The 57,671-nt window shown below is 29.9% G+C and carries 44 protein-coding genes, 1 CRISPR repeat array and 1 riboswitch (1 of these 46 running past the window's edge); of the genes, 10 read left to right on the top strand and 34 right to left on the bottom strand.

Annotated elements, in window-relative coordinates; genetic code table 11:
• The 7 genes from B8978_RS11515 to B8978_RS11485 all read right to left on the bottom strand — a co-directional run.
• Positions 1-753 carry the 5' portion of a DUF4380 domain-containing protein gene (locus B8978_RS11515; protein WP_084116179.1) on the bottom strand. The gene continues 138 nt to the left of window position 1, outside the view, so only the first 753 of its 891 coding nucleotides appear in the window; its start codon is at positions 751-753; its stop codon lies off the left edge, out of view.
• 362 nt (positions 754-1,115) lie between these two features.
• Positions 1,116-2,126, bottom strand: coding sequence for a LacI family DNA-binding transcriptional regulator (locus B8978_RS11510; protein ID WP_084116178.1), 1,011 nt, complete (start codon positions 2,124-2,126; stop codon positions 1,116-1,118).
• A gap of 109 nt (positions 2,127-2,235) precedes the next feature.
• Complete coding sequence (locus B8978_RS11505) at positions 2,236-4,185, bottom strand: amylo-alpha-1,6-glucosidase (protein WP_084116177.1); 1,950 nt, start codon at positions 4,183-4,185, stop codon at positions 2,236-2,238.
• A 93-nt stretch (positions 4,186-4,278) separates the two neighbouring features.
• Positions 4,279-5,160 carry a sugar ABC transporter permease gene (locus B8978_RS11500; protein ID WP_084116176.1) on the bottom strand — a complete coding sequence of 294 codons (882 nt, stop codon included), beginning with the start codon at positions 5,158-5,160 and terminating at the stop codon, positions 4,279-4,281.
• A gap of 2 nt (positions 5,161-5,162) precedes the next feature.
• A complete protein-coding gene (locus B8978_RS11495; RefSeq protein WP_207651884.1) occupies positions 5,163-6,125 on the bottom strand; it encodes a carbohydrate ABC transporter permease in 963 nt (320 codons plus the stop codon).
• An 81-nt stretch (positions 6,126-6,206) separates the two neighbouring features.
• Entirely contained in the window at positions 6,207-7,415 is a 1,209-nt protein-coding gene (locus B8978_RS11490) for a sugar ABC transporter substrate-binding protein (protein WP_084116175.1), read from the bottom strand.
• 265 nt (positions 7,416-7,680) lie between these two features.
• Positions 7,681-8,352, bottom strand: a complete 672-nt coding sequence (locus tag B8978_RS11485; RefSeq protein WP_176212683.1) for an AraC family transcriptional regulator — start codon at positions 8,350-8,352, stop codon at positions 7,681-7,683.
• A gap of 255 nt (positions 8,353-8,607) precedes the next feature.
• Here B8978_RS11485 and B8978_RS11480 point away from each other — a divergent pair, with 255 nt between their 5' ends.
• On the top strand, positions 8,608-10,335 hold the full coding sequence (locus tag B8978_RS11480) for an alpha-glycosidase (RefSeq protein WP_084116174.1): 1,728 nt from the start codon (positions 8,608-8,610) through the stop codon (positions 10,333-10,335).
• A gap of 105 nt (positions 10,336-10,440) precedes the next feature.
• On the opposite strand, the gene trpA is transcribed toward B8978_RS11480, so the two are convergent.
• From trpA to B8978_RS11425, 11 genes are all read right to left on the bottom strand, one after another.
• Positions 10,441-11,232, bottom strand: a complete 792-nt coding sequence (trpA, locus tag B8978_RS11475) for a tryptophan synthase subunit alpha (protein WP_084116173.1) — start codon at positions 11,230-11,232, stop codon at positions 10,441-10,443.
• The gene (trpB, locus tag B8978_RS11470) at positions 11,225-12,406 is read right to left on the bottom strand and encodes a tryptophan synthase subunit beta (protein ID WP_084116172.1); all 1,182 of its coding nucleotides are present in this window, start codon (positions 12,404-12,406) and stop codon (positions 11,225-11,227) included. The genes trpA and trpB overlap by 8 nt, the downstream gene beginning before the upstream one ends.
• Complete coding sequence (locus B8978_RS11465; RefSeq protein ID WP_084116171.1) at positions 12,403-13,032, bottom strand: phosphoribosylanthranilate isomerase; 630 nt, start codon at positions 13,030-13,032, stop codon at positions 12,403-12,405. The genes trpB and B8978_RS11465 overlap by 4 nt, the downstream gene beginning before the upstream one ends.
• 2 nt (positions 13,033-13,034) lie before the next feature.
• Positions 13,035-13,814 (bottom strand): indole-3-glycerol phosphate synthase TrpC, encoded by a 780-nt coding sequence (gene trpC, locus B8978_RS11460; protein WP_084116170.1) that lies wholly within the window; start codon positions 13,812-13,814, stop codon positions 13,035-13,037.
• 15 nt (positions 13,815-13,829) lie between these two features.
• Positions 13,830-14,852: an anthranilate phosphoribosyltransferase gene (trpD, locus tag B8978_RS11455; protein WP_084116169.1), complete on the bottom strand. Its 1,023-nt coding sequence runs from the start codon at positions 14,850-14,852 to the stop codon at positions 13,830-13,832.
• Entirely contained in the window at positions 14,821-15,423 is a 603-nt protein-coding gene (locus B8978_RS11450) for an anthranilate synthase component II (RefSeq protein ID WP_084116168.1), read from the bottom strand. The genes trpD and B8978_RS11450 overlap by 32 nt, the downstream gene beginning before the upstream one ends.
• Entirely contained in the window at positions 15,424-16,854 is a 1,431-nt protein-coding gene (gene trpE / locus B8978_RS11445) for an anthranilate synthase component I (RefSeq protein ID WP_084116167.1), read from the bottom strand.
• Between the two features lie 433 nt (positions 16,855-17,287).
• Positions 17,288-17,854 carry a hypothetical protein gene (locus B8978_RS11440; protein ID WP_084116166.1) on the bottom strand — a complete coding sequence of 189 codons (567 nt, stop codon included), beginning with the start codon at positions 17,852-17,854 and terminating at the stop codon, positions 17,288-17,290.
• A gap of 124 nt (positions 17,855-17,978) precedes the next feature.
• Positions 17,979-19,283, bottom strand: a complete 1,305-nt coding sequence (locus tag B8978_RS11435) for an O-acetylhomoserine aminocarboxypropyltransferase/cysteine synthase family protein (RefSeq protein WP_084116165.1) — start codon at positions 19,281-19,283, stop codon at positions 17,979-17,981.
• 20 nt (positions 19,284-19,303) lie between these two features.
• A complete protein-coding gene (locus tag B8978_RS11430) occupies positions 19,304-20,620 on the bottom strand; it encodes a nitrogenase component 1 (protein WP_084116164.1) in 1,317 nt (438 codons plus the stop codon).
• Positions 20,604-22,085 carry a nitrogenase component 1 gene (locus B8978_RS11425; protein ID WP_084116163.1) on the bottom strand — a complete coding sequence of 494 codons (1,482 nt, stop codon included), beginning with the start codon at positions 22,083-22,085 and terminating at the stop codon, positions 20,604-20,606. Before B8978_RS11425 ends, B8978_RS11430 begins: the two co-directional genes overlap by 17 nt.
• A gap of 330 nt (positions 22,086-22,415) precedes the next feature.
• Here B8978_RS11425 and B8978_RS11420 point away from each other — a divergent pair, with 330 nt between their 5' ends.
• The 8 genes from B8978_RS11420 to B8978_RS11385 all read left to right on the top strand — a co-directional run bounded on the left by B8978_RS11420 (position 22,416) and on the right by B8978_RS11385 (position 33,520).
• Complete coding sequence (locus B8978_RS11420; RefSeq protein ID WP_084116162.1) at positions 22,416-23,867, top strand: NADP-dependent glyceraldehyde-3-phosphate dehydrogenase; 1,452 nt, start codon at positions 22,416-22,418, stop codon at positions 23,865-23,867.
• A 255-nt stretch (positions 23,868-24,122) separates the two neighbouring features.
• The gene (locus B8978_RS11415) at positions 24,123-25,427 is read left to right on the top strand and encodes an ABC transporter substrate-binding protein (RefSeq protein ID WP_084116161.1); all 1,305 of its coding nucleotides are present in this window, start codon (positions 24,123-24,125) and stop codon (positions 25,425-25,427) included.
• A 97-nt stretch (positions 25,428-25,524) separates the two neighbouring features.
• Positions 25,525-26,388 (top strand): carbohydrate ABC transporter permease, encoded by an 864-nt coding sequence (locus tag B8978_RS11410; protein WP_084116160.1) that lies wholly within the window; start codon positions 25,525-25,527, stop codon positions 26,386-26,388.
• The gene (locus B8978_RS11405; protein ID WP_084116159.1) at positions 26,388-27,218 is read left to right on the top strand and encodes a carbohydrate ABC transporter permease; all 831 of its coding nucleotides are present in this window, start codon (positions 26,388-26,390) and stop codon (positions 27,216-27,218) included. The genes B8978_RS11410 and B8978_RS11405 overlap by 1 nt, the downstream gene beginning before the upstream one ends.
• A 250-nt stretch (positions 27,219-27,468) precedes the next feature.
• The gene (locus B8978_RS11400) at positions 27,469-29,223 is read left to right on the top strand and encodes an ABC transporter ATP-binding protein (RefSeq protein WP_084116158.1); all 1,755 of its coding nucleotides are present in this window, start codon (positions 27,469-27,471) and stop codon (positions 29,221-29,223) included.
• A complete protein-coding gene (locus B8978_RS11395; RefSeq protein WP_084116157.1) occupies positions 29,168-30,949 on the top strand; it encodes an ABC transporter ATP-binding protein in 1,782 nt (593 codons plus the stop codon). Before B8978_RS11400 ends, B8978_RS11395 begins: the two co-directional genes overlap by 56 nt.
• A 55-nt stretch (positions 30,950-31,004) precedes the next feature.
• A riboswitch (SAM riboswitch) is annotated at positions 31,005-31,112 on the top strand.
• 149 nt (positions 31,113-31,261) lie between these two features.
• A complete protein-coding gene (gene metA / locus B8978_RS11390) occupies positions 31,262-32,179 on the top strand; it encodes a homoserine O-acetyltransferase MetA (protein WP_084116156.1) in 918 nt (305 codons plus the stop codon).
• A 57-nt stretch (positions 32,180-32,236) separates the two neighbouring features.
• The gene (locus B8978_RS11385) at positions 32,237-33,520 is read left to right on the top strand and encodes an O-acetylhomoserine aminocarboxypropyltransferase/cysteine synthase family protein (protein ID WP_139796043.1); all 1,284 of its coding nucleotides are present in this window, start codon (positions 32,237-32,239) and stop codon (positions 33,518-33,520) included.
• 87 nt (positions 33,521-33,607) lie between these two features.
• Here the strand turns inward: B8978_RS11385 and B8978_RS11380 are convergent, their stop codons facing one another.
• The 5 genes from B8978_RS11380 to B8978_RS11355 all read right to left on the bottom strand — a co-directional run bounded on the left by B8978_RS11380 (position 33,608) and on the right by B8978_RS11355 (position 41,111).
• Positions 33,608-34,243 carry a putative bacteriocin export ABC transporter gene (locus B8978_RS11380; protein ID WP_176212682.1) on the bottom strand — a complete coding sequence of 212 codons (636 nt, stop codon included), beginning with the start codon at positions 34,241-34,243 and terminating at the stop codon, positions 33,608-33,610.
• 4 nt (positions 34,244-34,247) lie between these two features.
• The gene (locus B8978_RS11375) at positions 34,248-36,416 is read right to left on the bottom strand and encodes a DUF1430 domain-containing protein (RefSeq protein WP_084116154.1); all 2,169 of its coding nucleotides are present in this window, start codon (positions 36,414-36,416) and stop codon (positions 34,248-34,250) included.
• A gap of 688 nt (positions 36,417-37,104) precedes the next feature.
• The gene (locus B8978_RS11365; RefSeq protein WP_084116152.1) at positions 37,105-39,192 is read right to left on the bottom strand and encodes a glutamine synthetase III family protein; all 2,088 of its coding nucleotides are present in this window, start codon (positions 39,190-39,192) and stop codon (positions 37,105-37,107) included.
• 289 nt (positions 39,193-39,481) lie between these two features.
• Entirely contained in the window at positions 39,482-39,847 is a 366-nt protein-coding gene (locus B8978_RS11360; RefSeq protein WP_084116151.1) for a P-II family nitrogen regulator, read from the bottom strand.
• A 31-nt stretch (positions 39,848-39,878) separates the two neighbouring features.
• Positions 39,879-41,111: an ammonium transporter gene (locus tag B8978_RS11355; RefSeq protein ID WP_084116150.1), complete on the bottom strand. Its 1,233-nt coding sequence runs from the start codon at positions 41,109-41,111 to the stop codon at positions 39,879-39,881.
• Between the two features lie 315 nt (positions 41,112-41,426).
• Here B8978_RS11355 and B8978_RS11350 point away from each other — a divergent pair, with 315 nt between their 5' ends.
• Positions 41,427-42,386, top strand: coding sequence for a hypothetical protein (locus B8978_RS11350; protein WP_084116149.1), 960 nt, complete (start codon positions 41,427-41,429; stop codon positions 42,384-42,386).
• Between the two features lie 131 nt (positions 42,387-42,517).
• Here B8978_RS11350 and B8978_RS11345 read toward each other — a convergent pair whose 3' ends face one another.
• The 11 genes from B8978_RS11345 to cas6 all read right to left on the bottom strand — a co-directional run bounded on the left by B8978_RS11345 (position 42,518) and on the right by cas6 (position 57,167).
• Positions 42,518-43,633 (bottom strand): ABC transporter permease, encoded by a 1,116-nt coding sequence (locus tag B8978_RS11345; RefSeq protein WP_084116148.1) that lies wholly within the window; start codon positions 43,631-43,633, stop codon positions 42,518-42,520.
• On the bottom strand, positions 43,630-44,766 hold the full coding sequence (locus tag B8978_RS11340) for an ABC transporter permease (RefSeq protein WP_084116147.1): 1,137 nt from the start codon (positions 44,764-44,766) through the stop codon (positions 43,630-43,632). Before B8978_RS11340 ends, B8978_RS11345 begins: the two co-directional genes overlap by 4 nt.
• 13 nt (positions 44,767-44,779) lie before the next feature.
• Positions 44,780-45,712: an ABC transporter ATP-binding protein gene (locus B8978_RS11335; RefSeq protein WP_084116146.1), complete on the bottom strand. Its 933-nt coding sequence runs from the start codon at positions 45,710-45,712 to the stop codon at positions 44,780-44,782.
• Between the two features lie 225 nt (positions 45,713-45,937).
• Positions 45,938-48,333: direct repeats of the CRISPR family, unit length 30 nt; unit sequence ATTTAAATACATCTTATGTTAATGTTCAAC.
• Positions 48,334-48,541: 208 nt separating this feature from the next.
• Positions 48,542-48,826 (bottom strand): CRISPR-associated endonuclease Cas2, encoded by a 285-nt coding sequence (cas2, locus tag B8978_RS11330; protein ID WP_084116145.1) that lies wholly within the window; start codon positions 48,824-48,826, stop codon positions 48,542-48,544.
• Positions 48,826-49,830, bottom strand: coding sequence for a type I-B CRISPR-associated endonuclease Cas1b (gene cas1b, locus B8978_RS11325; RefSeq protein ID WP_139796048.1), 1,005 nt, complete (start codon positions 49,828-49,830; stop codon positions 48,826-48,828). Before cas1b ends, cas2 begins: the two co-directional genes overlap by 1 nt.
• A 100-nt stretch (positions 49,831-49,930) precedes the next feature.
• Entirely contained in the window at positions 49,931-50,425 is a 495-nt protein-coding gene (gene cas4 / locus B8978_RS11320) for a CRISPR-associated protein Cas4 (protein ID WP_084116144.1), read from the bottom strand.
• Entirely contained in the window at positions 50,422-53,004 is a 2,583-nt protein-coding gene (locus B8978_RS11315) for a CRISPR-associated helicase/endonuclease Cas3 (protein WP_084116143.1), read from the bottom strand. Before B8978_RS11315 ends, cas4 begins: the two co-directional genes overlap by 4 nt.
• 9 nt (positions 53,005-53,013) lie before the next feature.
• Positions 53,014-53,754, bottom strand: a complete 741-nt coding sequence (gene cas5b, locus B8978_RS11310; RefSeq protein ID WP_084116142.1) for a type I-B CRISPR-associated protein Cas5b — start codon at positions 53,752-53,754, stop codon at positions 53,014-53,016.
• A gap of 3 nt (positions 53,755-53,757) precedes the next feature.
• Entirely contained in the window at positions 53,758-54,720 is a 963-nt protein-coding gene (locus B8978_RS11305; RefSeq protein WP_084116141.1) for a type I CRISPR-associated protein Cas7, read from the bottom strand.
• On the bottom strand, positions 54,713-56,458 hold the full coding sequence (cas8b, locus tag B8978_RS11300) for a type I-B CRISPR-associated protein Cas8b/Csh1 (RefSeq protein WP_084116140.1): 1,746 nt from the start codon (positions 56,456-56,458) through the stop codon (positions 54,713-54,715). Before cas8b ends, B8978_RS11305 begins: the two co-directional genes overlap by 8 nt.
• A 13-nt stretch (positions 56,459-56,471) precedes the next feature.
• Complete coding sequence (cas6, locus tag B8978_RS11295; RefSeq protein ID WP_242950544.1) at positions 56,472-57,167, bottom strand: CRISPR-associated endoribonuclease Cas6; 696 nt, start codon at positions 57,165-57,167, stop codon at positions 56,472-56,474.
• Between the last annotated feature and the right edge of the window lie 504 nt (positions 57,168-57,671).

Below are 57,671 nucleotides of genomic sequence, written 5' to 3'. Positions count from 1 at the left end.
ATAAACAACTTTTCCTTCATAGTTAAATTTAATAGTGAACAAAAGTTTTTCATTCTCATTTGCAACATAATAGTATTTTATTTCTTCATTATCAGTAACCACTCCTATTTTAAATTTAGCGTTATTATCACAAATTACTTTTAAATTATTATTGCTGTTTTTTTTATAGATATTATAATTTTTAGTAGTTGGCATATCAAAATCTTGATATAAAGTTACTCCTCCAAAATAGGGATCTGAATTGAGTCCTACCTCACAATATCCGGAAGTTAATACTTGTGTATTAGCCCATACTGACCAATTGGCTTCATCATTTCCAACGTTTACAATTGTCTCTTTTATGTTTATATAATCACAATTATCCTTAATAATAATTTCTCTTATGAACTGAAGCCCTAACTCTTTCAATTTAATACTTTTTAATTCAATTGAAATACTGTCTTCACATTTAGCTATTTTATAAGAAAATGTGTTTAAATCGATTTCAAAAAATGGTGGCCACCCCCATTTACCTTGTGGTGCGCACCAACCTTTATATCCACCAAAATTAATCCAATTTTCCTGTTCTCTTTTTTTCTTAATGTCGCCTTTTGAATATTTGTATTTCTCGTTTCTAAACAATATGTTTATATTGTTTTTCGAAAACTCTACAATTCTTCCACCTTGTTCTGGTACAATTACTAATTTTATTATTCCATTATCAACTATTATCTCTTGTACATCTTTATTTTTAATTATTGAATACCTTCCCATAAATAATTCACCCCCTTAATTTGCAATCGTTTGCATCTATAAAAAAATAATAACTTTTTCCCGTTTTTATGAACATATATACCATCTATTCCCTATATTAACTTTAGTTTTATCTACAAATTAATTATTTTGGTAAGTATATCAGTAATATGTGCAATCGTTTGCATTTATTACTATTATAAACTATATATTTTCTTTAGTCAATAATATATATAGTTATATTTGATTTTATTTTGGATAAATAAGTATTTTATTTAGGATTTCCATTTAATATTTTTTGACGTAGCTTTAAAGTATATCTATGAATTAAATAATATACTTTTAGCTATATTTAGGATTGGAATTTATGGTTTGCTTTAAACTTATAGTTTATCGTATTTCGTTGACTCTCTTTCAATTAAATTAGTTTCAATAATATAATGATTTTCCTTAATATCATTTTTTAGTTTGTCTACCAATAATTTTGAGGCATAGTATCCAACTTTGCTTACATTAATGTCCACTGACGATATTGCAGGTTTATGATATTCTGATAGTGGAATATTATTAAAGCCAACAATTGGCACTTTGTCTAAATTCTTTTCATTTAAAGCTCTGCTTGCACCGAAAGCTAAAAGATCATCTACTGTAACTAATGCAGATGGCACTTCTTGTTCTAAAACTTCATTCATAGCTCTATATCCGCATTTTTCTTTGAAATCTCCTGCCTCTTTTACAAGATGCATATCTAATGTAACTCCATGAACTATAAGAGCCTTAACGTAGCCTGCTAGTCTATCCTTTGACATGTTTCGTTCAGTTTTAGCTCCAATAAACGCTATTCTCTTATATCCTCTAAATAGCAGGTTATTTACAACATTATACATAGCCTGAAAGTTATCATTATCAACCCATAACACATGTTTTGTATCTTCCGGTCTTCCAATTACAACAAATGGGAAATCTATTTCTTTTAGATATTGAATACATTCATCATTTGTTTTAACTGTTGTAAGTATTATTCCATCAACTAAATTTCCATTTACATAATCCTTAGTGCATTTAAGTTCCTCTTCATAAGTCGCGCAAAATGTATACATGATATAATATCCTGCTTTTTTGGCATGCTCACTTATACCCGTCATAACCTGTATATAAAAAGGGTTTTTATATAAATCATCAGCTTCACTAGTTAGTATTACACCAATAACTTTAGTTACTTTATTGGCAAGTCCTCTTGCAACAACATTAGGATGATAATTTAATTTTTTTATTATTTCTCTAACCCTTGTCTTAGTTTCCTCACTTATTCTAGCACTTCCACTAATAACTCTTGATACTGTTGATGGTGATACATTTGCTTCTCTAGCTACATCTTTTATAGTGACACTCATAATTCTTCACATCCTAGATTCATATATTATACAATCGATTTCATACAATCATTTTATATAAATTCCATATCAATGTCAATGCGAAAATACTATTATTAGGGTCTATAATCTATATTTTTACATCTTCATAATAAACCCTAAGCATTTCTCCCACACTCCATGCTTGAGCAAAACATCCTCTTGGCCTGTGTGGATAGTTTCCATCCAATATTTCAGAAACGTTTTGAACACATTTGTCTTCTATTTGCTGATAAAATAATTCAAAAATATTTCTTGTAAATTCCTTATCTGTATAATATTTATTAACTGCAGATATAAACGGTCCCATAAGCCATGTCCATACTTGTCCTTGGTGATATGACAAATCTCGCATCTCACTATTTCCAATGTATTCACCTTTATATTTTGGGTTTTCCTTATTAAGACTTCTAAGTCCGTAAATTGTATATAATTTTTCAAAAACATTGTTAATTATCTTTACAGCAAATTTCTTTGGCACTATTTCAAATGGTAAGCTAATAGCAATAATTGCATTAGGTCTTATATCATCATTAACCTCTTTATCGTTAATATAATCATAAAGATAGCATTTACTTTCATTCCAAAATTGTTTTAAAAAATTATTACTAATATTGTTTTTAATAGATTCATAAATTTTACATTCTATGTTAAATCTTTTGCAAAGCTCCACATAAATACATATAGCGTTATACCATAAAGCATTTATTTCTACTGCTTTGCCATGTCTAGGGGTAACAGCAAAATTTCCTATTTTAACATCCATCCATGTAATTTGTGTATCTTTATTTCCAGCAGTAAGCAAACAATCTTTTTTGTCCATACCAATATTGAAATCAGTTCCATTTATATAACATTTCAATATATCTGTTAAATGCATAAATATATTTTCCTTCACAAAATCATAGTCTCCTGTATATTTAATATAGTTGTAAACCGAAATGAAATACCACAAACTAGCATCAACTGTGTTATACAAAGGTTCCTCTCCATTGTCTGGGAACATATTAGGAACCAAACCATTTTTTATATATTTTGAAAAAGTTAAAAGTATCTCTTTTGCATCCTCATATCGCCTTGTTACTAATGTGAGTCCTGTAAAAGCTATCATTGTATCCCTACCCCAGTCAGTAAACCAAGGATATCCTGCTATTACTGTGGATGATTTTGTAGATTGTCTTTTTACAATAAACTGATCACATGAAAGTGTTAATATTTTCATTTTTTCATCACAATTTGGGATTTTTTTTATAAGCTCATTTTTTCTATTAAATTCATTAATAAAATAACTTTCTCCGTCAGTGTTTTCTATTTTATTAGTTGAAGCTACAATAGTAAAATTAACTTTCTCCATAGGTTCTAATGAAATTTCAAAGATTCCCGCCTTAAAATTATATTCACTGGCTTCAAAGCCCCTTTCTTTCTCTTCTGTATAATAAAAGCTTTCACTCCATTTTTCTTTTTCACTATACAAAGCCTTATCTGATTGAATAAAAATTTGTGTGTCATTTATATCAAATTTTATATTAGTTCCATTTTTATTAGTTTTTTGATAACATTGAAAATCATACATTTTAGTTATCTCATGACAATCTCTATTATTCACTAAAACACCAATAGAAACCTTTGCAGGTTTATCTATATTTTTTATACTATAGCTAATTACTGTTTTGTTTTCACCATATACCATGGTAATTTTCTTCTCAATTATGATTCCTCCAAGAATATATTTGAACCTAGGAAAATAATCATATTCAAAATCCTGCTGAAATACAAATCCATTTTCAAATTTTTTGGGACCGTATTGATTTGTATAAATTTTATATTCTTTGTCCTCTATATAAATAGTTTCATCTAATTTTGAGAGTAATACTCTTCTATTTATTGGAGGCACCAGCGCTGCTACAAGTAATGCATTGTATTTATTTATATTACACCCACATATAGAAGCTGCTGAAAATCCACCTAATCCATTAGTTAATAGATATTCCTTAGAGGTTGCTTTATAAAAATCAGTTAATCCTCTCTTATTAATCTTCATATTAAATGTTTCCTTCCGTGAATTTGTTATAAAATAGAAGTAATTTAACAATACAACCGTTTGTATTGTTAAATTACAATAATACAATTTTATTTAGCCCTTTACCGCACCAGCAGTAAGACCTTTAGCAATAAATCTCTGTAATAACATAAACAAAATAGCTACTGGAAGTGTTGCCATAAATGCTGCTGCCGAGAACTGAGTCCAATTGGCCGAAAATTGATTGTATATAAATTGTTGTAACCCCGTTGCCAAAGTTTGATTACTTGCATCCTTCATTAAAGCACTAGTAAATGCAAATTCACTATAAACATTAACAAAACTGAACAAAAATATAACAGCTAACATTGGTCTTGATAATGGAAGTATTATCTTAGTGAATACCTGAAAGTGACTAGCCCCATCAACCTTAGCGGCCTCATCTAGTTCTTTAGGAAGACTGTCAATAAAACCTTTTAATAGCCAAATATTATATGCACTCCCCCCTGCTAGAAGCAAAATAAGAATCCAAAATTGATCAATAAATCCGTATTTGTAAGCCACACCTAAAATTGCAGGAACAGTCATAGTAGTTGGAAACATTTGAAGAATTAACAGTGCCATTAGTCCATTTTTTCTTCCTTTAAATTTCATTCTTGAAAAAGCATATGATGCAAAAATGCTGATTATTAATTGTATTAGAGCAACAGATATACATAAAATCATGCTGTTTTTCATCCATATTTTAAAATCAGTTCCTTGCAAAACCTTTGTATAATTGCTAAATGTTACTGCCTTAGGTAGCAATGTAGTGGAAAAGAAAGTATCACCTTTAGTTAATGAAGCCGTAACTACTGAAAATACAGGAAACAAAACAATCAATATAGAAATCCAAATTATAACTCTTGAAATCCAAAGATCCCTTGCTTCGCTTGGTCTTAATCTATGTTTATAAACTAAATCATTTTTTATTATCTCATCAGTTTTTACTTTCATAATTAATCTACCTCCTTAAATGCTCCTGAAAATTTGAAGCTTATAAAACTAATTGTACCAATAATTAAAAATAATATTATTGAAAATGCTGCTCCCATGTCATATCTTGTATATTGGGTAGAAAGTTTATATGTTGTTGATGCAAGTATATCTGTGTATCCAGCAAATTGAGTACTAGCTCTTGCTGGTAACCCTTGTGTGATAAGGTAAGCTGCACCTAAATTTGAGAAATTAAATGAGAAAGAAGATATTAAAAGTGGTAACGATGATGATGTTATTGATGGCAGTGTAATTTTCCTAAACTTTTGAAACTTAGTTGCCCCATCAATTTCTGCTGCTTCATAATAAGCATCAGGAATACTTGAAAGTGCTCCAATACATACATTCATCATATAAGGAAAACCAAGCCAAAGAGTTGCAATACAAATCCCTACTCTAGCCCAAAATGGGTTCGTCAGCCATGGAATTCCTGTAGTAATAAGATGTAAATCTTTTAATAAGATATTAATTCCACCATACTTCTGATCTAGTAGTCCTTGCCAAGCTAAAGTCGCAATAGTTGCTGGAAGTGCCCAAGGTAAAATTAAAAGTCCCTTATATACAGTTGCTTCTTTCATATTAGGATTGTTTAGCAATATTGAAAAAAACAAGCCTATAGCGAAGGATCCAAATGTTCCAATAACCGCAAATATAATTGTCCATCCAAAGACCGGAAAGAATACTGATTTAAATGGTCCATTAAAAATTGATACAAAATTTCCTATACCTATTAAATGAAAATCACTCAAATGATTTAAGTTGTAGTTTGTAAAGGCAATATAGACAGTATAGACAATAGGCAAAAAAGCTAATATAAATATTGAAATTAATGCAGGGGATAGATATACATATGGTCTTATTTTATCGTATAGATTCTTTTTCATAACTGGTTTATCTGATTTCTTTCTTTTTTCTAAACTTACCATTAATAACCCTCCTGTAATCTATATTTTGATAACATTATGTCCTTAAATTTTTATAAGGAGAGTTTTACTCTCCTTATAAAGCTATTTCATTATTGATATTCCTTGTACAACTTGATCATGCATGGTTTTTCCTGCTGCTTCTGGGGTTAATTTTCCTTGAGTTAATAATGTTAAATCGTTTCCAACTGGAGTCCATACAGCTTGCATTTCTGGAATATTAGGCATTGGTTGACCATTTTTAACTTGTTGAACGAAAGCTGAAGTAATCTTATTATCTTTAAATTCTGGTTTATCTAGTGTTGAATTAAGTGCTGGTATTCTGCTGCCTGCTTTAATTACTGATTCATTATTTTCTTGTAAATATTTCATTAACTCCCAATCCTCTGTTTTATTCTTTGAATTAGAATTTACAAATGATGCTTGCACACCAACGAATGAAGGCATTCCTCCTGGAAGTGGTGCAACTGCAAATTTAACACCTGCTTTTGTAAAGTCACTAACATCCCATGGTCCACTTATATAAAATCCAATTGTTCCATTTTGGAATGCTGCCTTTGCTTTATCACCTTTTATGTCGGCGCTCATAAATTTATATTTTGTAACAAAATCTTGAATTGTCTGTAATCCTTTCACTGATCCTTCATTTCCAAGACCTATATCGTTAGCATCTAAAGCTCCTTTTCCTTTATCTTTGAATACGTAGCCTCCATTAGCAGCCATAAAAGCATAACTAAAATAGAAGTTGTTAATATCATACTGCAATCCAACTTTTTGAGCTTGTGTTATTAAATCATCTACCGTTGTTGGTACAGTTGGAACTTTATCCGTGTTATAAAATAATGCATATGTTTCAATACTCATCGGAACAGCGTACATTTTTCCGTCATAAGATACTGCCTTAATTGATGTGTCCACATATTTGGATGTATCGATTATACCTGATGGAACTGGCTCCAATAGCCCTGCTTTTTGGAAGGTTCCAAAATTGTCATGGGCCATTCCATACATAATATCAGGACCTTTACTACTTTTAGCTGCTTGTAAAAATTGTTGACTTTTTGATGGGTCTAATGAATCCATTTGAACTGTTACCGTATTACCAGTTTGCTTAGCCCACTTTTGAGCTACTTTATCTAATTCCGTAATTTCTGGTTTTGTTAAATGTGACCAAACTATAAGATGTTTTCCTGATTTTGTTGTAGAACTAGTACTTGATGAACAGCCTCCCAAAGCTGCTACTAATAAAAGAGCTGATAGAACTGAACATATTGTTTTTACTTTTTTATTCATGATTCTTCCCCCTATAAATAATTTATATAGCTATTTTTGTAAAACTCCCTGCTTATTAAGGCTTAGAGCTCTTCAAACTACATCAAAAGGATTTTCCTCACTCATGTCCAATATTATAAATAATATGAACACGTCGGTCTTGTTTATGATTATATAATTATCCTAATACTTATGTTGCATGTAAAAATATGTTATGCAAACGATCGCAACATTTGCCTTAATTATATGCTTTTTAAATATATTAGTCAACATTAATCTGGAATTTTTAAGAATAATTTCTATTTCTATAAATAGTTGGTGACATTCCCACTATTGATTTAAAGGTTCTACTGAAATGGCTTTGATCATAAAAACCCAATAAAATTCCAATATATAAAATACTTTTATTTGTACTTAATAGTAAGTTTTTTGCCCTGTCTATTTTTGTTTTCTGCACGTATCTCATAACTGAAATGCCCATATATTTTTTAAAACAATTGCTTGCATAACCTGCTGAGATATTTAAATCTCTAGATAATTTATCAAGAGACAAGTAATTTTCAATATTAACATGTATGTATTGAAGCATTTTATTAATCGTAAAATTATCAGTTACTTGAATGTCGTTTATTAGAATATAAAAATATGAATTTGCCATGCTAATTTCTAGTTCTTGTAGTTCTTCTAACTTAGTAATAATCTGAATTTTATCATAGAATTTATTATATAAAGGGTGTAGAGCACTTTTAGATACTCCATTTTTTATAATTTCCTTAGTGTATATAGCATTCCAAATAATTAAATCATTTTTTTTATTCCTAATCGATTGTCCATTTTTTTCTTCCTGCAGATGTTTTTCCTTTAAATTTTTTAATACTTTTCCCATGTTTTTTGACTCAATTAAAAATGATATGTCATTATTAAAAATATACCTATCAGATTCAAAGGTTTCTAGCAATATTTACACCTCCTAATTTCAAATAAGCAGAGTTCTAAACCAATAAACCAAAAAAGGCTATAATATAGATTTGTTATTTTTTTGCATATACCTGTGATATAACATTAGCATATTTAAAAATCTACTTCAATATTGTATATAAAATAGTACGATATATATACATATTTTATTAATTATATACAATTACTACTAAATAATTATGCTATAATTTCACCATAAATACGTTAAACATATATAAAAGTGAGGTTGATATAAATGAATAGACATGCAGTATATCATATTACGGAAACACCTTATGCCTATGGTAAAGATTTGAACACACTACTAATAAGAATACGTACAGCAAAAAATGATATAAAAAAATGTAATCTATATTATAGAGATAGATATAATTCGCAAACTCCTTATTATGTTAAAGAAATGAAAATTGTAGCTCAAGCTAACTTATTTGATTATTTTGAAACTGAAATATCTATAAAAAGGAATCGATATAGATATTACTTTGAGTTAATTGATACTAATAATACAAAAGTGTATTTTGATGAAAGAGGTTTTAGAGATTCCAAGAAAGTTCAAGAGGAATTCACAGCTTTTCAATTTGCTTATTTGGCACCTGGAGATTTATATAAAGAATCTATCTGGCTGCAAGAATCCGTGGTATATCAAATCTTTCCAGACCGTTTTTATAATGGACATACTGCAAATGACCCAGAAAATACTTCTACATGGGGTAGTTCCGTAACTATCAATTCTAAGTTTGGTGGAGATCTTAAAGGAATTATTGATAAGTTAGACTATATAGAAGACTTATGTGTTAATTTGCTTTACTTAACTCCAATATTTAAATCAAGTTCAAATCACAAATATAATACTGCTGATTACTATGATATAGATCCTCAATTTGGAACCTTGGATACAGCAAAGGAGTTAGTAAAAAAATGTCATGAAAAAGGGATTAAAATTATTTTTGATGCCGTATTTAATCACTCAGGAAGTGATTTCTTCGCCTTTAAAGATTTATTAATAAATCAAGAAGCTTCAAAATATAAAGATTGGTATTTTATTGATGACTATCCAGTTAGTACAGATAAGGTTAACTACTACACTTTTGGTAATGGTGTTAGTAAAATGCCAAAACTTAATACTAATAATAAAGAAGTAAGGAAGTATTTATTGGATGTGGGAGAATATTGGATAAAAGAAATAGGGATTGATGGTTGGAGACTTGATGTTTCAGATGAAATCGACCATGATTTTTGGAGAGCCTTTAATAAAGTTGTTAAAGGAGCTAATAAAGATGCTGTTATTATTGGCGAAATAATGCATGAAGCAAATTCCTTCTTAAAAGGAGATCAGATGGACAGCATAATGAATTATCCTTTTAAATATGCTTTAGTTGATTTTTTTGCTAATAGGAGCATCTGTGTTGAAAAGTTTGACGATATATTATCTTTTAACAGGACACTTTATATGAACAGCATAACAAGACAACTCTGGAATTTGATTGGCAGTCATGATACTAAGAGATTCCTAACGGAGTGTGACGATAATATAGAAAGGATGAAGCTTGCAATTGCATTTCAATTTTGCTATCAAGGAGTTCCATATATTTATTATGGTGATGAAATAGGCCTTAATGGTGGTGACGATCCCCAATGTAGAAAATGTATGGTTTGGGAAGAAGAAAAACAAAACAAAGAGTTATTTAACCTTTACAAAACTATGATATCTATTAGAAAAAATAATAAAGTTTTAATTTATGGCGATTACAAAACACTTTATTGCAAAGACAATGTATTGATTTTTAAAAGAAGTTATAAGAGTGAGTCCATACTCATTGCTATTAATAATAATGATGAAGAACGTAGTATTAATATATCTCTAGACCATATTGCCATAGATATTTTTACTTCACAGAGAAAAAAATCATACAATGATTTAAGCTTAGAACCTATGGGTTTTAAAATATTTAAATTAATTTAACCCAGAAACTATTTAAAAAAAATGATTCTTCTAACTTACGAAGAAGAATCATTTTATTATGCTTTTCCTGAAAGCAAAGTGAAATTATTTAGAGCTTAACAGCCATTAGCGTAACACTTTTTTAACCTCACTAACAAATCCTTTAACATTTTTGAGCATTTCTTCTGTATCTTCTGTTTCATCAACTTTTTTAACAATAGCACTTCCAATAATTATCCCATCACAATACTCTTTAAGTTCTTTAGCCATTTTAGCACTTGATATACCAAATCCAATGGCCTTTGGAATATCTGTAAATTTTGACACAGTATCCATGTATGCTTTTATATCTGTATCTATCTCACTTCTAGTACCCGTAACACCATTAGTTGAAACACAATATATAAATCCACTAGCATTAGTAACTATTTTTTCAATTCTTTCCTTTGAAGTTGGAGCTATTAATGGTATTAACGCTATTTCAAATTTATCTGCAATATTTAAAATTTCCTTTCTCTCTTCAATTGGCAGATCCGGTATTATAATTCCATCAATTCCCACTTTTTTACACTCTTCAATAAATCTATTTATTCCATACTTAAATACTGAATTATAATAAACTAAGTACACTAAAGGTATTTCAGTGTTTACTCGTATGTTTTTAACACACTGCATTATCTTTGATATTGTTGTACCATTTTTAAGAGCTCTTGCCGATGATTTTTGGATGGTTACACCATCTGCTATTGGATCTGAATATGGAATTCCAAGTTCAATAATGTCTGCGCCTGCCTCTTCCATTCCATATACAAGCTCTTCTGTGATTTTAAAATCAGGATCTCCAGCAGTTATAAATGATATCATCGCTTTTTCACCTTTGTTTTTCAAATCCTTAAACTTTAAATCTATTCTATTCATTCAGATTTACCCCCATTACATTTGCTATAGTGTTTATATCCTTGTCCCCTCTTCCGGATATGTTTACAATCATGAGTTTGTCTTTTGAAAGTGTAGGCGCCAGCTTTATTGCATAAGCAAGTGCATGTGAACTTTCTAATGCTGGTATTATTCCTTCAATAGCTGATATATCTACAAATGCCTTTACTGCTTCATCATCTTTAATGGATACATACTCAGCTCTTTTTATGTCATGCAAATAAGCATGTTCTGGCCCTACCCCTGGATAATCAAGACCTGCCGAAATTGAATATGCTGGAAGTATTTGTCCATCATCATCTTGAAGTACATAAGTCATCATTCCATGAATTACGCCTACCGATCCCTTGGTTATAGTTGCAGCGTGGTCCTTTGTATCCACTCCACGACCAGCAGCCTCAACACCTATAAGTTTTACATCTTTGTTATCTACAAAAGGGTAAAAAATGCCCATGGCATTACTTCCACCACCAATACATGCTAATATATAATCTGGAAGTCTTCCTTCCTTTTCTACAATTTGTCTTTTAGCTTCGTCTCCAATTACCCTTTGAAATTCTCTTACCATAACCGGATATGGGTGTGGTCCCATAACAGTTCCTATTACATAAAATGTATCATCAATGCAAGTTACCCATTGCCTCATTGCCTCATTTACTGCATCCTTTAAGGTTCCCGTTCCTGCTGTTACCGCTGTAACTTTTGCCCCTAATATCTTCATTTTAAATACATTGAGAGCTTGCCTTCTTATGTCTTCTTCACCCATAAAGATTTCACATTGCATGCCAAACATAGCTGCAATAGTGGCTGTTGCAACTCCATGCTGACCTGCGCCAGTTTCCGCTATTACCTTTTTCTTGCCCATTCTTTTAGCAAGAAGTATTTGTCCTAATGCATTATTTATTTTATGAGCACCAGTGTGATTTAAATCTTCTCTCTTAAAATATATCTTTGCTCCACCTAATTTTCTTGTTAAATTTTCTGCATAATAAAGTGGCGATTCTCTTCCAACATAATCTTTTAAATAATATTTAAATTCAGCTATAAATTTTTCATCTTTCATTGCACTTTCAAACTCTTCTTCAAGTTCTATTACTGCGTTCATTATGGTTTCTGGGACATACTGTCCTCCAAACTTTCCAAACCTACCATTCATTTTATATTCCTCACTTTTTCTATAAATTTCTTTATTTTATTAAAGTCCTTAACCCCATTAGTCTCAACTCCACTTGATATGTCAACTGCGTATGGTTTTACAATATTTATTGCTTCACATACATTATCAATACTTAATCCGCCTGCTAATATGAGTTTTGAAGTTAAATTAATTTCAGCTGCAAGTTCCCAATTAAAACTTTTACCTGTTCCCCCAACTTTGCCTCTTTCACTGCTATCTAACACCACTGCATCAATATTGTATTCATTTAGGTCAGCTATAAACTTATTCGATATTTTTTCCAAGGATATGTCTATAGATTTACTTTTCCACACTATAAAGTCTTTAAAATTTGATAAATATTTTCCATCCTCGTCCCCATGAAATTGAAGTATGTCTAAAGAGGCACCGTTTATAGCTGCTTTCACCTTATCAATGTCTTCATTAACAAAAACGCCAACCTTTTTTATTTTAGGATTAAGCCTCTCACTTAAAGTCTTTGCCAGTTTTAAATCTACTTGTCTTCTACTCTTTGCAAATACAAAACCAATATAATCCGGTAAAAGTTCATTTACATAATCCACATCTTCCATTCTTTTTAATCCACATATCTTTATTTGGGTCATCTCTATTCACCTTTTGCTTTTGATATAAAATCATTTATTGATTTTATATCCTCTATATTTCTCATAAATGTTTCACCAATAAGTACTGCATTTGCACCAATGGAATTTAAATATAATATATCCTCTGAAGTTTGTATGCCACTTTCTGAAATAATTATTTTTTCCTCAGGTATATATTTAATTAATGCTTCTGTATTTTTTAGATTAACCGTGAAGTCCTTAAGATTTCTATTGTTTATTCCTATTATCTGCACTTCAGCTTCTAATGCTATCTCAAGCTCTGCCCTATCATGAACTTCAACAATGCACTGAAGTCCAAGCTCCTCTGCTAACTTATAAAAACTTTTAAGCTTATTTTTAAGGATACTAACGATAAGAAGTATTGCATCTGCTCCAATGTATTTTGCTTGAAATATTTGATATTCATCAATTATAAAATCTTTACGAAGTATAGGTTTAGTTGTAACTCCTTTTACAAGTCTTATATACTCATCTTTTCCTTTAAAAAATTTTTTTTCTGTTAATACTGAAATTGCATCAATATTTATTTTTTCATAAATATTAGCAATAACTTCTGGATTAAAATCCTTTTTTATTATTCCCTTAGATGGCGATGCTTTTTTAATTTCAGCTATTATACTCATACCATCTTTACTTAAACTTTCTCTAAAATTCCTTGTATTAATATCTATTATCTTATGTTCAAATTTATAGAGTGGTTGGTTTTCTTTTTCCTCTTTTAGCTGTTTCATTTTATAACTAACAATTTCATCTAAAATCAAGTTTTAATACACCTCCTAATATGCCTTTTCTTCATTACTACATTTGATTAATTCCTGCATTTTTTTGTAGACAGTTCCATTGTCTAAAAGTTCTTCTGAAAGCTTAACCCCATCGTTCAAGTCTTTTACTGCCTTGCCTACATATAAAGCTGCTGCACTGTTTATAACAACAATATCTCTTTTAGGTCCTTTTTTACCTTTAAATATATCAACTATTATTTCAGCGTTTTCTTTAGCATTACCTCCTAATATATCCTTAAATTCACCCCTCTCAATACCATATTTTCTTGGATCAATTTCATAATCTATTACTTTTCCATCCTTGATTTCACTTACATAAGTTATAGTGCTTGTGGATATTTCATCTAGTCCATCTTCTCCATGAACTACCATTCCTTTTTCAGCACCAAGTTTTAATAATACCTCTGCTAAAGTATTTGTTAACTCCTTACTATATACACCTAAAACTTGTCCCTTTGTAAACGCAGGATTAGTAAGTGGTCCCAAAATGTTGAATATTGTTCTAATACCTAATTCCTTTCTTATTGGTCCCACATTTTTCATAGCTGAGTGGTATTTTTGTGCAAACAAAAATGCCATACCATTTTCATCGATAAGTCTTTTGGCTTTTTCAACAGAGAGTTCTATGTTAAAACCTAATTCTTGAAGAACATCTGCACTTCCACTTTTACTAGAAACCGCTCTATTTCCATGTTTAGCAACTTTAACTCCAGCTGATGCTGAAATTATTGACACTGCCGTTGATATATTAAATGTATTTTTCCCATCTCCACCTGTTCCACAAGTATCAATTACATATTTTGAATTTAATTTTAAGGGTAAGGCTTTATCTCTCATCGCCTTAGCTGCTCCGGTTATTTCTTCTACTGTTTCTCCTTTTATTCTCATGGCAGTTAAAAATGCCCCCACCTGTGATGCTAAAGCTTCTCCACTCATAATTTCATATATAGCTGAATATGCCTCTTTTTCACTTAAATTTTCACCTTCAACTAATTTTTTTATTGCCTGATTTAACATTGCAAATCCCCTCCACAAAATTTCTAATCATGGTTCTTCCAAACTCTGTCTTTATGGATTCAGGATGAAACTGTAACCCATAAACTTCATAAATTTTATGTTTAACTGCCATAATAACATCATCATCTTGGCTTTTAGCTGTAATACTTAATTCATTGGGAAAATTTTTTGTGTCTAGTATTAAAGAGTGATATCTCATGACTTCTAATGGACTTTTTATTCCCTTAAAGATACCAATTTCATCATGTTTAATTCTAGAAGTTTTACCATGCATTATTTTTTTTGCTCTAACTACATTTGCTCCGTAAGCATAACCTATAGCTTGATGTCCTAGGCATATTCCTAGTATTGGTACACTGCCAGCAAATTTTTTTATAACCTCTATGCATATTCCAGCTTTTTCTGGTATTCCTGGTCCTGGTGAAATAATTATTCCTTCTGGTTTCAAATTTTTTATTTCTTCTAAAGTTATCTCATCATTTCTCTTAACTAAAATATCCTCATATATTTCTCCTACATATTGATAAAGGTTATATGTAAAAGAATCATAATTATCTATTAACAGTATCATTTAAATCACCTCCCTCATTGCCATCACTTTATTTAAAGTTTCTTTATACTCAGTTTTAGGATCAGAATCATAAACTATTCCCGCTCCTGCTTGCACATAGCTGTATCCATCATTAAAAATTATAGTTCGTATAGCTATACAAGTATCCATATTCCCATTATAAGAAAAATATCCTACTGCTCCTGCATAACTACCTCTTCGAAGACTTTCAAGTTCATCAATTATCTCCATAGCTCTTACTTTAGGTGCTCCTGATACTGTTCCAACTGGAAGACATGAGCTAAGTGCATCAAAACAAGTTAAGCCTTTTTTTAATTTTCCAGATACTGCTGAGACGATATGCATTATATGCGAATACAGCTCAATATCCATGAATCTATCAACTTTAACCGTTCCAAATTCACTTATCTTTCCTATGTCATTTCTACCAAGATCCACTAACATAAGATGTTCCGCCCTCTCCTTTTCATCTGACATAAGTTCTAATTTTAGCCTCTCGTCTTCCTCCTCATCTTTGCCTCTTGGTCTTGATCCAGCTATTGGGTTTGTAGTTACTTCTCCATCTATACATGAGACCAAAATTTCAGGAGAAGATCCTGCGACTTGAAATTCTTCAAAATCAAAATAAAATAAATATGGTGAAGGATTTTTAGCCCTTAATCTTCTGTACACGTCAAAGGATGTACCTCTATTTTTAAATTTTAAGCGTTGAGATAACACAACTTGAAATATGTCCCCAGCTTTTATATATTCCTTTGCCATATTAACCATTTTGCTAAACTCTTCTTCATTCACATTCGATTCAAAGGTGTTTTCTGATACCGTTTCTTCAAATGCATGCATTTTATTGTCATCCATTATGTTTTCTTTTATATTATTGAGTTCTAAGATTATAGAATTATAGTCTGATTTGTCATTTTGAAACACGTTATAAATGATATATATCTCATGTTTAAAGTGGTCATAACAAATAAAAGTTTTATAAAACATAAGATAAGTTTCTGGTAATTTTAGTTCATCTAAATTATTGTCTGGAATTTTTTCATATTGTCTTATTACATCATAACCTACATATCCCACAGCACCTCCTGTAAATGGCACATGAAATAACGTACTATCATAATCAACTTCTACATATCTCTTTATATAATCTAAAACCTTTCCGTAAACAGTATTTTCGCCATTGTGATCATGTATTTTTATTTCATCCTTATAACTTTTTATTGTCATATATGGATTTATTCCTAGAAATGAAAACCTCCCTATTTTGTTTTCTGAGTAGACACTTTCAAGAAGAAACTTTCTTTTCCCATTTAGCTTATAATATATGCCTATTGGAGTTAATTCATCTCCACTAATCTTTAGAGTAATAGGAAAAACTTTTCCTATTTTTTTGTGATTTAGAAATTCATTTTCTGTTAAATTAAACATTAGATTCACCTCAACTCTTATTTTTTGATAAAACAAAAAAGCCACTTCATCCTGCTAATGGGACGAAGTGACCGCGGTGCCACCCATTTTAGTTTAAATACTTATTCGGCATAATTATGCATAAAATCTAAATAAAAAAACATTCCATCCAATAAAGGACGAAATGTTAAATTTCGTTATGCCACCTAAGTAAAAACTATCTCAATCAAGGTACAGATATTAATCGATACCTCGTCCTTTTAACGGTAGACTACCGGCTACTGCTACTATAATTTCACATTGCATCTCACAGATCCATTCAATATAAGCTACAGTATTTGGCTTTCACTATTCCAAATTCGCTTTAACTAAATTCTCATATCTACTACTTCCGCTCATTGATTTAATTAATGTTTTAATAAATATACATCTTTTTCTTACTACTGTCAATACGTTATTTTAACATTTCTAATAATATATTAGAATTTTCTTTCGATTTATCAAGCTGATTTTTTGAAGTTGTTTTCTTCTTTGCAAGCTCTCCCATACCTTCATCAAGATCTTCTATTTGCTCTTTTATGGCTTCTCTGAATTTAGGTATGTTTTCAATTACTCTTTTAACTATATAAACATATTCATCTTCATAAAGTTTGTAGCATTTAAATTCCCCAGAAGTAAGTCTTCCTTCTGAAAAAATATATATAAACCTGTCCTTCATTTTATCAGAAAGCATTATTTCAACTTTATGTTTATAAAGTCTAAAAGTAGCTCCCCTACTTTCAATAAATATTGGAAATATAGTTGAAAACATAAACGAAATATCCTCTACTGAATTATCTAATAATCCAACGTCTGAAAAATCTCTTGAGTTTAAGCATTCTTCAATATCTTCTGAAAATATTTTTGATTTAATAGTCATTGATATCTTTTCTCTTAATTCCTCTTCTTTTCCCTTTGAAACATAATCTTCTATAGAATTAACCAAATTATCTATATAACTCTTTTTAGTTTTATCTGCCATCTCAATCGCCTCTTTTAAGTTAATATAACAAAATTATACATCTTTTTAAAAAAGTAAACAAGGCTCCTGTTTCAATTGGTTTTAAAATTGACGATTTCTTTTTTTAAGGTTTTATTTAGTTTTGTTATATAAATGCTTTTTCAAAAGCTTGTTCTAAATCTGAAATTAAGTCATCTGCTTCTTCTAGCCCTATTGAAATTCTAATAGTATCTGGTGTTATTCCTGCCAGTCCTTGTTCTTTGGGTGTCAATTCTCCATGCGTTGTCTTTGGAGAATTTATTATTAATGATCTTGCATCACCTAAATTCGCCTGGTAGCTAAATATTTTTAATGCATCAATAAATTTATCAATTTCATCTAATGATCCTTTAAACCCAAAAGTAAAAGTTGATGCAGCTCCCTTTGGTAAATATTTTTCCTTTAATTTCTTATAAGGGCTTCCTTCTGCTGAAGGATGTTTAATCCAGCTTACCTTATCCTTACTCTCTAAATATTTGATGATTTTTTCTGTATTTGAGACCTGTTTTTGTACTCTTTCTGAAAGTGTTTCTAGTCCAATTAAAATTAAATAAGCATCGAATGGGCTTAAAGTGGCTCCAAAATATGTTAAATAATTTAGCCTTACTCTAAAAGCAAATGGTGCCTTTGGAAAAACTTTTAATATACTTCTAGGATTTCCGCTTTTATCTCTTAGATTGTGATATTTCTCATCAAATTGCGGAAACTTGCCATTGCCCCAATTAAAATTTCCGCTGTCTAAAATTAATCCAGCAATTGCATTACCATGACCACCTAACGCTTTAGTAGCTGAATAAATTACTATATCTGCTCCAAATTTTATAGGATTTAGTAAATATGGTGTGGCAAATGTATTATCAACAATTAGAGGAATGTTATTTTCATGTGCAATATTAGCCAAAGTCTCAATATCAGCTATAGAAGCATTTGGATTACTGATTGTTTCAATAAATATAGCCTTAGTGTCCTCTTTAATAGCATTTCTAAATGCTTCTGAATTATCTGATTCCTCTAATCTGTCTATTTGTATACCATATTTAGGAAATAATTTATTGAAGCTGTCTATTGTTCCTCCATAAAGTTTTTGTGTTGTTAATATTCTGCCTCCTCCTTCTGCTACATTTAAAAGACTGTAAGTAACAGCTGCCATACCTGAACCTACGGCTACAGCCGCAGCTGCACCATCTAGTGAAGCCACTCTCTCTTCAAGAACTGCAACTGTAGGGTTTGAAACCCTAGAGTAGATAAATCCAAGTTCTGAAAAGCTCAAAAGTTTTCCAGCTCTTTCTGTATTACCTAATTCAAATGATGCAGTTTCATATATAGGAACAGATACTGCATAATTATGTTTATGTGGATTATACCCAGCCCTTACTTTTAAAGTATCAAACCCATAATTGTTTTCTCCCATTTTTAACACTCCTTTTATTTTTATCTATAAGTGTCCAACACTGTGTTGTATATATCTTCAACAACTCTAAGTCCACCTTTATAACCTGCATATCCGCAATTAAGCACTAATCTATATGCTATAGGAGGACTTATAATAAGTAGGTCAGCTCCTATGTCTTTAGCTAGATCTCTTTCCCATGCACTACCTAAAATCAATGATCTATTCTTATTTTCTTCATTTCTTATTTTTTCTTGAATCTCCCCCCCATCAATAGAAAATGTTACTTCACAGGATCTAAATTCTGATATATTTTTAAACTCATCTTCAATAGATTTTTTATATTCATTTGGCGTATCATCCACAATAAATTGTTTTGCTGGTATAATCCCCAATTCGTTTAATAAAAACTTAGAAAATCCAATTGCATATGAAGAATCTAGTATTGTATAAAATTTCCTAGGGAGTCCGTATCTAAACTCCAGCATAAAATCTGCCGTTCTCTCAATAAATGAATAAAAATTTTTTTCTTCTTCCCTTACAAACTTGTCTACAACTTTATTATCTAATTTAGCAAAATCACCTATTTTTCTTAACAAATTAGATGTTTCTTTTCCTCCTATGGGTAAGTAAGGAAAATGAAAGTATGGAGTTCCATATTTTTCTTCTAAATGTTTTGCAATTTTTATTCCTACCCACGCATTTAATACAATATTGAATTCGGCATAAGGTATACTTTTCCATTCTTCAATACCATCAGATTCATTACCAAAAAGAATATTAACTTTAAGTCCAATTCCTTGAAGTATTCTCTTTATTTCTTCCAAATTTCCATTCCAATATGGATCTTGATATGGTACAGTTGCAAAAACATTTACAAGTCCCTTAATTACTTTTTTATCGGTGTAAAATTTATCTACATACTGATCAATAATTGCATTAACAACTATCTCATGACTAACATAATTATTACTTTTAAAACCGCCTGTTTCCGCGTATACTATAGGTTTACCAAGCTTTTGATAAGCTGATACTACGGATTCCACATCATCACCAACAATATCTGATGTGCATCCTGTTAAAACTACATAAAGATCCGCATCAATTACTTTAAAAGCTCCTTCTATTACATTTCTTAATTTTTTTTCCCCACCATATACTATTTCAGTTTCACTAGAATTCGTACATGGTACGGTGTTCCCTCCTGCATAACCTTCCCCTTGACCTATAAGGCTACTTATCTTACCGCTGCATCCTGGACCTGAATGCAAAATTGGAACACCCCTTTTAATAGCTACTACAGATTGTTGTACTCCTAGTGCACATGAAAATCTTGGTTGTTCAATAATTTTTAACATGCGTATACCTCCCAAGAAAAGTAAATGGATCTTGCTCTAACCACCATTTTGTATAAGGCATACTACTGTGCTTTGCAAGATTAGTTACAAATTCTTTATTATCTAGAGTTTCTAAAATTCTTTCCGCATAATTTAATACTCCTTGATATCCAAAACTAAATTGCTCATCCCCAATTAGAAGTGTTGGTATTCCTAGCTTAGCTCCCCAAATTGTCATACCTCCGTGTCTTGCAATCATAATATCTGGTTTAACTCTGTTTAATATATTAACTAATTCATAGGCTTGTTTATTACATACGTTATAATTATGGATATCTCCATAAGTTCTTACGTCATGTGCTAACGCATCAGATTCAGCATCCCCGTTATCAAAAACTGGATCATGGTGAAATATTGCAGCCCCCTGAACATCTAATCCAAGTTCTCGAAGCAAAGCAATAATAGCGTGCCCATGTGCTGCACCTGCTGTAATATATGCAGTTTTACCTTTTAGCTTTTCACGATACTCTTGTAGTTTAGGAATTACTCTTTCGTGTTCACTTTTTATAATATCTTCAATTTGCTCCTCTCTATCTAAAACCCTCCCAAGTTCTCGAATCCAATTATCCGTTCCTTCTATGCCATAAGCTGGAGGTGACTTGATTTCAGGTACTCCATAAATTTGTTCAAGTGCTGCGCCCAAATATGTTCCAAGCGTAGTGCAAATTTGGATTGTTGCTGCCGATTCTGATATATTCTCTAATTCCTTTATTGTTGAAAATGGAACAATATATTTGGCTTCATATCCAAGTTTATTTAATAATCCATCAAAAATATGGCTTCCCCAAAAATTTATAATATTAACCTTATTACTTTTATTTTTAGGCGGTTTTACTATCTTTCTAACTATAGAATGATAAGCAGAATCAAATCCCGTGGTCCAAATTTTTGACTTGAATCCTTCACAAAAACATGACACGACAGGTATTTTAAGCTCTTCTGATAATTTATTTGTGGTTGCTTCAACGTCATCTCCTATAATTCCAGAAGCACATGAAGTGGTTATAAATATAGCATTGGGCTTCACTCTTTTATAGACTTCACGAATGGTTCCTTCTAATTTATTTATTCCACCGAAAATAGTATCTTTTTCTTCCAAATTAGTACTAAAATATCTTCCATTTACACTAGGAAGTTCTCTATCCATTTGGCCAACTCTGTATACGAAATTAAACCCGAAAAAATCTCCTGAACATCCAACCGGTGCATGATTAATTATTGCTGCGTCCTTAATCATAGCAAGTTGGCAAAATGCATTTCCTGAACTACATCCCATGCATTGACTGAAACTTCTTGTACCATCTTTAAGTTTTCCAGAACGCCCAAGCTTTACAAGTTCTTTTGCAGTCCCTTTAAATGCTGTAATTGAGCCTAATCTAACTTCTCGAACTTGAACCTCTGGAGCTTTTAAATTTATTTTGCTCATTAAAAATCCTCCTTAACTAAAAAGTAAAAAAAAGAGCATATTTCTAATCTAAATTATTAGAAATATACCCTCTGGTTTTCCAGTCAGAATATCTATACACATTTTACATATTTGTTTAGTAGTAATTCTATATCATATGTATTTTATTGTCAACAAATTTATGAGTAAATGTTTATATCTTCTAACATATTTTTCAATAATTATTGATTTAATTTTTTGTTTATATTATGATTATTATATAATAATCAATATTTATTGTTATACAATTATAAATTTTTGAAATAATAAAAATATTATTAGATTATAATATAATTATGCGAGGTGAATTTTATGTTTGAAAATATTTCAGAAGGAACTACTTACAAAAGTTTAATTAACGGAGAATGGATTGAAAGTACAACTAAAAAAACAATAGAAATATATTCTCCTGTTGATAATAGTCTAGTTGGAAAAGTTCAAGCGTTTTCCAAAGAAGAAGTAGATAAAATTATTGAAAACTCAAAATCCGCTCAAAAAGCTTGGGCAAACAAACCAATTAATGAGAGGGCAGAAATCCTCTACAATGCGGCTAATTTACTGGAGGAGCATGTTGATGAGCTCTCAAAAATTCTTCAAAAAGAAATTGCAAAAGATTCCGCATCATCTACTTCAGAAGTCAAGAGGACAGTTGATTTTATAAAATTTACAGCTAGCGAAGGCAAACATCTTGAAGGTCAAACAATTGGTGCTGATAATTTTCCAGGATTCAATAAAAATAAATTGTCTTTTGTTACTAGAGTACCTTTAGGTGTAGTTTTAGCAATATCTCCTTTCAACTATCCTATTAATCTTTCAACTTCAAAGATTGCACCTGCACTGATAGCAGGTAATAGCGTTATATTAAAGCCACCTACTCAAGGTGCAATTAGTACATTATATCTTGCCGAGATATTTAATAAGGCTGGACTTCCCGCTGGAATTCTTAATGTTGTAACAGGTAAGGGATCTGAAATAGGTGATTACATAGTTACCCATAAAGACATTAACTTTATTAATTTTACTGGAAGTACTGAGGTTGGAAGACATATTGCTAAAATAGCTGATATGGTCCCTATTCTTATGGAGCTTGGCGGAAAAGATGCTGCCATAGTTCTTAAAGATGCCAATCTAGAACTTGCTGCTAAGAACATTGTTTCTGGTGCCTTTGGTTATTCTGGTCAAAGATGTACCGCTGTTAAAAGAGTTCTTGTTGTAAATGAAGTTGCTGATGAACTTGTTAAATTAATCGAAGAAAAAGTAAAGAAATTAGTAGTTGGAAATCCTGATGCTGGTGCCGATGTTACGCCCCTAATTAGCAATAAAGCCGCAGATTTTGTTCAAGAATTAATGGATGATGCCATAGCTAAAGGTGCAAAACTTTTAATTGGAAATAAGCGTGATAAAAACTTAATTTATCCTACTATATTTGATAATGTAAGTACCTCTATGCGACTCGCATGGGAAGAACCGTTTGGTCCAGTACTTCCAATAATACGTATTAAAGACATGGATGAAGGTATTTCTATTGCAAATCAGTCCGAATATGGTCTCCAATCTTCTGTATTTACTGAAAATGTAAATGATGCCTTCTATGTGGCACAAAAACTAGAAGTTGGTACCGTTCAAATTAATAACAAAACTGAAAGAGGCCCAGATCATTTTCCATTCCTTGGCGTCAAATCTTCTGGCATGGGAACACAAGGAATTAGATATAGTATTGAGGCTATGAGTAGACCCAAAGCCATTGTATTAAATTTAAAATAAGATAAATTCTTTAAAAATCATTTATGAAAAATAACCAAAGACGATTTATTAATCAACTTTGGTTATTTTTCTTTGACTTTTTATATTTATTTGAAAACGCTATAAATTTGCTAGGTTTATCTATATTAATACCCAATAATTACTTTATAATTGAAATTTAATATAAAAATATGTTTGACATATACAAATAAATTAAATATAATAAATGTAGATGCAAACGATTGCATTAACATATTAAAACTTGGAGGGGTATGTATGAAAAAAATCAAAAAACTTACGGCACTTGCTTGTGTATTAGCTCTAGGTACAGGATTACTCGCAGGCTGCGGAAGTAGTAGTTCTTCTGACAGCAAAAACGTAACTGTAAACATTTTTCAATTCAAAGTTGAAGCTAAAACTGCTCTTGAAAAGGCTGTAAAGGATTACGAAAGCAATCATCCAAACGTTACAATTAATGTCCAGACTGTTGGGGGTGGTCAGGATTACGGTGCAGCATTAAAATCTAAATTTTCCTCTGGGGACGAACCAACTATATATAATATTGGTGGACCACAAGATACTGTAGATTGGAAAAACAAACTTGAAGACTTATCTAATCAACCTTGGATTTCAAAAGCATATGATGGAACTTTAGATGCAGTAAAAAAAGATGGTAAAGTATACGGTATGCCATTTGATCTAGAAGGATATGGCTTTATTTATAACAAAGCTATATTTGCAAAAGCAGGAATCGATGCTTCATCAATAAAATCATATGCAGATTTAGAAAAAGCTGTACAAACTTTAGATTCGAAAAAAAGCGCATTAGGTATTGATTCTGTTTTTGCTTTACCTGGAAAAGAAACTTGGGTAACAGGACTTCATCTTTCCAATGCAGTTCTTGCACCTGAATTAAAAGATGGTGTTTCTGCATTTAATGCAAAAACCATAGACTTTAAATATAATGATGCACTAAAAAAACTTTTAGATTTACAAATTAAATATGGATACAAACCAGATGGAACAAATAAGTCCATAAACAGTGTAGATTATTCTACTCAAGTTGAACAAAAGTTCTCTTTAAGTAAAGTAGCTATAATTCAACAAGGTAACTGGATTTATGGAACTGTTAATGGAGTAGATAAAGATTTAGCTAAAAATATGGGACTACTTCCTATACCAGTTGATGGCGTAAAAGATGGTGCTGTTCCTGTTGGTGTACCAATGTACTGGGCTATAAATAAAGATAAAGATACTGCTACAAAAAAAGCTGCTGAAGATTTTTTAAATTGGTTGTATACATCTGATAAAGGAAAACAGATGATAATCCACGATTTCCAATTTATACCTGCATTTAAAGGATATGAAGCAAGTAATTTACAACCTGATGATCCAATATCAAAAGCCATTCTACAATATTCCAATGATAAAAATACTATTCCTTGGGTATTTATGGGCTATCCTACTGGTTGGGGTCAAAACAAATTAGGCGCTGATATTCAAAAATACATCTCTGGCGACTTAAGCTGGGATCAATTAGTTCAAAATGCAAAAGACAACTGGGCTGCTGCAAGAAAATAAAACTTATTAAAATCTAATAAAATCCTGGAATATCAACTGTATCATCCAGGATTTTATTAGAACTACTTTAGTACAATACAATTAAGGGGGAAGGGTAATGAAGAAAAAAAATATGTCGTTTTGGTTTTTTCTAGCTCCAATTCTTATTGCTTACATTTTAGTCCAATTAATACCACTTATAACAGGAATATATTACTCTTTTACAGATTGGAATGGAATTACATCAAATGTAACTTGGGTTGGTCTTAAAAATTATGTCACGGCTTTAAAGGATACCACATTCACAAGTTCTTTCATTTTTACAGTTAAATTTACTATTCTATCTATTATCGTTTTAAATTGTTTTGGTTTTGGACTCGCTCTTCTTGTTACACGAAAGTCTAAATTAAATAATTTCTTAAGAACAATATTCTTTATGCCAAATTTAATAGGTGGACTTATATTAGGTTTTATATGGCAGTTTATATTTATCCAAGTATTTTCCGCTATTGGATCTGCCACTCATCAGCATTGGCTTTTAGGTTGGTTATCTGATAGTAAAACTGGATTAGCTGGTTTAGTTATAATTATGGCTTGGCAAATGTCAGGTTATCTTATGGTAATTTATATTTCATCATTAGAAAATATTCCGCCTGAATTAAATGAAGCTGCAGAAATTGATGGTGCTTCACCATGGCAAAAAATTAAAAATATAACCATACCATTAGTACGACCTGCTTTTACTGTTAGTATATTCCTTACACTATCTAACTCTTTTAAACTTTATGATCAAAATTTATCATTAACAGCTGGTGGACCTGCTAACTCAACTGAGATGCTTGCTATGAACATATACAATACAGCCTTCCAATTTAATCTTATGGGTGTAGCTCAAGCAAAAGCAGTTATATTCTTCTTAGTTGTTGGTGCAATTTCATTAACTCAAGTATATTTTTCAAAGAAAGGTGAGGTGGAAGCGTAATGAACAAAAAAAACAGAAAGATTGTCTCCTTATCTATAATAACATTATTAAGTACTTTGTTAGGTTTATTGTTTTTGTCTCCTTTTTATATAATTATAGTAAATGCTTTCAAAACAAAACAAGAATTGTTTAAAAACACTCTATCATTGCCAATAACTTATACTCTAGACAATTTTAAAGAGGCTTTTAATGAATTAGACTTTGGAAATTCATTGTTTCATTCACTCTTCATTACTATTACTAGTGTTGTTCTAATCATCATATTTTCATCCATGGCTGCTTGGATGTTAGAAAGAACTAAGAGCAAAATAAGTAATATTCTGTTAATGATGTTCTTAGCTTCTATGATTATCCCTTTTCAAGCTGTAATGCTTCCACTTATAAGATTCATGGGAAAACTTAATCTTCTAAATGTAGGTGGTATAATCTTTATGTATATAGGTTTTGGTGCTTCAATGTCAATTTTCCTATACCATGGATTTCTAAAGAGTATCCCTAAAGAACTTGATGAAGCAGCTATGATTGATGGATGTAATAAATTTCAAATATTTTGGTATATAATATTTCCTCTACTAAAACCAATATCCGTTACTGTGGCAATATTAAATACTGTTTGGATTTGGAATGATTATCTATTACCTTCTTTGGTAATTAATAAGCCTACTACACTTACAATTCCATTAAAAACATTCTTTTTCTTCGGTGAATATACAAAGCAATGGAACTTAGCATTATCTGGTTTGATACTTGATATAATCCCTGTTATAGTTTTCTACTTCTTCGCACAAAAACAAATTATAAAATCAGTAACTGCAGGAAGTATAAAATAATTTATACTTACACAGTGTTCCCGATTAATACCCATATTATTTATTATATATTTAAACTACATGAAAACAAATAAAAAATCCTGTAAAATTTTCAGGATTTTTTATTTGCGTTAAAAATAATACTACACATGAAAAAATAGCGAATCAAAGCTGATATATATATTTTTTTCAATATATCTAAACTTCATTGAAACTTATTCGGATTATGTTTAAAATAAATATAGCTTATAAATACCGAGGAGGTTTTAAATTGAATGACAGTATAATCTTTAGTTTTTTTAAAAAACATAAGCTTTCATATATTGTTGGAATAATATTTATGATTTTATCATCATACGTACAAACTCTTTTTCCAAAAATACTTGGAAACACTATTGATTTATTAAAAATAAATGGTTTTGATAAACCAATGGTTTTAAAAAATATTTTCTATATTGCTTTAATCTCAATAAGTTCATTTTTATTTACATATATATGGAGAAATTTAGTTATAGCCAATGCTAGAAAGTTAGAATGTGATATTCGTCAAAACCTATTCTCCCATTTTGAAGACATGTCACCTGAATTTTACAGTAAAAGAAAAACTGGTGATTTAATTGCATATGCAATAAACGATATATCCGCCGTAAGAATGACTTTTGGTCCTGCTACTGCGCTGTCCATTAATGGCATTGTATTATGCGTTATTTCTATATATTCAATGTGTACCGCCATAGATATTCGACTTACATTAATGACCCTTATACCAATACCTTTTATAATAATATTCACTACAAAGATAGGTAAACTTATAAAATTAAGATTTAGAAAGGTTCAAGAAAACTTTGCTAATATATCTGATAAAGTCCAAGAAAACATATACGGAATAAGAGTTATAAAAGCCTATGTTCAAGAAAATGATGAAATAAAAAACTTTGAAAACTTGAACAAAGAAATTTCTGATTCGAACATAAGTATGGTTAAAGCTTCTTCACTTTTGACTCCTGTCATTGAAGTTTCTTTTAGTATAAGTTTTGTTATGAATCTTATTATTGGTGGAAATATGGTAATAAATAAAAGCATATCTTTAGGTGATTTTATAGCATTCAACACTTATCTTACTATGATTATGAATCCAATAATATCAATTGGGCGTGTTATAAATATATATCAAAGAGGAATGGCATCTCTAGGAAGATTAAATGATATTTTCAAAATAAAACCTCAAATTAAGGATGTCCCCTCCTCACATAAAAATCAAAGACTTAATGGTTATATTGAATTTAAGAATTTTGACTTCGTTTACCCAAATTCTGAAGAAGAAAAAGTTCTACACAATATAAACCTTAAATTACACAAAGGTAAAACGTTAGGTATTATAGGTAAAACAGGCTCCGGAAAAAGCACTTTAGTAAACAGTTTATTTAAATTATATAATGTTGAGCCAGGAAATATATTTATTGACGATAAAGACATAAACTCCATTCCACTTGAAGTATTAAGAAGCAACATGGCTATTGTTCCTCAAGATAATTTTTTATTTTCTGATACAATAAAAAATAACATATCTTTTTTTAAAGATATATATCCAATGGAAGCAATCGAAAATGCTTCAAAAAATTCCTTAATGTATGAAAGTATATTAAAGTTTAATGATAAGTTTGAAACCTTGCTTGGAGAAAGAGGCGTAAATCTTTCCGGTGGACAAAAGCAACGTCTTTCAATTGCAAGGGCTATTATTAAAGACCCTGCAATTTTGATATTAGACGATTCACTTTCTGCAGTTGACACTATAACTGAAAAGCAAATACTATCTAACCTAAAAATCATTCGTCAGGATAAGACAAACTTAATAATTTCTCATAGAATTTCTACAATAGAAGATGCTGATGAAATAATAGTAATTGATAACGGACATATATGCGAACATGGTACTCATAAGGAACTATTAAAACAAAAGGGTGAATATTATGAAATCTACATTGAACAATCTAATGATGGAAAACGTGGACTACAAACATCGTAATGAAAGTAGTTTAAAAAGATTATTAAAGCTTACAATCCCCCATATGAGGAGAATAATTATTGCAGCAATCTGCGTTTTACTAATAAACGTATCATTGATAATAAAACCATATATACTAAAACTTGTTATAGATGATTTCCTAATAAAACATATTCCTTCTAAAGGTTTATACTCAATAGTAAATATGGGAATATTATATTTACTTGTATCAATTTCAGGAAATTTTTTTGCATATACACAGGAAAACTTAATAAATAAGGTTGGTCAAGATATTTTAAGAAATCTAAGAGGCCACGTTTTTAAAACAATAGAATTATTGCCCCTTAGCTACCTAGATAAAAATTCTTCAGGTCGTCTTATAACTAGAGCAACTAATGATGTTGAGGCTATAAGCGACATGTATACAGATGTAATATTAAACTTATTTCAAGACGTGTTTCTTTTAATTGGTATAATGTATGCAATGTTTATGTTAAATTTTAAGCTTGCATTAATTTCACTTTCTGTCCTACCAATTATGTCTATAATTCTTTTTCTACTTAAGAAAAAGATAAAAACAAATTTTTTGAATATGAAAACTTTAATAGGAAAAATTAATGGTTTTATGGCCGAAAGCATATCTGGTATGAAATTAATACAGCTGTTTAGAGCAGAATTAGAGAAGAAAAAGGAATTTGAAAACCTAAATGATCACTATTTTAAAAGCACTTTACTTCAGGTTAGGTTAAACAGCATTCTTAAACCTGGTACTCAGTTATTTGAAAATCTAACCATAGCTTTGATACTTTTTTATGGGGTTAATAAAATAGGAAATCATACACTTGAAATTGGAGTTTTATATGCATTTACAACTTACATAAAACAATTTTTTGATCCAATATCTGATTTAGCAGATCAATATACTACGATACAATCAGCATTAGTTTCTGCAGATAGAATTTTTGAATTACTTGATCAAAATAAAACCCTTGAAGACCTAGATAGCGGTCTTTCCCTAGATAAAATTGAAGGAAATATAGAATTTAAAAATGTATGGTTTGCATACAATAACACTGACTGGATACTTAAAGATTTAAGTTTTAAAGTTGCAAAAGGTGAAACTGTGGCTTTTGTAGGTGAAACAGGGGCTGGAAAATCTACAATAATAAGTCTCATAAATGGCTTTTACAAGGTCCAAAAAGGTGAAATCTTAATCGACGGTATAAATATAAATGATATAAAACTTAAGGTTCTAAGAAAAAATATTGCAGTTGTACTTCAAGATGTTTTTTTATTCTCTGGTACTATAAAAAGCAACATAACCTTAAATGATGAAATTGAGGATCAAAAAATAAATGAAGCTGTGGAAATGTCTTCTTTTAATAACTTTATTTCTAACTGTGAAAATGGTATAGATGAACCTGTTATGGAAAGAGGTAATACGCTTTCAGCTGGTGAAAAACAATTAATATCCTTTGCAAGAGCATTAGCACATGATCCTTCTGTTTTTGTATTTGATGAAGCTACAGCTAACATAGACACTCAAACTGAAAAGCTAATACAAAAGGCCATAGACAATATTTCCAAAGGCAGAACCACTCTAGTAATTGCCCATAGACTCTCTACAATAAGAAATGCAAATAAGATAATTGTTATGAAAAATGGTAAAATAGTTGAAGAAGGAAATCACTCTGAACTTATAAAAAGTGGTTCATATTACAGTTATCTAATCAAACAAAATTCTTAAAAATATTTTATTGACAAATACATTATTTTGGTATAGTATGTAATAAATTAAATAAATCTTATCAAGAGCGGTGGAGGGATTGGCCCTTTGAAACCCGACAACCAGCATTTTTCATTTGAATGTATGGTGTTAATTCCAACAGATTATTTCTGAAAGATAAGGAAAAGATTTTGACTTCTCAAAGTTGTTTTTCCCTATCGAAAAACAACTTTTTTTATTATACTTATGTTTTTTATTTTCAGGATACTTTCCCTCCATTACCGATTATACATATATGATAAGTAAGATTTATTTAAATTAAGGAGGAATCTTATGCCAATAAATATATCTGATGATCTTCCTGCTGCTAAAATATTAAAAGAGGAAAATATATTTGTAATGAGCGAAGATCGTGCTGTAAAACAAGATATACGTCCTCTTAATATAGTAATATTAAACTTAATGCCTATCAAAACTGTTACTGAAACACAATTATTACGACTTCTAGGCAATTCACCGCTGCAGGTTGATATAACATTAATTTATCCAAAATCACATTTATCAAAGAATACTTCTAATGAATATCTTTTTAAATATTATGAAACATTTGATGCTATAAAAGATAGAAAATTTGATGGCATGATAATAACAGGTGCGCCTGTTGAGCAACTTAAATTTGAAGACGTAGACTACTGGGAGGAATTAACTGAAATAATGGATTGGAGCCTCACAAATGTATACTCCACCTTCCATATTTGTTGGGGTGCACAAGCTGGACTCTATCATCACTTTAATATTCCTAAACATGATTTAGATAAAAAATTATTTGGAGTTTTTTCTCACAAAATAAATAAAAAAAATGTAAAACTACTTTTTGGATTTGATGATGACTTTTATGTACCACATTCTAGACATACAGAATTTTTAAAAGAAGATATAAACAATGTTCCTGAACTTGAAATTTTTGCCGAATCAGACGAAGCTGGTCCATATATAATTGCAACAAAAGGTGGCCGTCAGATTTTTGTTACAGGGCATTCTGAATATGATACCTTTTCTCTAAGAGATGAATATATAAGGGATACCTCCAATGGTATTTATATAGAAATACCTAAAAATTATTTTCCTGATGATGATATTAATAAAACACCTCTATCAAAATGGAGAAGTCATGCAAATTTATTATTCTTAAATTGGTTAAATTATTATGTGTATCAGGAAACACCTTATGATTTAAATATACTTAACTAAATTTTTTACTGCTAATAAAAAAATTTAAATATATAAATTATATTAAAGGGAGAGATTATAATGAGTGAAAGAAAATTATCCTTCGAAACATTACAAGTACATGCAGGTCAAGAAGTAGATCCTACAACAGGTGCAAGAGCAGTTCCAATTTATCAAACTACATCTTATGTTTTTAAAAATGCAGATCATGCTGCTAACCTATTTCAATTAAAAGAACCAGGTAATGTTTATTCAAGAATCATGAACCCAACTACTGATGTTTTTGAAAAAAGAGTTGCAGAACTTGAAGGTGGTGTTGCAGGTCTTGCTACAGCATCAGGTCTAGCAGCAATCACTTATTCAATATTAAACGTTGCTAGTTCAGGTGATGAAATAGTTGCAGCTACTACATTATATGGTGGTACTTATGAACTATTTGGTGTAACTTTAAAGAAACTTGGCATAAAAGTTGTATTTGTTGATCCAGATGATCCTGAAAACTTTAGAAAAGCTATCACAGACAAAACAAAAGCTGTTTATGCTGAAACAATAGGAAACCCAAGAATTAATGTTTTAGATATAGAAGCAGTAGCAAAAATTGCTCATGAAAACAAAATACCTTTCATCATTGATAATACCTTTGGTACACCATATCTTGTAAGACCAATTGAATTTGGTGCAGACATAGTAGTTCATTCTGCTACTAAATTTATTGGTGGACATGGAACTACAATCGGTGGAGTTATAGTTGATGGAGGTAAGTTTGATTGGAGAGCTAGCGGCAAATTCCCTGATTTCACAACTCCTGATAAAAGCTATAACGGTCTAGTTTATGCCGATTTAGGTGCTCCTGCATTTGCTTTAAAAGCAAGAGTTCAACTTCTTAGAAACACCGGCGCAACTTTAAGCCCTCAAAGTGCATTTTTATTCCTTCAAGGTTTAGAATCACTTTCATTAAGAGTTGAAAGACATGTTGAAAATACAAGAAAAGTTGTTGCTTTCTTGAGCAAACATCCAAAAGTCGCTTGGATAAATTACCCTGAACTAGATGGTAGTCCATATCAAGCTTTAGCTAAAAAATATTTACCAAAAGGTGCAGGTTCAATTTTCACTTTTGGAATAAAAGGCGGTCTTGAAGCAGGTAAAAGATTCATAAATAGTGTTGAATTATTCTCTTTACTTGCAAATGTTGCAGATGCTAAATCTCTTGTAATTCATCCATCAAGTACAACCCATGCAGAACTTAATGAAGAAGAACAAAAAGCTGCTGGAGTTACTCCTGATTTAATTAGACTTTCAATTGGTGTTGAAGGTGCAGATGATCTTATATATGATTTAGATCAAGCTCTTGCAAAAGCTTAGTCTATAAAAAAGATTCAGACTACAATTTGTGGTCTGAATCTTTTTTGTTACTCAATACAAAGAAATTGCCAAGCAACTGGTTAAAGTTCAAAGAGAGATCTCTCTAGTACAATTACTAGCAACAAATTTATCATGCGTTACAATAATAACTGTTTTTCCTTTCTCATTTAAAACTTTTAATAAGTTTAATACTAACTTAACATTACTTTCATCCAATGAGCCCGTTGGTTCATCTGCTAATATTATTTTTGATGGCTTTAGCATGCATCTTGATATGGAGACTCTCTGTTGTTCTCCTCCACTAAGCTCATATATCTTTTTTTTCTCATAGCCATCTAACCCAACTTGATTTAATGCATTTTTTATCATATTTTTCTTTTCAGTCTTATTAGCTCTAACATACTTTAGAGCTAATTCTAAATTATAACCTACAGATTCCTCATCAATTAATGCGAAATTTTGGAATAAATAGTTTATAGTTTCTCTTAAAATTTTAACAGATCTTCTGCTATTTACTTTTACATTTTTTTCACCGTCAATTAAATAGTCCCCACTATCAAAACCTTCAAGTAATCCCATTATATTTAGAATTGTACTTTTCCCACGGCCACTAGCTCCTGTAATTGCAACCATTTCTCCTTTATTTATATCCAAAGAAAAGTTGTTTAAAATTTTATGTTCTCCATAGTGCTTATTTATATTTTTTAATTCAATTATACCCATGTAGCTAACTCCCTTTTATAACATTAGTTATATTTTTTTTCTCTTGAATTAGTATTAATACTATTGATGCTATCAATTCAAATAAAATTATAATTAATGATAATTTTATTTGAAAATATAAATCAACTAATCTAAAGCTATATAAACCAGCAGATATTAATATCCAACTAGCTAACATTAAAGCAAAATATTCTTTATACTTTTCAAAAATACCATATCCATGTAAATACCTAATTGCTAGATATTGTTTATATTGATTGAAAAAATTAAATACATTCTGCAATATAATTAAAATTAAACCTATTAATAGTAATAAAGCTATTCCTAGATATAGATACATTTTTTGTTTTACTGTAGAGCTATCAGCTGCTACCATCTCATTTACCTTTGAAATTTTAGATATATACTGAGAATAACCATATTTTTTTAATTCAGGCCTTATATTTTTATCAACACTAATACTAGAATCTAGTTTAATCTTAAATGGGTTGCCACTATATCCAAATACAATAGCATAATCGCTTAATCCACCATTATTTTCAGTTCTAATGTTTACAAAAGCATCTGTTACACAATTATTATTATTAGGACTTACATCTAAATTGTAACTAAATATCGATTGATTATTCTTTATCCATATAATTTTTATTTGTCTATTTTGTGCAAATGTATCATTGCCATATCCACTGTTCCAAAATTTATTTTTAGCTATAATAGCTTTTTCATATTTTTTATATTTTTCTGGTACCAGTATTATTTCCCTCTCATCATTTTCTGAAATACTCACAGCATTTCCGTTTATATCATAAATAGGATTTAATTTTAAATAGTTTTCATTAACCCAAACATTATCACTTTCATATGGATATTTGGTTTCTTTTAATCTCATTGGTCTAACCATCGGCGTAAATTCACTAAAATCAGCCAATATAGCACCTTTTTTATTGAAATATGTATATATCTGCTTTTGATCATTCAATGACTTATTGCTTCCCAAATATGTTCTAAAATCATGGGTGGCATTAGTTATCTCTGGCAGAACAACATAATTACTTACTTCATCCCATTTTTCAAAGGATTTAGAATATATATTTGTAAATGCACTAAAATCTTGCATAATAAATTTCATTACTATAAAAAAACCTATTATGAATATTATTTTTATAACATTATTGAATACTAATATCTCCTTTGTTGGCTGTTTATTTTTAATCATTGCTGATATTCTTATTTTATTTATATATATAAATGGTATACTCACAAAAAATATCAACAATATAAGTTCAACAATATAATTCAAAAATAAAGTTCCTAAAAATATACCTACATATTTATTGTAATTTTGGAATTTAGTCAAGCATAAAATTGCTGTTATTATAATTTGCGCTAATATTTGAATAAACACTACTCTTTTAAGATATGATGTGTATATATCTAACTTAGTAAAACCCAGCATTTTTTTTATTGCTATTTTTTTATAGGATTTTAATATGTCATATACTATTATAAGCATACAGAAAAAGTACAATCCCAAAATTATAAACCATTCATATGAAAAGTTATGTTGTTCATAATTATCACTTATTGCTCTATTTACTCCGTTTATATTTAAGTCTTTATTTAAATCTTTAATAAAATTATTTAAATCGCCTGCTTTTTGAAATTGAACATAGCAATAACCATCTAAGAATCCTGTATCAGCAAGATTTGATAATGCCCTCACTTCAACAACGTCTTCATTATCAATTGATGCAATTCTTCCTATTTGTTTGCTATCATTGGTTTTCTCTGTGGATAAAAATAAGTTGCTTTCATTTTCACTTATTTTAAAACTTCTTCCTTCTGACAAGCTTAAATTGGTAAAATAATTTAAATTATTGAAATATACATATTTTACTAACTTATTTATGGTTTTTCCGTTCTTAATTTCTTCATTTTCTCTTGAGTAGTATATATTTCCTTTATATTTATCTAAATCTTTCTTCATTATTGCATATATTTTTTTTTGATTTTCATTCGTTACTACATTAGGAATTGTTATCTTATAACTATTATCTAAAGTTCCCTCAATATTTTTTATGCTATTTACACATTTAATTTCAGATTCACTAAACAACATAAAAAAAGAGAACATTGAAATTAATATTACTACAACATAAACTAGCTTTTTCAATGTCCCTTCCTCCTTTTAATTATTCACCGTAGCCTGCATCCCAACTTGTTTCACTATATACTGAAATTTTAATTATTATACTATTATATCTCTTATTTGTTTCAATGTACATTTTTTACAAATAATCAACTATATATGATATAATCAACTTTCTTTGTATTAACTGTATATTATTTTTCGTATAGCTCCTGTGCCGCACCCGCATAACGGTTGTTTTATTGTTTCGCCTTCTTAGCATTTTCAGCAGACTAAAGTCCATAATAAAGAGAACCGCCATTTCTGACGATTTTCCATTCCTTATAAATGATTAAAATAAAAAATTTGGAATTAATGATAATTTTTATTGGAATTATATATTGGATATGTTATGTTATTTTTAAGACAATAAATATAAATGTTGCGTTTATAAAATATACAATGGAGGTGACTATAATAAATATTAAAAGTTTATCATTGCTGTTTAATTTAATAGGAATATTGTTTATTGTATTAGGTCTCATATTTGGGAAAAATGCGAAATTATCTAGAATTTTTTACATTATAGGTGCAGTAAGTATGTTTATTGATGCATTCATAATTTTTAATATTAAATAAATTCAAGGAAGTGAACAAGCGAAGCATAGGTGAAAACCCTTCACCTATGCTTCGCAATTTCTAACTATTATGAATAATCAAATCCCCTTGTTTATCATACTGTAAATAAAAGTTCACCGTAAGTTGGTAATGGCCAAAGTTCACTATCGACAATAGTTTCGAGTTTGTCAGCTACTTCTCTCACTGCTCCCATCTTTTCAAATACATCAAATTTATAGAAATGTGCTTTATCATAAGCATCTCCATCTAAACCTTCAGCCTTTTCTGCTGATAGCTCAAGTGCAGCTATGTTAGCTTTTAATGAGCTTAAAAGAGTGTCAGTTTCAATTAAAAGTTCTTTTTGAACACTAGCACTAGCCCCTGCTGCTTTTACAGCTGAAATTGACTCAGCTAAGCTAGTTTCAAATTTAACAACTGCAGGTAAAATTTGACGTTTTGCTATCAAAAGTGTTGTTGCTGCTTCTATGCTTATTGTAGTTGCATAGTTTTCAAGAGTTACCTCATACCTTGAATGCATTTCTTCCTTACTTAAAACCCCGAATTTTTCCATTAACGCTATATTTTTTTCTGATATTAAAGCTTTTGCTGCTTCCACAGTAGTTTTTACATTTGGTAAACCTCTTTTTTCTGCTTCTACTACCCACTCGTCTGAGTAACCATTGCCATTGAATATAATTTTTTTGTGTTCTTTTACAATTTCAGTTAATATAGCTTGGCTCTCTGCCTTTACATCCGAAGCTTTTTCAAGCCTATCAGCTATTTCAGAAAGTACATCGGCAACTATTGTGTTTAATACCGTATTACAATCTGCTATGTTACCTGATGATGGTACCATTCTAAATTCAAACTTATTTCCTGTAAATGCAAAAGGAGATGTTCTATTTCTATCAGTTGCATCTTTAGATAATACTGGAAGCGTTGAAACTCCAAGATCTAAATCAGAAGCCGTCTTCAAAGAAGTTGCTGGACCATTTTCAAGTTGTTCAATTATATCCTCTAATTGGTCGCCTAAAAATATAGAAATAATTGCTGGTGGTGCTTCATTAGCTCCTAAACGATGATCATTTCCTGAATTTGCTGCTGATGCTCTAAGTAAATCAGAATATTCATCTACAGCTTTTATAACTGCAGTTAAGAATAATAAGAATTGAGTGTTTTCATTTGGAGTTTTTCCCGGATTTAAAAGATTTTCTCCATCATCTGTATTTACAGACCAGTTATTGTGTTTTCCTGAACCATTTATGCCTGCAAAAGGTTTCTCATGTAATAAACAAACTAATCCATGCTTTAAGGCAGTCTTCTTCATAACATCCATAACAACTTCATTATTGTCAGCTGCAACATTTGTTGCTATAAAAATTGTAGCTAATTCATGTTGTGATGGAGCAACTTCATTATGTTTTGTTTTAGCTGAAATTCCAAGTTCCCAGAGTTCTTTATCTACGTCCTTCATAAAATCAGAAACTCTTTGTTTTAATGATCCAAAATAATGATCATCTAATTCTTGTCCTTTAGGAGATTTTGAACCAAATAATGTTCTTCCAGTAAAGATAAGATCTGGACGTTTATCATACATTTTTTTATCAATTAAAAAATATTCCTGTTCCGGCCCTAATGTTGTTAACACCTTTTTAGTTGTAGTATTTCCTAGTATTCTTAATATACGAATTGATTCTTTTGAAAGAGCTTCCATTGAACGAAGAAGTGGTATTTTTTTATCAAGAGCTTCTCCTGTATATGAAACAAATGCAGTTGGAATATACAGTGATCCATCCCTTACAAAAGCAGGTGATGTTACATCCCATGCAGTATATCCTCTTGCAGCGCATGTCGCACGAAGACCACCTGATGGAAATGATGATGCATCTGGTTCTCCTTTAATCAATTCTTTTCCTGAAAACTGAAGTAAGGCTGTTCCATCTCCACTTGGTGCTATGAAAGCATCATGTTTTTCTGCTGTAGTGTCAGTTAAAGGCTGGAACCAGTGAGTAAAATGAGTTGCCCCTTTTTCAACAGCCCAATCTTTTAACGCAGTAGCAATTACATTAGCTACCTCTAAATCAAGTTCTGTACCTTTTTCAACCGTCTTTTTAAAAGCTTTATACGTAGCTTTTGGAAGACGTTCTTTCATAACTGCATCTGTAAATGCATTGGAACCATAATTTTCAATAAATTTTACCATTTGAAAAATCCCCTTTCTAAATCAAAGCAAAGTCTAGCAATCTGCCATTTACGATATTATTAATAATTATATTATTATTATAGTATTATTATTAATAACATACAATATTTTTTACGTATTATATATATATGTGTTGTATTTATTGATTTTTTATTAACAGTCTTATTTTAGTTTATTCACTTATACTAACTTTTGAAACACCTATAATTTATTTAAACATATTTAAAATTAAAGAGGTTTTCCTAGAATTATTTACACAATTCTAAGAAAACCTCTTTAAACCTTCATATTATTTTTCTTTGTATTGAAGAGCATCTCTGCCTTCCTCACCTGTACTTACCCTAATTACATTCTGAACATCATAAACAAATATTTTGCCATCCCCAATTTGACCTGTGTGTAATACTTTTTTGGCTACATCTACTACTTCTTTCACAGGTACATCACAAACTACTATCTCCACTTTTATTTTTTGAAGCAAATTCATCTCCACGGTATTTCCACGGTAATATTCCTTATGTCCTTTTTGCATTCCACATCCTAAAACATTTGACACCGTCATACCTGTAATACCAATGTTATTTAAAGCATCCTTTAAATCTTCGAATTTACTTGGAGAAGTAATAATATCTATCTTTGCAAGCTTTTCGCTCATAATAAAGCCCCCTCTCTATATTACTATTATACTAATTTAAACCACCATATGCATCTTCACCATGTAATGAAACGTCTAATCCTGCTTGTTCTTCTTCTTCAGTTACTCTTAAGCCCATAACAACGTCAATTACCTTTAATATTATAAATGTAACTACTGCTGCATATACAATTGTTGCTCCTATACCTACTAGTTGTTTTCCAAGTAAAGCTATATTTCCATGAAGAACACCATTATCTCCAGCAGTATTTATACCCTTCCATGCAAATATACCAGTTGCTATTCCACCCCAGATACCGCCAATGCCATGACATCCAAAAGCATCAAGCGCATCGTCATAACCTAATTTTGCTTTTAGGAAAGTAACTGAGCTAAAACATATTACTCCACCAATTAATCCTATTAGTATAGATGCTAATGGACTAACAAAGCCAGCACCTGGTGTTATTGCAACTAATCCTGCTACAGCACCACTAGCAACACCTAAAGTAGTTACCTTTTTTCTATGAATGTATTCGCAGACTCCCCAAGCAAGTGCTGAAGCTGCAGCTGCTGTATTTGTAGTAATAAACGCATTTAGTGCTAAATTATTTATACCTAATGCACTTCCTGCATTAAATCCAAACCATCCAAACCAAAGTAATGCTGCTCCAAGTACTGTCATTGGAATATTATGAGGTGTAACTGTTTCTTTTCTTTTTCTTGCTCCAAGCATTATTGCGGCTACTAAAGCTGATACACCGGAGCTAATATGAACAACATCTCCACCTGCAAAATCCAATGCTCCTAAATTTCTTATCCATCCATTAACTCCCCAAACCCAGTGTGCTAATGGATCATATACTAATGTAGTCCATAGTACTAAAAACACTACAAAAGACATAAATTTCATTCTCTCAGCAATTGCTCCTGAAATTAACGCTGGAGTTATAATTGCGAACATAAGTTGAAATAACATAAATGCTTGATGAGGTATTGTAGCTGCATAATCTGCATTTGGTACAAATCCTACACCTTTTAATCCTGCAAATTGAAAATTACCTATAATTCCACTGATATCTTTACCAAAAGCTAAAGTATATCCTACTAGTATCCATTGTAATGATACTATTACTACAGCCACATAACTGTGCATAGTAGTGCTTAATACGTTTTTCTTTCTTACCATTCCAGCATAAAACAATGCTAAACCTGGAGTCATTAACATAACTAGTGCGGTTGAGAAGATGACGAATGCTGTATCGCCTGAATTTACTCCATTCATAAAAGAACCCCCTTAAAATATTAATTTGATAATAAATTATAAAGACTATTAAATGTAAATAACTAACTTGTTTATTATTGTACTGTTTTATTAATCAATTGTCAATTATTTTATCAAAATAATATAAAAAATATAATTTTATTGTGTATTTTCATTGATTGTAATTCTTTTATGTTATTATCACTATGATAATTAGTATTCCATTGTTTACAGATGTACATTTTATAAAAGACATGATACAATTATAATTAATTTTATCACAGGAAATTCCATAACATGTTTATATTCTCAAAAACAAAATATGTGGAGGTAAATATGAATAAAAAAATACTTTTAGTAATAATCACAGCTTCTGTTCTTTTAGCTGGATGCGGTAATAAAGTACAGCAAAATGAACAATCGTCCTCAAATAAAACAAATGGCAGTCAGACAGTTTCCAATTCTTCAAATTCAAGTTCCGCTACAAATGCATCTGCAACTAATAACACAGTTACAAGAAATAATACAATTAACTATAATCAATACATCGGAAAAACTTGGATTAAGAAAAATGGCAATTATAATACTTCGTTTTGCATTTCTAGCATTGCAAATGGGAAAATAACAGGATATTTATCTTCATTGTATGGTGGGGCTGTACCTACTACATATGATTTCAAAAAAAATTTTACTGGAACAATTAATAAAAACACAGCCCAATGCCAATTAAGTGATTCTAACGGAAATAAAGGAACTATTATATTAGTTTTTAATCAAAATGATGAAATAAAAGCCACCATTAATCTTACAGCTAAATCACAAAATACTGATATGCAACCTCAGGAAGGAACCTTTGAATTTATACCATATAATCTTAGTAGTATAAAAGGATTTAGTCTTTTAAAAAACCAGTCTTTTATGGTAAATTTAAATTCATGGGGAAATGTCAGATTTGTATCGGGAAAACTTACAGCTGGCAATCATATACCTGTTGTTTTTTATTTAACGGATACCAAAGGAAATATTCTTTTTGATTTTAATCCATCTCTTCCATATAACGCTGATGTTAATGCTGTTTCCTTTGTAGATTTGAACAAAGACAGATTAAAAGATATAATCATTATTGTTGATTACAATGGTGTCAATGGTGTTTCGCAATTAGCCACTGTTTACTTCCAAAAGGTAGATGGATCGTTTATTAACTACCCCAACATAGATGAAAAAATAAATAATTCTGGTAACAATAAAAGTGTAAAAGACGTAAAAAACTATCTTTCTCAAAACCTTAATAAGTGATTCGCCTAAAACAAACTCTTTTAAAACTATAACAGCGGAAGTTAGTTTTTCAATTAACCTAGTTAAATTACCACGTAAAAACACCCCAAAATTCATTTCTGAATAATGCGGTGTTTTAAATTTTAAACTATTTAGTTTGCAACATCCACCTTCCTCACTATACTTATAACAAAGAAGATAACTGCAAATAAAAGTATTATTCCTAATTGTTTTGACACATCCATAAGTGAACTTCCACTTATAACCTTTGAAACTGCATCCATTGCCCAGGTTGTTGGAACAAAATTTGATATATTCTGAAGCGTGCTCCCCATTATTTCTCTTGGCCAGAAACATCCTCCAAGCATTACTATAGGTGTTGCTACAAGTCCAATAGTTGCATTTGCTTGATTTAGGTTCTTAGCATTACTACAAATAGCTACTCCCAAAGCAACAGATGCTACTCCAAACAAAGCTAATACAACAAACAAATTAAATATTGATGGTCCTATAGCACTATGAAATCCATATTTCATTATTGACAATATTGCAGTTATTTGTATAACCATAACTATTATAAAGCTCAATATGCACTCTAACATGTATTTGCCTGATTTAACTCCGCTGGCAAACAACCTATTGTAAACTCCATATTCTTTATCCTTCAAAATAAGTGTAGTTACCATTGTGCTTAAATATACCATACTCATAATTAAATAACCTAAAGTTGATGAAGAAGCTTCTTGTGAGTCCATTTTTCCATCAGTGTATTTGACTTCTCTTGAAAAGTCTCCTTTTTGATAGTCCTTTAAGCCATTATAAAATTTTGTGTTATCACCATTTGATGCTTTAGCTATATTTTTAGCTGCATCGGTAAAACTATTAACAAAATACTGAACGGATGAGGCGTTTGATGTTCCTTTAATACTGTACATTTGAATTTTACTACTATCCTTTTGGCTTAATATATCGCTTGTATAGTCTTTAGGAATGACTATTGCCGTATCAATTGTTTGGTTTATTATCATATCTTTTATTTGGCTCTTTGAAATTACAGTTATTGTTCCCTGCTTTTCTAAACTTTGTTTAAGTATAGCAGTAAGTTTTGTATTACTATTATCTACAAGCCCAATGTTTAAATTAGCGGTGGTACTAGCAGACATCATCTTAATTATTAAAACAATAGCTACAATTGGTACTACAAACATAATTATTAAGTTGGTTTTTTTTCTAAATATCCTCTTCAAATTATTAAAAAATATGGTCATGCAAGCTTCCTCCTTCCAGCAGCTGCTGCTATTATTAAAGCAATGGCTGCCATTATAAACATTGTTATTATTGAGTTTTGAGCTACCACCTTTGACCCGTCATAAATTGTATTAAAAAGTGAGGTTTGTGCTAACTTATTGGGAACATAATTTAATAAAGCACTGTCACCTATGGATACCTTATAGTATCCTCCAGAAACAAACGTACATATTGGAACAAGTATTCTTAGAAGCCCAGCTCCCTTATCTACATCGCCCATTATTGCCCCAAACATTATTCCAATTCCAGTTGCTAAGGTTGATAAGCCAAGCATAGCAAGTAAAACGGTAATTGGATTGCTTCCCCAGTTTGCTCCATACACATACTTAGTGAATAAAATTAATGCAATTGCTTGAAGCATTAAGAAAAATATTTCACCTAATACTAAACCTACCAAATGCTGCATAGTGCCTGTTGCAGTTGTCTTTATCCTTTCCCCTACCTTCTTAAAAAATAATTCATCTAAGTCTACACATCCATAACTAGTTCCATACATTAATGTGAGAACTAACATTGTAATTGCATAGTAATCAATTGCTCTTGGTGTTTTACCAGCTATATCCAAATAGTTTTCACTAACATTTTCACTAGTTTCATAACCTATATTTTTTTTAGCTATTTTAGAAGAAACCATTGTAGTGTTTGCTCCACTATTGAAACTATCAATTACATTTTCAATTATGCCGTTTCTTACGCTATTGGTTTTGTCCTCATATAACTGTATTTTTCCTTTTTTATCACTTTCAATATTACTAGAGTAATCTTTATTAATATATATAAGTGCAGTACCTTTACCAGCATTAACAAGTTTTTGCCCCTGCTCATAGGAACTTACAGCTTTAACGTCCAGTATATCTTTTATTTCCTTATTATTTAAAAAGGTATCAAAATTCTTAGATATTTCGTTTTTATCATCATTTAGATAATAAACAGTTGTTTTTCCAAAATCTTTTACAGAAAAAGCATCTGTGCTTTTTAATGCAGTGCCTAAAATTAAAATTAAAACAATTGGTAATAACATAGTTCTTATGAATGCTTTTCTATCACGAACCTTTATTTTAATTGTGCTTAACGCTATATATAACCAGTTCACAAACCATTCCTCCTTAATCTCTAAGCTTTCTTCCTGTTAATGTTAGGAACACTCTCTCTAATGTTGGCTTTTCAACATTTATGGAGATTATTTTACTTTTTGCCTCAGCTATTTTAGCTGTTATGGCACTAATATTTTCACTATTTTTTTCTGATGTCACTGCTACTTCATTTCCATTTACTTCACAAGCTTTTACTCCATTTACTAACTTTATTTGTTCAACTATTTTTTCATTAATATGGGACAACTCCATATCTATTTTATCTTCATTCAAAATTAACTCTTTTAGCTCCTCATTTGTTCCAGTTGCAATCTCTTTTCCATGGTCTATAATCGTTATTCTACTACACAGTGCCTCTATTTCTTCCATATAGTGAGAAGTGTATATTACCGTTGATCCCATTTCATTTAATTTTTTTACTGATTCTAATATATGATTTCTAGATTGTGGATCAATACCTACTGTTGGTTCATCCATTATAATAAGCTTTGGTCTGTGAACAATTGCACATGCAATGTTAAGCCTTCTTTTCATACCACCTGAATATTGTCCTGGTTTGTCTTTTTTTCTGTCCCAAAGTCCTGTAAAATCAAGTGCTTCTTTAACTCTTTCCTTTAAAACAGTGCCTCTTAACCCATTCAATTTACCAAAAAACTCTACATTTTCATAAGCTGATAATTCTTCAAAAACTGCTATATCCTGTGGCACAACACCAATTTGTTTTTTTATGTCTGTTTCTGTACCATTAAATTTCTTTCCAAAGATTTTGATTTGTCCTCCATTTACCTTTGTTAAACCTATTATAGTATTTATAGTTGTAGATTTTCCTGCACCATTAGGACCTAAAAGTCCATATATTTCACCTTCTTCAACATTTAAATTAAGGCTATCTACCGCAACAAAATCTTTGTATCTTTTTTTTAAATTTTGGATTTCTAATAACATACTTGTATCCTCCTAACCAAGTTATATTTACTATCTATTATGCTTATATCATACAAAAAAATTTCCGCACTAGTTAGTGAGTATTTGCACTTATCCATATGACATTTGTAATATAAATGAGTGCAAATCACATGACAAAAACACCCACAAGTAGTTTAATACCTGTGGGTGTTTTTATGGATGAGTTCAATGGATGATTATATACGATGTAGTTTTTCTGTTAAAGTTTATATACATCTTATGTTAATGTTCAACGGGTAGGAGGTGAGGAATTCCTTATAATATCCTGATTTAAATACATCTTATGTTAATGTTCATAATTGGTTTAACGCATTATTTATTTGACATCTGAATATTTTGTTCATGAAGTCATATGCGCTCTCGCGCAAACTCTAGATGTGTACATCTTATGTTATTGTTCAACCCGAGGGAGATTACATTATAAAGGGTGTAAATAAATTTAAATACATCTTATGTTATTGTTCAACAATTGCTATTGAAAATAGTATAAGCAATTCATTTTAATTTAAATACATCTTATGTTAATGTTCAACAGACAAATAACTGATACTGCCGTAAATCTAACTTAATTTAAATACATCCTATGTTAATGTTCAACTAGGATTGCTAAGAAATCTACTTATGGTTAACACCAATTTAAATACATCTTATGTTATTGTTCATAATTGGTTTAACACATTATTTATTTGGCATCTGAATATTTTGTTCATGAAGTCATATGCACTCTCGCGCAAACTCTAGATGTGTACATCTTATGTTATTGTTCAACTATAATTTTTGATACAGTAAATAGAAAATATGAAGAATTTAAATACATCTTATGTTAATGTTCAACTTAAAAAATTATTTTGAAAATAACCATTACATTGTAATTTAAATACATCTTATGTTAATGTTCAACCTGATTTTCTTCAAGCTAAAGCAATTGGTAGCCATAATTTAAATACATCTTATGTTAATGTTCAACAAGCCTAGTTCCATAGCTAAGTTATAAATTTCTATAATTTAAATACATCTTATGTTAATGTTCAACGATTTTTGTTCTAGTTGTAAGCTTATATCATCATGATTTAAATACATCTTATGTTAATGTTCAACTTCGTACTTGTCCATTTCATCTACAGGCTTATCGATTTAAATACATCTTATGTTAATGTTCAACAGATTTGGGTATACATAGTCCTAGTACGGTTGCATAATTTAAATACATCTTATGTTAATGTTCAACACAATGTCCCCAAATAATAACTCAATACATAGATATATTTAAATACATCTTATGTTAATGTTCAACAGAAGCTATGGCAGATGGATTAGAAGCTGTAGAAAAATTTAAATACATCTTATGTTAATGTTCAACTAGTTCTTTAAATGTAAACATTAATAATATTGCACAATTTAAATACATCTTATGTTAATGTTCAACAAATACTCTATTGTTCATATTTAAATGTCTAGGATTTATTTAAATACATCTTATGTTAATGTTCAACATATTTCCGAATGGATTATTGTAGACGGAAAACAATTTAAATACATCTTATGTTAATGTTCAACAGTCATATGCATAATGCAAAAATATACACATGTGGATTTAAATACATCTTATGTTAATGTTCAACAGTGTTGCAAATGTCTTTCTTCGTTGCTCTGCGGATTTAAATACATCTTATGTTAATGTTCAACTACAGGTTTTCCGCTATTATCATGCCATTCGATACTATTTAAATACATCTTATGTTAATGTTCAACTTATTCCATATGGAAGTTACAAAGCTAGAAGCAAATTTAAATACATCTTATGTTAATGTTCAACTCAGGTATTTCTCCTTTGGATGGTAGTTTCCCAAGATTTAAATACATCTTATGTTAATGTTCAACATAGTCTGTCTGAGGTTGCATAATGCCACCTTTAACATTTAAATACATCTTATGTTAATGTTCAACTATATTAGCTAAAGTAATAGAAGCACCACAAGTTATTTAAATACATCTTATGTTAATGTTCAACTGTTTCTCTTTCCGTTTCTATTTGCCATATTTGCATTTAAATACATCTTATGTTAATGTTCAACTTGCTTAATCATCCGATACTATCCTAACCTGTTCCACATTTAAATACATCTTATGTTAATGTTCAACAATTTTTTTAACAAACTAACTGGTTTTTGTGTTGGGATTTAAATACATCTTATGTTAATGTTCAACAAAAGATAACTAATAGGGATAGTATATTCACCGTCATTTAAATACATCTTATGTTAATGTTCAACTTACTTCAATTATATATCCGCTTGAAGTGCTTAATGCATTTAAATACATCCTATGTTAATGTTCAACATTTCAATGTCAAACAAGCTTGCTTTACAGTCTTATTTAAATACATCCTATGTTAATGTTCAACATTCTCCAAGACGTTTAACAGCATTACTATAAGCAATTTAAATACATCCTATGTTAATGTTCAACGAGAAGTCTGGGGATATGCTACTGTAGAAAAAGATTTAAATACATCCTATGTTAATGTTCAACTAATGGACAGATAACGCATCTTAAGACAGATTCATATAATTTAAATACATCCTATGTTAATGTTCAACTACTGAAAATAAGCCATTCTCTATTTTCATTATACTCTCTTAACCCGCATTAATAAAGACTTTCCCTGAAATTTTTCCAACCGATTTTCATTTTTGGAAAAAAGCATATAAAAAGTGCTCCAAAGCATTGATTTACAATAGATTGAAGCTCTTTAATTTATTATGGCGGTTGGAAAAATTCATCTGATTATAGTTGTAAAATTGTAATTTAAAGGATTAAATCCTCTGTATTTTTTTCATTTATACCTAAGGTCTCCTCATCAAAGCAATCACCATTTATAAGCTTTATTATGGTTACAAAGTCCGTACCTTCAATTATCTTATTAATTTCACTTTTTAATTTTATGAAATTAGCTGGGGTTATTGTGCCCCTAAACACAGAATTTTGGTGATGATGAAAATACTTCTTGCATACCTTAAACACCTTATTTACTCGTTTCTCATTTACATCATAAAACACAAAGGCATAATTAAAATTAAAGTTTTTCCGCACTAAACCATCTCCTTCAGGCTAAAAGGCTTAAATTCTTTACCTTCAAGTATAAATTTTATAAGTTTATATCCATCCAATTTTATTGCAGTTTTGTAGGATACCTTTCTCTTTAATTTATTATGCTGAAAAACCTCATCAAATCTTTCTTCTATGGCTTGTACAAATATCTTTTTTCCAGCGGTATTTAATAAACAATAATTATATTTTCTATCAAAATGCTTAGTAACCTGAAGTTTTTTAGTATTGACCAGTTCAAATATAGTTTTATATACTATGGCTGGCTTAAATACTTCTGATAAATCTAAACTTAATGAAAATCTGCCCTCAGAAGGTTCGTGTAAAAAACTTATAGTTTGATTTAAATGAGTATTGTAAATTTGAGCCACTGTTTTAGAATACAAAATAGAATTACCAAAAGAGATAAGAGCATTCATGGGATTATCTGGTGGTCTCTTTACTCTTTTATTAAACACAAAATCCTCTGGAAGAAAATATTTAAAATCGCTATAAAATCTTTGCCAAGTTTCACCTTCCACTCTAAGTATCTGTTTTATACTTATCTTATCATTTTGCAAATACAAAGGAACAGAATTTTTTATCCAATCTAAAGTTTCCTTAAGTTCGCTTTTACCATGTCTGTAATAGTGATATAAAACCTCATATATGTTATCTGCAATTCCCTGTACAAAAGCCTTTGCTATAACATTCCTTTTATTTAAAAACGCCTCAGCTTGCTTTATTGTTAAATTACCGCTTACAAGATTCTCTTTAGGATAAAAGGTTCCGCTGTAATATCCATAATAATTAAAGAAATGAATTGTAATACCTGCTTTGGCGGCTAGATCTAAAAACTTGCTATTTACATTTACCTCATTCATACAATATATTTCTTTTACTGATTCTATAGGCAAATAAGAATTACCCTTTTCATTCTTAAATAATATGGAATTATCTTTTCTTTTAATATCCCCCATACTCATTATATATTTTGTTCCACTGCCCACTATTTCCACTTCCTCATCAGCTTATTTTATCGGTTGCTAATTATTCATATAAATCCACAATCCTTTGAATTTTAAGTCGCTTGAATTTCACTCTAGCATCTTATACATAACAGTATTCATAATATGCACACTTTTTGCATTTCTTAACTTCATAGGTTTTGGGAGGCATCTCACTTTCCATAAGCTTTTCCATATCTATCTTTAATTTTTCTAATTCTTTTTCTAGTTCTTCCGTAAGCTCAACATATAATATTTTTTTATTTTGTTTGTTTTTTTCTTCAAATTCAATTTTACCTTTTCTCTCAATGCCTTTGTCCTTCAATATCTTTAAATATAAAATAACCTGCCACTTAACAGCCTCTATATCAGCATCAGATTTTTTTATTTCAACAAGATATTCATCAGTTATCTTATCTATTTTTACATTATCTATTGAAATTTCAGTATTCTTTTTACCCTCGCTTTTAAGCTCATGAAGAATTTTACCAATGCGAACATCCTCACTGTTATCTTCAAGATTGATTCTATTTCCATGAAGCCAAAATTGCCGTTTGCAATGAAAGTAATAATTTATTAGAGTTCCATTTATTTTCATAGAATATCACATCCAATTGTCTCACTTTTGTTTAACTTATCTCTATCAAACTTACCTTCTGTAAAATAATTTTCTCCATTTTTTATCCAATATATATTTCCAGCAAAATCATTGTATGAAATTGATAAATGCTTTACCTTGTATATAAAATAATTCATCTTTTCATTTACTATAGAAAGTTTAACCTTCTTTTCAGCATACCCAAGCTTGTTGTCCTTTAATAACTCAACGTATTCCTCCCAAACTTCATGCCCATTTAAGATTTCACCATTTTCAAGTTCTATATCTCTGCTTAAAAAAATTTGATACTCCTTATCCTCATCTTCTATAAGCTGCATTCTTTTTTCTATACCCTTAAAATCTAATTTAAAAATCATTTCTTTTCTAAATTCATCAATATTCCTATCATTTTCCTTCTTTAAACCTTTTTCTATTCTTTCCATAACTAAATCATAAAATTTAGAAAAGTTTTTGTTTACTAACATATCTCTTATTTCTTTATTTATAAGCGTAATGTCTTTTTCTTTTCTATAATCTCTCTTATAAACATAAGTAGCTTTATCTAAATTAAAAAAGTATACTGTACAGTCATCTTTTTTACAGGAACGATTTATTCTTCCAAGGAATTGCTCCTCTGCATCTAGTATAGACATATCCTTAAAACCGATGTCCATATCAATGTCAACACCAGCCTCTATAACCTGCGTTGCTACAAGAATTATATTTTTTTCTGCTTTAACCTGTTTTATTATTTTATTTCTCTCAGCTTTATTGTCATCACCAGTTATAAGCAGTAACTTTCTTTCTAGCTTTTCATTTTTATTGATTTCAAGCAAAGCTTTAAAAAAATTCATAGCCGCATTCTTATTTATAAATTCAATTAATATGTTCTTATTAGAGTTTCTTGATATAGCTATAACCTTTTCGTTTATCTTTTCTATTGGATCTTCTTCGTTTAACAAGGAAAAATCTAATTTAACTCTATTCCTAAAGAGTGAATTTTCAAAGTAGTTACTCCTATTTTTAATTAGCTGCACAAAGCTTTTATCTGAATCAGTTAATTTATCAAGTCTTGGAAGGGTGGCAGACATTATTATTATTTTAATATTAAGTACCTCTGCATATTTTTTTAAGAATATAATTATTTCCTTCCAAAGATTGTTTCTATAACTTTGTATCTCATCTAAGATAATTACGCTATTTGCAAGATGTGCTATTAGAAACACCGCTTCTCTGCTGTTTCCAAATAAGTGTGTAAATAGATTTATGTGCGTAGTTAACACAATAGGATAATGAAAAAATTGTCTATCTAAAAGTGATTTATCATAATCTACTTTTTTCTTTAACTCCTTATTATATATCTCTTTGCCGTCCTCTTCCTTATCCTCTGTCATTATTGGTGTTATAGAATTTATGACCGCAATTTCTCTTTTTATTTCATTATTGTTTTCAAATATATCATCCAGAGAATTTTTAGTCTGCTCTACTAAAGTATTAAATGGGAATATATAAAAAATCTTATTTAAACTTTTACACTTTTCAATCAATTTAAAAGCTAAGTTTATTGAAGTATTAGTTTTTCCAGCTCCTGTAGGTGCTTCTAAATAAAATATACTCTCATTAATTGCTTTCTCTAAATTTCCCTCTGCCTCCAAAAACATTTCTGTTCTAAGTCTATTTATATCATTCTTCCCAAAGGGACTTTCTCCATTTCCTTTTAAAGCTTCTTTGTGAAGCTGTATTTTCTCATATATTTTGCTATTTTTATAAATAGAGTAGTACTTATTTATATCTTTAATAGTCCCCATATGATCTATTTTTTTGCCAGTACTGTAGTTTGAGGTTGCGTAAAAATCAGAAGCTGTAAGAAGAGAAAAAAGAAGCTTTGAATAAATATATACTTCAATGGATTTCCACTTTTTGTCATTTTCAATATCCACCATTGCTTTTTCTATATTTTTATATACTTTTTGAAAAAAACCATCAGATTTTTCTTTAAGTTCCCCTTTATAGCTTCTATATAAAGCTGCTTTTTCTTTATAATCACTAAACGCATCTAAAAACTTTTCTCTAAACTCTGCAAAGTTTTCTAAAGTTCCGTGATGCTTTGATATAATGTAGGAATTTAATGTTAAAAACAAAATAATTGTACTTGAACTGCTTTTTTCTATACCCTTAACCCTTTCTAAATAGTAATCAAAATATATGCATGCAGAAAGCATTGAATGTTTAGAGTGCACAGTAAGAGTATCTATATCATTGAATTTCGCATTTTTCATTTTAAAAAGCTGAAATTGTTCATTAACCTTACCAATATCATGCATGTATATTGTATTGACTATTAGTTCCTTCCAAAGCCCTATTGCTACTTTATCTGAATGTTTAAAAAAACTTCTCTCCAGTCGTAAAAACACATCATCTAAATTTTTTTCTGCGCAGAGCTTAAAAAAATAACTGTAGACTAAATCTATATGAGCTTTGAGCTTCTCTCTTCCATCTTTCTTTAAATGAGCATAAAGTTCATCTAAATCCGAAATATTTTTCTCTATATCAAATTTTTTCACATCCTCAAAATACATGGTTGCCTCCTAAAATAAAAATAGATTTTTATCATCACATGAATAAACCGTACACTTCTCTTTTAGTTCAAGACTTGCATTAGTAAATACCATTCTCTCTGTTATATACTGATTTGTACTTTTCTCTAGAAGTACAGGCAATCTTTCTTCGTATTTCCAAGTAACCTCTTCTTCTTCAAATATATCTAAGCCATCGCTCTTCAATATTTCAAAGTGTTTTTTAAAAAACAGGCTGTGAAGCTTATAAGCCTCTTTTTCTTCCTTAAGTTCAACTTCTTCTGCATCTTCTATATCAGCAAAATGATCATTTTTTCCAAGGTAAGGTATAAAAACAAAACTATTTTTTTCAAAGCTCTCCGCTATCTCATTGCCATAAATATTTGAATTTAACTCCACATATATTTCCCAACGCGGTTTTTCAAGCCATTGCTCTGTAACTATTAGATTTCCTCCTGCTTCTTTTGAGGCATATCCAACGGAATTATTGAAGCTCTGCACTCTTTTAGGAACATACGCTCTTTCATTTAAAGGCACTATAGCTATTTTTATGTTCTTAAGCTTCTCATAAAAATCTGGATAAACAGCTTTTTTATCCTGCTGATTATAGCCCCCAAAGCCCAAAGCTGCACCGAGTATACCTAAAACTGCTATTTTGTGAATATTTCCATAGGTAAAATACAAATATGTATTTACGTCTGGTTTCTTAAAAAAAGCCGTTTGTCCTTTCAGTATAAATTTTAAAGCTTTCATGTTTTAGAGCACTTCCCTTGTAAAAATATTAAAATACTTTGTTTTTTCTAGCTTATTTGCAAATTCAGTAGTTAGTGGATTATAGTATACTTCAATACTTAAAATTCTATCTGAAACCTTGCTTAATATGCTGTCAAACCCTAGAGTTATAACATTTTTACTTTCTCCTTTTTCAAAACGAATATATTGAGCTAAATCTGGCAAATATAAATCCTCTTTTGTTTCAATAAATATTGCAAGTTCATTTTCGCAACCAAGCTTAGAGTTCGTGTTAAAGGCTGTTGCTGATATTATTGCTGCTTCTTTAAATTTATTGTAGTCATCTTCCGTATAGCCTTCTGTCACTTCCATTTTCACATAATCTTTATAAGCAAGTGGATTAATTACAAAAGGATAAAAGTAATGTGCTTCGCTGCTTACAATTTTAGTTCCCAAAGTAGTTGAATTAGCAGCCTCTTTATCATCTTCTCCTCCAGTATTATTTTTTTCCTTGCTGGCATCCCTAAATGGTGACAATATTTGCTGCTCCTCAACACTTGTATCTTCATATTTATTAAAGCCCTGACCTATTTGCACTGCCCCTGTTATAGCTATATTATTTCCTTCTTCAGCAAAGGTTGCTCCAAAATTTTTCACATCTACTGCACTAAATAAATTTGTGATAACCTTTTTACTATCCTTTTCCTTTTTTAAATCCTTCACCTCAAATATCTCTTCATATCTTTCTTTTAGGGATTTGGGTCTAACCTTTACGCCTTCCTTTTTATCCTCTTCAATTTTTAAGGATTTTATATACAGAACCTTTTCTCCATTTTCATCCCACATCTTTTTCATTGGGTATTTTAACGCTTTATCACTTCCAAAAATGTCACCATTAAATATAGATTTTGGATGTCCACTAAAATCAGCATTCCAATTTGCCATAATAGATTTTATTCCTATAATTCCGTAAACTCTTTTATTCATGATCTTTTCCTCCTTCAACTTCACCTTTTCCATTTTCAGTTTTGCTTTTTTCATATATCAGATTGCTATACAGATATCCTGAAATCAGTAAATTTTCATTTAGTTTTCCTTCTGGTATATAGCCTAAAATCATCGTTCCTAAATTATTAAATCTTAAATTTCTCTTTTCTATAGCATAATCATACTTTTGAAATAATCTAATTATCTCTCCATTTAATCTTTCATTGCTTTTACAATTTAATATTGGATTTATAAGAGAATGCATTTTTTTACTTGATTTATTTAAAGATATTAAGTAACTTACAGCCTGTCCAACAGCAAAATAATATTCATCATCACTTTCAATTTTATCTGTAGTATCATTATTTATTTTTTTTCTAAGCTTATTAGATAATTCCATTGTAATATCTGCCATGTTTTTCACTCCTTTGAAATATTCTAGCACCCCACTTCTGAGGTTATACTGTTCTTTAGCCTTTATCAAATATTCATTACTTATTGAATTTTTTATTAAACACATGGTTAATTTGTCAAAACTCTGCTCTATTACACTTGAATTTCCCTTGTAAAACCATGCAAAAAAAGCCTCTCTATACATTAGTAGATTTTCCTTAACTATAAAATCATTTAATCTTATATCCTTTGGCTTTGAAAAATAGTTTCCAGATAAAAACTTATTAAAAAAGGTGGAATTTATATTAGCCTCAAGCTCCTTAAGATTCTCTATCTTACCGTAGTCTAAAGTTTGTTTAATCTTCGAATAGTCTATAGGGATTACCATTTTAACTTGCAAATTGTTTATTTTAAATCTCATTCCCACTATATTATCAAAATCGTGAATTTCAAGTTCTTTTCCTTTTTGTATTCTCAAAAAATGTCCATTAAAATCTTCTTCTAGGAATTGTCCTTTAGGCAGGCACTTTATTTTATCGTCACTTACATATACATTGTTTTTTCCTTGATTTGCATTATTCATTAAGTAATCAAAAAACTTTTTCTGCTTACTTACCTCTTCAGTGGATATTAAATATGGAAGTGTGTTTTTACGTGATTTATTTTCAAGATATGGCTTTTTAGCATTAAGCCCCATATTGTCATTTGGAAGTCCATAGGTTATGCCTTTAATATTTATATTGTACTGAGTGCTATTATATATATTGGGAATTACATACTTTTTACTTTCCCTTCTATATTCCTCAATATCCGCCTCAAAAAATATCTTAAGATAATTTTTTTCTTTATTTTCCTCTCTAATTAAATTTTTTATATGTTCTTTAATCCATGTTTTATTTTTTTGAAGTTTTTCTTCATGAACTTTTCCAAATTCCTCTTCAACTTCCTTATACATTTTTTTCTTATTTTTATCTTTTTCATATTTTTTCATAGGATTTAGAAGTATATCATAGTATGCATCTATAATATCTTCTGTAAGCTTTTCCTTTATGCTGTCCTTCTTTATAAAAAAAGACAAATAATTATTGCTGTGAATTACTTTACTCGGATCGATTGGCTTGTTCATATCAATTAGCTTTGACAAATAATCCATTTCTGCAAACTTATCGTAGTAATCATAGGTCTTATCATTATTATTCTTAGTAACCTTAAATTCTTTTTCTACATCTCCATTTTCATTTACCAATAGATAAGTTCCTTCTTTTAAATAATAATCTTCAAAAATATAATCTTCCTTGTCTTCATCATAAATGCCATAAAATTTATCCATACAATCCTTAAGCATTTCTTATCACCTCCTACATCCATTTGTAGTTTACATATCCCAACCCTCTGCCATTCATCTCCAACAGTCCTACACCAAGTGCAAAATATAAAAGTTCTTGTGCTAATGAATTATTTGCTGCATATAAAGTCACTTTATCGCCAAGAAGTTTAACACTTTTATAGTTAACCGATATAGGTTTCTTATTGTTAAATTCAATCAAGTTAAATATTTCTATGTCTTCATCAATTTTTTTACCAGTAACTTGAATATATTTTTTTATTAAATTGTCTGTTAATCTTTTTTCAAATTCCTCTACAGAGTGATTATTTTTCCAATAGCCATCTTCGAACTTTTCTATACACGGCGTAATGGTGTATATTTTTTCTATATTCTTTTGAGAAACAACTCTTTTTTTCACTGTGAGAATCTTAAATTTATCAGTATATTCATTAACAAGCACCTTTTCAAAATGACTGCACAGCTTTTCATCTACAGTTCTTATTTGAAAACTATATATTCTTCCCTTAAAATAAACTTTGTTTCTTTCAATTGGGTACAATGCGTTAAATACGTATTTTTTGTAGGTATTTGTTTCATGAAATTCTGCCAATTCTGAATTTTTAGTAAAACTTTTATCTATTAGTTCTGCTATTGATTGAAGAACACTTTTTTCTTCTATATTTTCAAGAAGATATACTTTTAAAGAAATTTCATATACTTTTATCAATTTTATTCACCTCCCTGCAATATTAAAATCTCAATTCTATAAAATACCTACATTAAATCAAATATTTTATGGAGGATATCATTTGTTTATTACTCTTAATCTTTTGTAAATTGCTTTATAATTATATTTTATATCTCCATAAATGGAATTTCAATACTTTTTTAAAAAAATATATCAATAAATTTGATGATTAATAAAAAAGGAACTGCAATGGCATTGTTACAATCATTGCAGTTCCTTTAAATTCTACATTACATGTTGATATTCAAATTCTATAAAAAAATATATCAAAAAATTATTTAAATACATATTATGTTATTGTTCATAATTGGTTTAATACATTATTTCTTTGGCATCTAAATATTTTGTTCATGAAGTCATATGCACTCTCGCGCAAACTCTAGATGTGTACATCTTATGTTATTGTTCAACATTAATAGCTTTGACAACAGAATACAATAAATTAAAATTTAAATACATCCTATGTTATTGTTCAACATATTA

The sequence above is a fragment of the Clostridium acidisoli DSM 12555 genome (genome assembly GCF_900176305.1).
In the GTDB taxonomy this organism is placed as follows: domain Bacteria; phylum Bacillota; class Clostridia; order Clostridiales; family Clostridiaceae; genus Clostridium_I; species Clostridium_I acidisoli.
Note: the sequence above shows the minus strand (reverse complement) of the source record. Positions and strands in the feature narration are given on the sequence as shown.

Coding starts and splice junctions, on each gene's coding strand:
- B8978_RS11510 (WP_084116178.1), bottom strand. CDS start 2,126: ATGAGTGTCACTATAAAAGATGTAGCTAGAGAAGCAAATGTATCACCA.
- B8978_RS11505 (WP_084116177.1), bottom strand. CDS start 4,185: ATGAAGATTAATAAGAGAGGATTAACTGATTTTTATAAAGCAACCTCT.
- B8978_RS11500 (WP_084116176.1), bottom strand. CDS start 5,160: ATGAAAGTAAAAACTGATGAGATAATAAAAAATGATTTAGTTTATAAA.
- B8978_RS11495 (WP_207651884.1), bottom strand. CDS start 6,125: ATGGTAAGTTTAGAAAAAAGAAAGAAATCAGATAAACCAGTTATGAAA.
- B8978_RS11490 (WP_084116175.1), bottom strand. CDS start 7,415: ATGAATAAAAAAGTAAAAACAATATGTTCAGTTCTATCAGCTCTTTTA.
- B8978_RS11480 (WP_084116174.1), top strand. CDS start 8,608: ATGAATAGACATGCAGTATATCATATTACGGAAACACCTTATGCCTAT.
- trpA (WP_084116173.1), bottom strand. CDS start 11,232: ATGAATAGAATAGATTTAAAGTTTAAGGATTTGAAAAACAAAGGTGAA.
- trpB (WP_084116172.1), bottom strand. CDS start 12,406: ATGAATGGTAGGTTTGGAAAGTTTGGAGGACAGTATGTCCCAGAAACC.
- B8978_RS11465 (WP_084116171.1), bottom strand. CDS start 13,032: ATGACCCAAATAAAGATATGTGGATTAAAAAGAATGGAAGATGTGGAT.
- trpD (WP_084116169.1), bottom strand. CDS start 14,852: ATGTTAAATCAGGCAATAAAAAAATTAGTTGAAGGTGAAAATTTAAGT.
- B8978_RS11450 (WP_084116168.1), bottom strand. CDS start 15,423: ATGATACTGTTAATAGATAATTATGATTCTTTTACATATAACCTTTAT.
- trpE (WP_084116167.1), bottom strand. CDS start 16,854: ATGTTTAATTTAACAGAAAATGAATTTCTAAATCACAAAAAAATAGGA.
- B8978_RS11440 (WP_084116166.1), bottom strand. CDS start 17,854: ATGGCAGATAAAACTAAAAAGAGTTATATAGATAATTTGGTTAATTCT.
- B8978_RS11435 (WP_084116165.1), bottom strand. CDS start 19,283: ATGGGAGAAAACAATTATGGGTTTGATACTTTAAAAGTAAGGGCTGGG.
- B8978_RS11430 (WP_084116164.1), bottom strand. CDS start 20,620: ATGTTAAAAATTATTGAACAACCAAGATTTTCATGTGCACTAGGAGTA.
- B8978_RS11425 (WP_084116163.1), bottom strand. CDS start 22,085: ATGAGCAAAATAAATTTAAAAGCTCCAGAGGTTCAAGTTCGAGAAGTT.
- B8978_RS11420 (WP_084116162.1), top strand. CDS start 22,416: ATGTTTGAAAATATTTCAGAAGGAACTACTTACAAAAGTTTAATTAAC.
- B8978_RS11415 (WP_084116161.1), top strand. CDS start 24,123: ATGAAAAAAATCAAAAAACTTACGGCACTTGCTTGTGTATTAGCTCTA.
- B8978_RS11410 (WP_084116160.1), top strand. CDS start 25,525: ATGAAGAAAAAAAATATGTCGTTTTGGTTTTTTCTAGCTCCAATTCTT.
- B8978_RS11405 (WP_084116159.1), top strand. CDS start 26,388: ATGAACAAAAAAAACAGAAAGATTGTCTCCTTATCTATAATAACATTA.
- B8978_RS11395 (WP_084116157.1), top strand. CDS start 29,168: ATGAAATCTACATTGAACAATCTAATGATGGAAAACGTGGACTACAAA.
- metA (WP_084116156.1), top strand. CDS start 31,262: ATGCCAATAAATATATCTGATGATCTTCCTGCTGCTAAAATATTAAAA.
- B8978_RS11380 (WP_176212682.1), bottom strand. CDS start 34,243: ATGGGTATAATTGAATTAAAAAATATAAATAAGCACTATGGAGAACAT.
- B8978_RS11365 (WP_084116152.1), bottom strand. CDS start 39,192: ATGGTAAAATTTATTGAAAATTATGGTTCCAATGCATTTACAGATGCA.
- B8978_RS11360 (WP_084116151.1), bottom strand. CDS start 39,847: ATGAGCGAAAAGCTTGCAAAGATAGATATTATTACTTCTCCAAGTAAA.
- B8978_RS11355 (WP_084116150.1), bottom strand. CDS start 41,111: ATGAATGGAGTAAATTCAGGCGATACAGCATTCGTCATCTTCTCAACC.
- B8978_RS11350 (WP_084116149.1), top strand. CDS start 41,427: ATGAATAAAAAAATACTTTTAGTAATAATCACAGCTTCTGTTCTTTTA.
- B8978_RS11345 (WP_084116148.1), bottom strand. CDS start 43,633: ATGACCATATTTTTTAATAATTTGAAGAGGATATTTAGAAAAAAAACC.
- B8978_RS11335 (WP_084116146.1), bottom strand. CDS start 45,712: ATGTTATTAGAAATCCAAAATTTAAAAAAAAGATACAAAGATTTTGTT.
- cas4 (WP_084116144.1), bottom strand. CDS start 50,425: ATGAAAATAAATGGAACTCTAATAAATTATTACTTTCATTGCAAACGG.
- B8978_RS11315 (WP_084116143.1), bottom strand. CDS start 53,004: ATGTATTTTGAGGATGTGAAAAAATTTGATATAGAGAAAAATATTTCG.
- cas5b (WP_084116142.1), bottom strand. CDS start 53,754: ATGAAAGCTTTAAAATTTATACTGAAAGGACAAACGGCTTTTTTTAAG.
- B8978_RS11305 (WP_084116141.1), bottom strand. CDS start 54,720: ATGAATAAAAGAGTTTACGGAATTATAGGAATAAAATCTATTATGGCA.
- cas8b (WP_084116140.1), bottom strand. CDS start 56,458: ATGCTTAAGGATTGTATGGATAAATTTTATGGCATTTATGATGAAGAC.